50 protein-coding genes (1 of these 50 running past the window's edge) are annotated in these 57,671 nt (G+C 45.1%); 35 read left to right on the top strand and 15 right to left on the bottom strand.

The features are described from left to right. Window positions 1-102: 102 nt before the first annotated feature. Entirely contained in the window at window positions 103-540 is a 438-nt protein-coding gene (gene fur / locus RT084_RS03575) for a ferric iron uptake transcriptional regulator (RefSeq protein WP_201664863.1), read from the top strand. Between the two features lie 145 nt (window positions 541-685). Here fur and murJ read toward each other — a convergent pair whose 3' ends face one another. Together murJ and ampD are read right to left on the bottom strand one after the other, a co-directional pair. Continuing rightward, window positions 686-2,272, bottom strand: coding sequence for a murein biosynthesis integral membrane protein MurJ (gene murJ / locus RT084_RS03580; protein WP_312383782.1), 1,587 nt, complete (start codon window positions 2,270-2,272; stop codon window positions 686-688). 171 nt (window positions 2,273-2,443) lie between these two features. Next, the gene (gene ampD / locus RT084_RS03585) at window positions 2,444-3,028 is read right to left on the bottom strand and encodes a 1,6-anhydro-N-acetylmuramyl-L-alanine amidase AmpD (RefSeq protein ID WP_138018726.1); all 585 of its coding nucleotides are present in this window, start codon (window positions 3,026-3,028) and stop codon (window positions 2,444-2,446) included. 186 nt (window positions 3,029-3,214) lie between these two features. On the opposite strand from ampD, the gene RT084_RS03590 reads away from it, so the two are divergent. The 8 genes from RT084_RS03590 to gshB all read left to right on the top strand — a co-directional run bounded on the left by RT084_RS03590 (window position 3,215) and on the right by gshB (window position 13,979). Next, window positions 3,215-6,343 (top strand): DUF2339 domain-containing protein, encoded by a 3,129-nt coding sequence (locus RT084_RS03590; RefSeq protein ID WP_312383785.1) that lies wholly within the window; start codon window positions 3,215-3,217, stop codon window positions 6,341-6,343. 532 nt (window positions 6,344-6,875) lie between these two features. Next, entirely contained in the window at window positions 6,876-8,555 is a 1,680-nt protein-coding gene (locus RT084_RS03595) for a DUF3999 family protein (RefSeq protein WP_312383787.1), read from the top strand. 62 nt (window positions 8,556-8,617) lie between these two features. Further along, a complete protein-coding gene (nadC, locus tag RT084_RS03600; RefSeq protein WP_312383788.1) occupies window positions 8,618-9,511 on the top strand; it encodes a carboxylating nicotinate-nucleotide diphosphorylase in 894 nt (297 codons plus the stop codon). A gap of 66 nt (window positions 9,512-9,577) precedes the next feature. Beyond that, the gene (locus tag RT084_RS03605; RefSeq protein ID WP_313097694.1) at window positions 9,578-10,489 is read left to right on the top strand and encodes an NAD-dependent epimerase/dehydratase family protein; all 912 of its coding nucleotides are present in this window, start codon (window positions 9,578-9,580) and stop codon (window positions 10,487-10,489) included. Window positions 10,490-10,559: 70 nt separating this feature from the next. Then, window positions 10,560-11,495 carry a hypothetical protein gene (locus tag RT084_RS03610; protein ID WP_313097695.1) on the top strand — a complete coding sequence of 312 codons (936 nt, stop codon included), beginning with the start codon at window positions 10,560-10,562 and terminating at the stop codon, window positions 11,493-11,495. A gap of 36 nt (window positions 11,496-11,531) precedes the next feature. Further along, the gene (gene pyrE / locus RT084_RS03615) at window positions 11,532-12,251 is read left to right on the top strand and encodes an orotate phosphoribosyltransferase (protein ID WP_284034565.1); all 720 of its coding nucleotides are present in this window, start codon (window positions 11,532-11,534) and stop codon (window positions 12,249-12,251) included. Window positions 12,252-12,380: 129 nt separating this feature from the next. Further along, complete coding sequence (locus RT084_RS03620) at window positions 12,381-12,962, top strand: toxin-antitoxin system YwqK family antitoxin (protein ID WP_312383796.1); 582 nt, start codon at window positions 12,381-12,383, stop codon at window positions 12,960-12,962. 42 nt (window positions 12,963-13,004) lie between these two features. Further along, on the top strand, window positions 13,005-13,979 hold the full coding sequence (gshB, locus tag RT084_RS03625) for a glutathione synthase (protein WP_312383799.1): 975 nt from the start codon (window positions 13,005-13,007) through the stop codon (window positions 13,977-13,979). A gap of 71 nt (window positions 13,980-14,050) precedes the next feature. Here gshB and RT084_RS03630 read toward each other — a convergent pair whose 3' ends face one another. Further along, window positions 14,051-16,024 carry a PhoX family protein gene (locus RT084_RS03630; protein ID WP_312383801.1) on the bottom strand — a complete coding sequence of 658 codons (1,974 nt, stop codon included), beginning with the start codon at window positions 16,022-16,024 and terminating at the stop codon, window positions 14,051-14,053. Between the two features lie 346 nt (window positions 16,025-16,370). Between RT084_RS03630 and murG the strand changes: the two genes are divergently transcribed. From murG to lpxC, 7 genes are all read left to right on the top strand, one after another. Then, a complete protein-coding gene (gene murG, locus RT084_RS03635; protein ID WP_312522344.1) occupies window positions 16,371-17,489 on the top strand; it encodes an undecaprenyldiphospho-muramoylpentapeptide beta-N-acetylglucosaminyltransferase in 1,119 nt (372 codons plus the stop codon). A 156-nt stretch (window positions 17,490-17,645) separates the two neighbouring features. Then, window positions 17,646-19,055, top strand: a complete 1,410-nt coding sequence (gene murC / locus RT084_RS03640; RefSeq protein WP_312383975.1) for a UDP-N-acetylmuramate--L-alanine ligase — start codon at window positions 17,646-17,648, stop codon at window positions 19,053-19,055. Between the two features lie 236 nt (window positions 19,056-19,291). Beyond that, on the top strand, window positions 19,292-20,215 hold the full coding sequence (locus RT084_RS03645; protein WP_095356141.1) for a D-alanine--D-alanine ligase: 924 nt from the start codon (window positions 19,292-19,294) through the stop codon (window positions 20,213-20,215). A 197-nt stretch (window positions 20,216-20,412) separates the two neighbouring features. Continuing rightward, window positions 20,413-21,291 (top strand): cell division protein FtsQ/DivIB, encoded by an 879-nt coding sequence (locus tag RT084_RS03650; RefSeq protein WP_313097696.1) that lies wholly within the window; start codon window positions 20,413-20,415, stop codon window positions 21,289-21,291. Window positions 21,292-21,316: 25 nt separating this feature from the next. After that, window positions 21,317-22,597 carry a cell division protein FtsA gene (gene ftsA / locus RT084_RS03655; protein WP_313097697.1) on the top strand — a complete coding sequence of 427 codons (1,281 nt, stop codon included), beginning with the start codon at window positions 21,317-21,319 and terminating at the stop codon, window positions 22,595-22,597. Window positions 22,598-22,746: 149 nt separating this feature from the next. Beyond that, entirely contained in the window at window positions 22,747-23,955 is a 1,209-nt protein-coding gene (gene ftsZ / locus RT084_RS03660; protein ID WP_313097698.1) for a cell division protein FtsZ, read from the top strand. A gap of 195 nt (window positions 23,956-24,150) precedes the next feature. Continuing rightward, window positions 24,151-25,029 (top strand): UDP-3-O-acyl-N-acetylglucosamine deacetylase, encoded by an 879-nt coding sequence (lpxC, locus tag RT084_RS03665; protein WP_313097711.1) that lies wholly within the window; start codon window positions 24,151-24,153, stop codon window positions 25,027-25,029. Window positions 25,030-25,366: 337 nt separating this feature from the next. On the opposite strand, the gene RT084_RS03670 is transcribed toward lpxC, so the two are convergent. Next, window positions 25,367-25,855 (bottom strand): DciA family protein, encoded by a 489-nt coding sequence (locus RT084_RS03670; RefSeq protein ID WP_312383810.1) that lies wholly within the window; start codon window positions 25,853-25,855, stop codon window positions 25,367-25,369. Window positions 25,856-26,046: 191 nt separating this feature from the next. Here RT084_RS03670 and RT084_RS03675 point away from each other — a divergent pair, with 191 nt between their 5' ends. Next, a complete protein-coding gene (locus RT084_RS03675) occupies window positions 26,047-26,742 on the top strand; it encodes a M23 family metallopeptidase (RefSeq protein ID WP_278932104.1) in 696 nt (231 codons plus the stop codon). A gap of 96 nt (window positions 26,743-26,838) precedes the next feature. On the opposite strand, the gene RT084_RS03680 is transcribed toward RT084_RS03675, so the two are convergent. Both RT084_RS03680 and RT084_RS03685 read right to left on the bottom strand, forming a co-directional pair. Then, on the bottom strand, window positions 26,839-27,609 hold the full coding sequence (locus tag RT084_RS03680) for a DOMON domain-containing protein (RefSeq protein WP_313097699.1): 771 nt from the start codon (window positions 27,607-27,609) through the stop codon (window positions 26,839-26,841). A 7-nt stretch (window positions 27,610-27,616) separates the two neighbouring features. Continuing rightward, the gene (locus RT084_RS03685) at window positions 27,617-27,934 is read right to left on the bottom strand and encodes a YhbY family RNA-binding protein (RefSeq protein ID WP_313097700.1); all 318 of its coding nucleotides are present in this window, start codon (window positions 27,932-27,934) and stop codon (window positions 27,617-27,619) included. 330 nt (window positions 27,935-28,264) lie between these two features. Here RT084_RS03685 and rlmE point away from each other — a divergent pair, with 330 nt between their 5' ends. The 6 genes from rlmE (at window position 28,265) to RT084_RS03715 (ending at window position 33,730) form a co-directional block, all read left to right on the top strand. Further along, window positions 28,265-28,897 (top strand): 23S rRNA (uridine(2552)-2'-O)-methyltransferase RlmE, encoded by a 633-nt coding sequence (gene rlmE, locus RT084_RS03690; RefSeq protein WP_313097701.1) that lies wholly within the window; start codon window positions 28,265-28,267, stop codon window positions 28,895-28,897. 243 nt (window positions 28,898-29,140) lie between these two features. Further along, a complete protein-coding gene (gene ftsH / locus RT084_RS03695; RefSeq protein WP_312276909.1) occupies window positions 29,141-31,042 on the top strand; it encodes an ATP-dependent zinc metalloprotease FtsH in 1,902 nt (633 codons plus the stop codon). 104 nt (window positions 31,043-31,146) lie between these two features. Continuing rightward, window positions 31,147-32,028, top strand: a complete 882-nt coding sequence (gene folP, locus RT084_RS03700; RefSeq protein ID WP_096489598.1) for a dihydropteroate synthase — start codon at window positions 31,147-31,149, stop codon at window positions 32,026-32,028. Window positions 32,029-32,075: 47 nt separating this feature from the next. Beyond that, the gene (locus RT084_RS03705) at window positions 32,076-32,342 is read left to right on the top strand and encodes an FAD assembly factor SdhE (protein ID WP_050325462.1); all 267 of its coding nucleotides are present in this window, start codon (window positions 32,076-32,078) and stop codon (window positions 32,340-32,342) included. 9 nt (window positions 32,343-32,351) lie between these two features. Continuing rightward, complete coding sequence (locus RT084_RS03710; protein ID WP_313097702.1) at window positions 32,352-32,873, top strand: hypothetical protein; 522 nt, start codon at window positions 32,352-32,354, stop codon at window positions 32,871-32,873. A gap of 149 nt (window positions 32,874-33,022) precedes the next feature. After that, window positions 33,023-33,730, top strand: a complete 708-nt coding sequence (locus RT084_RS03715; protein ID WP_313097703.1) for a YidB family protein — start codon at window positions 33,023-33,025, stop codon at window positions 33,728-33,730. 134 nt (window positions 33,731-33,864) lie between these two features. On the opposite strand, the gene aroE is transcribed toward RT084_RS03715, so the two are convergent. Beyond that, a complete protein-coding gene (gene aroE / locus RT084_RS03720) occupies window positions 33,865-34,683 on the bottom strand; it encodes a shikimate dehydrogenase (protein ID WP_309575119.1) in 819 nt (272 codons plus the stop codon). A 241-nt stretch (window positions 34,684-34,924) separates the two neighbouring features. Between aroE and RT084_RS03725 the strand changes: the two genes are divergently transcribed. From RT084_RS03725 to tmk, 4 genes are all read left to right on the top strand, one after another. Further along, window positions 34,925-35,686, top strand: a complete 762-nt coding sequence (locus RT084_RS03725; protein ID WP_312383830.1) for a hypothetical protein — start codon at window positions 34,925-34,927, stop codon at window positions 35,684-35,686. A gap of 61 nt (window positions 35,687-35,747) precedes the next feature. Continuing rightward, entirely contained in the window at window positions 35,748-36,659 is a 912-nt protein-coding gene (locus RT084_RS03730; protein ID WP_312383831.1) for an aminotransferase class IV, read from the top strand. An 86-nt stretch (window positions 36,660-36,745) separates the two neighbouring features. Beyond that, a complete protein-coding gene (gene mltG / locus RT084_RS03735) occupies window positions 36,746-38,062 on the top strand; it encodes an endolytic transglycosylase MltG (RefSeq protein ID WP_312383834.1) in 1,317 nt (438 codons plus the stop codon). A gap of 12 nt (window positions 38,063-38,074) precedes the next feature. After that, entirely contained in the window at window positions 38,075-38,716 is a 642-nt protein-coding gene (gene tmk / locus RT084_RS03740; RefSeq protein ID WP_312383835.1) for a dTMP kinase, read from the top strand. Between the two features lie 83 nt (window positions 38,717-38,799). Here tmk and nadB read toward each other — a convergent pair whose 3' ends face one another. Next, entirely contained in the window at window positions 38,800-40,497 is a 1,698-nt protein-coding gene (gene nadB / locus RT084_RS03745; RefSeq protein WP_313097704.1) for an L-aspartate oxidase, read from the bottom strand. 522 nt (window positions 40,498-41,019) lie between these two features. Here nadB and RT084_RS03750 point away from each other — a divergent pair. From RT084_RS03750 to RT084_RS03770, 5 genes are all read left to right on the top strand, one after another. Continuing rightward, a complete protein-coding gene (locus RT084_RS03750; RefSeq protein WP_313097705.1) occupies window positions 41,020-42,198 on the top strand; it encodes a metallophosphoesterase in 1,179 nt (392 codons plus the stop codon). 225 nt (window positions 42,199-42,423) lie between these two features. Continuing rightward, a complete protein-coding gene (gene dapA, locus RT084_RS03755; RefSeq protein WP_313097706.1) occupies window positions 42,424-43,317 on the top strand; it encodes a 4-hydroxy-tetrahydrodipicolinate synthase in 894 nt (297 codons plus the stop codon). Continuing rightward, window positions 43,314-43,613 carry a hypothetical protein gene (locus tag RT084_RS03760; RefSeq protein ID WP_060995311.1) on the top strand — a complete coding sequence of 100 codons (300 nt, stop codon included), beginning with the start codon at window positions 43,314-43,316 and terminating at the stop codon, window positions 43,611-43,613. The genes dapA and RT084_RS03760 overlap by 4 nt, the downstream gene beginning before the upstream one ends. A 134-nt stretch (window positions 43,614-43,747) precedes the next feature. After that, the gene (gene purC, locus RT084_RS03765) at window positions 43,748-44,476 is read left to right on the top strand and encodes a phosphoribosylaminoimidazolesuccinocarboxamide synthase (protein ID WP_095356156.1); all 729 of its coding nucleotides are present in this window, start codon (window positions 43,748-43,750) and stop codon (window positions 44,474-44,476) included. Between the two features lie 171 nt (window positions 44,477-44,647). Beyond that, on the top strand, window positions 44,648-45,748 hold the full coding sequence (locus RT084_RS03770; RefSeq protein ID WP_312383842.1) for an FUSC family protein: 1,101 nt from the start codon (window positions 44,648-44,650) through the stop codon (window positions 45,746-45,748). A gap of 99 nt (window positions 45,749-45,847) precedes the next feature. Here RT084_RS03770 and serB read toward each other — a convergent pair whose 3' ends face one another. Continuing rightward, window positions 45,848-46,849, bottom strand: coding sequence for a phosphoserine phosphatase SerB (gene serB, locus RT084_RS03775; protein ID WP_312383844.1), 1,002 nt, complete (start codon window positions 46,847-46,849; stop codon window positions 45,848-45,850). 81 nt (window positions 46,850-46,930) lie between these two features. Between serB and RT084_RS03780 the strand changes: the two genes are divergently transcribed. From RT084_RS03780 to RT084_RS03790, 3 genes are all read left to right on the top strand, one after another. Continuing rightward, window positions 46,931-48,313 carry a hypothetical protein gene (locus RT084_RS03780; RefSeq protein ID WP_312383846.1) on the top strand — a complete coding sequence of 461 codons (1,383 nt, stop codon included), beginning with the start codon at window positions 46,931-46,933 and terminating at the stop codon, window positions 48,311-48,313. A gap of 109 nt (window positions 48,314-48,422) precedes the next feature. After that, complete coding sequence (locus RT084_RS03785; RefSeq protein WP_060995306.1) at window positions 48,423-48,659, top strand: PA3496 family putative envelope integrity protein; 237 nt, start codon at window positions 48,423-48,425, stop codon at window positions 48,657-48,659. 81 nt (window positions 48,660-48,740) lie between these two features. After that, the gene (locus RT084_RS03790) at window positions 48,741-49,280 is read left to right on the top strand and encodes a YecA/YgfB family protein (RefSeq protein WP_060995305.1); all 540 of its coding nucleotides are present in this window, start codon (window positions 48,741-48,743) and stop codon (window positions 49,278-49,280) included. 56 nt (window positions 49,281-49,336) lie between these two features. Here the strand turns inward: RT084_RS03790 and argG are convergent, their stop codons facing one another. From argG to carA, 6 genes are all read right to left on the bottom strand, one after another. Next, window positions 49,337-50,695 (bottom strand): argininosuccinate synthase, encoded by a 1,359-nt coding sequence (argG, locus tag RT084_RS03795; RefSeq protein WP_062334910.1) that lies wholly within the window; start codon window positions 50,693-50,695, stop codon window positions 49,337-49,339. Between the two features lie 168 nt (window positions 50,696-50,863). Continuing rightward, window positions 50,864-51,340: a transcription elongation factor GreA gene (gene greA / locus RT084_RS03800; protein WP_007116148.1), complete on the bottom strand. Its 477-nt coding sequence runs from the start codon at window positions 51,338-51,340 to the stop codon at window positions 50,864-50,866. Window positions 51,341-51,602: 262 nt separating this feature from the next. Beyond that, on the bottom strand, window positions 51,603-52,154 hold the full coding sequence (locus tag RT084_RS03805; RefSeq protein WP_072092956.1) for a phosphatase PAP2 family protein: 552 nt from the start codon (window positions 52,152-52,154) through the stop codon (window positions 51,603-51,605). A gap of 154 nt (window positions 52,155-52,308) precedes the next feature. Next, window positions 52,309-55,548, bottom strand: coding sequence for a carbamoyl-phosphate synthase large subunit (gene carB, locus RT084_RS03810; protein ID WP_312383850.1), 3,240 nt, complete (start codon window positions 55,546-55,548; stop codon window positions 52,309-52,311). Between the two features lie 111 nt (window positions 55,549-55,659). Then, complete coding sequence (locus tag RT084_RS03815; protein WP_312383851.1) at window positions 55,660-56,511, bottom strand: PhzF family phenazine biosynthesis protein; 852 nt, start codon at window positions 56,509-56,511, stop codon at window positions 55,660-55,662. Further along, window positions 56,512-57,671 carry the 3' portion of a glutamine-hydrolyzing carbamoyl-phosphate synthase small subunit gene (gene carA, locus RT084_RS03820; RefSeq protein WP_312383853.1) on the bottom strand. It continues 34 nt past the right edge of the window, so only the last 1,160 of its 1,194 coding nucleotides appear in the window; the start codon falls outside the window, past its right edge; its stop codon occupies window positions 56,512-56,514.

Here is a 57,671-nt window from a genome sequence, read left to right on the forward strand (position 1 = left end):
TCGGTTTGGTGGTATGCCTCGAGCAAAGGGGCTGTTTCGTGCAAAGGTCTCTAGTTATAATTTTCAGTTTATAAGCGACACCTGATAGGTGCGAGGATTTATATGTCGTCTTTTACCAACCAAGATTTGCGTCGTGCCGGTTTGAAAGTCACGTTACCGCGTTTGAAAATTTTAGAATTGCTAGAAAAAGCCGAATCCCATCACATGAGCGCGGAAGATGTGTATAAAGCCTTGATGGAGCACGGTGAAGACGTGGGGCTTGCGACTGTTTACCGCGTGTTAACCCAGTTTGAACAAGCGGGGATTGTCGAGCGTCACAATTTTGAAAACAACTTGTCGGTATTTGAAATCGCCAAAGATGAGCACCATGACCACTTGGTATGTGACCAATGCGGCAAAATCATTGAATTTCACAATGAAGAAATCGAAGCGCTGCAAGAAAAAGTCGCCAAAGACTTTGGCTTTACCCTATCAGGGCACTCGCTGGTACTATATGGAATTTGTGATAATAAAGACTGCCAAAATTCGATAAAGCGCTAATGTCTTGGTGGGTTGATGCCTGAATCGGTTAAAAAATTTACGTGCAAAGATCAGTCACAAAACTCAATTAAAAACTTCAGTTAAAAAAAGCGGCTAGATAAATTTTATTTAGCCGTTTTTTTGTCTGTTTTCCGTTGTCTATTGTTTATTGAACGCTATGATGCGGTCTTAGTTCTGATAGCCTAAAGCCAGCGATTAATAGCGCTGCGCCATACACCATAGCGCCCACCACACACAGCGCCAATAGTGCAACAATACGAATACCTTGATGCGCGGTAATCGGGAAAAAATGAATACCAGCGGCAAGTGCCAACCCCATCGCCCCATTTGCCATGGCAAAGATAACCGCTAATCGTCGCCAAGCCGCACCAAACCGATAAATACCTTGGGTATGTAAATAAAAATATAACAGCGCCGCATTGATAAAAGACGCCAGCGTATTGGCAAGCCCTAGCCCGGCATGGGGTGCGATTTGCCACTTTTTAAATAACCCAGCCAGTATTAGGCTTAACACGACATTGGCAATCACGCTAATCACACCGACTTTGACAGGGATGCGACTGTCATGACGGGCAAAAAAAGCCGGGGCAAATATTTTAATTAGCATAAATGCCAAAATCCCACCCGATAAGCACTGTAGCGCAAGCCCACTCATCATGGCATCTTGCCGTACAAATTCCCCATGTTCAAACAGGGATATCATAAGCACATTACTAATCATGCCAAGCGCGATGGATGCAGGCACGCCGACCAACACCGTCAGCCGCGTCGCCCAATCTAGGGTGTGTCTAAATTGTTGATGGTCATCGCTTGCGATACTTTTGGATAGACTGGGCAGAATCACCGTACCAATCGCCACCCCAATCAGCCCTAGCGGCAGCTCACTCATCCGCTCTGCGGTATAAAGCCAAGAGACCGAGCCATCAACCATGGTTGAAGCCAGTACCGTGTTGACCAGCATATTGATTTGGGTGACTGATACCCCAAACAGCGCAGGAAGCATGAGTTTTAAAATCCGTCGCACGCCAGGATGACGAAAGCTAACCTTTGGCATCACCAGCAGCTGATGGCTATGCAATTGCGGCAATTGAATCAATAGCTGCAGCACACCTGCCACCGCAACGGCATAACCGACTGCCAAAATTGGCTTGGCAAGCAGCGGCGCTACCCAAATCGCGCCCACAATCATACACACATTTAAAATCACCGGTGCAAAGGCAGGCAAGGCAAACCGCCCCACGCTTTGCAAAATACTACTAGCAAACGCGGTCATGGCGATAAATAACAAATAAGGAAAGGTGATACGAAGTAGCTCAACTGCGGTTGTAAATTTGCTAGGCTCATGCAGATACCCCACCGCAAACACAGCAATCACGGCGGGCGCGAAAATGACTATCACGGCGGTTAAGCCTGATAAAATCAACAATAACGTACCTGCCACCCGACTGATAAGAATTTGAATGCCGAGCAAGGCTTTTTTGCTATCGGCCATGTCGTTATCTTGGGCTTGGTGTTGATAATCGGATAGTACAGGGACAAAAGCTTGGGCAAAAGCGCCTTCAGCGAACAGCCGCCGCAAAAAATTGGGCAATTTGAAGGCCACCAAAAACGCATCCATCATGCCACCCGTACCAAACACGCTCATCAATACCATGTCGCGAATCATACCCAAGATACGTGAAAATAACGTAAAGAAACTAATAATAGCGGTGGATTTGATAAGTTTTGACATGAAAGAATCGCTGCAAGTTTTGCCGAGAAGTGGGTGTGATAATTGAATTTTGTAGTTTGATTTGGGCACTATTATCTTGCCAAATCGTTATCTTGCAAAAATGTTATCTTTCAAAATCGTTATCCTACAAAATTGCCATAGGATAAATTTTTGAAAGTCACCTAATGGAATCTAATGGCTGATTTCACTTTTATTGACCATTTTTCTTAGTTTCACCCAATCAAAATACAGCCCCGGGTCGGACTTGCGGCCGCGCGCGATATCGCTGTGACCGGCTAGATGATTGATGGTTTTGGGATAAGCTTGATAAATCGCGGCAATCACGCCACTTAAAGCTTGGTATTGCCTGTCATCAAACTCGCTATAATCATCACCCTCCAGCTCAATCCCAATCGAATAGTCATTGCAGTTTGGTACGCCCAAATAACTAGATTTGCCAGCATGCCAAGCACGCTCATCAAAGCTCACAAACTGTGTGACCCTACCATCGCGCTCAATAAACAAATGCGCGGAGACCTGCTGCTGATAAATGGTTGCAAAATACGGATGGGCATTGGGGTCTAACTGATTTTGAAAAAATGCACGAACAAAATGCTCGCCTTGGTCATTTTTTAGACCAAATTCACTGGGCGGCAAGCTGATGTTATGAATCACAATGAGGTGAATATCGTTAGGGTCGGGGCGTTGTCCAAAATTGGGTGACGCCACAAACTCGCATGGGCTTAACAAACCCTGCTCAATGCTAAATCTCGACATAACCATACCCCGCCCAATCATCAAAATGGTGTTTCAAATAGTTGGTAAAACGCTACTTAATCATGTGGCTAATTTAGCATAAAATGGGCTTATCATCACCTTAACCGAAAGACACAGTTAAAAAAAAGCAATTTTGCAAAAAAATGGTATGCTATCGCTAAGCTGATAACAAGGGTAGAGCATTTGATGGATACGATTATAGCGGCGTTGATACTGGCAGTCGTGGGGGCGCTTTATAAAATTTTTGCCCAACAAAAAGCAATTACCCGGCTTGAATCCAAGCTCGACAATCTGCAAAAACAACTCGCTGACGTCATGGCAACCGTGTATATCCTAAGCAGCGAGGCAAAGCCATCATCTAGCCAGCAATCGGCAAGCGATAGCCGCCAAAATCAGCCTGTCACTGACCCTATTACTGACCCCATTACGCAGCCCATCAGTCAAGCCACCGTCCCAACGCCCTCCCCAGCGCCCCTCTCAATAGTTGCCTCTTTGCCAATGGCGAACACGCTTGACGCTTCGGTTAGTTCAACTGCGCCAACGGCAACGCAGCCGTCCGTGAATGACGCAGCCCCACCGCATAAACCCACTTTGCCACAGTCATCATCTCCTTCTTCTCATTCTTTAAGAGATGATGAAAGCGCTACCAATATTGTGACATCGCTTTGGGCAAGTGCCACCCAATGGTTCTTTGGGGAAAACTTGGTGGTGCGTGTCGGTGCACTGGTGTTGCTAGTGGGCGTGGTGCTATTACTCAAACTTGCCAGCCAATATATTGAGGTATCGATGCCCGTGCGCATGGCGCTGGTAGCGTTAGGTGGCTTTGTGATAACGGTAGTCGGCTATCGCACCACTGCCAAAAAACGCAGTTACGGTTTAACCTTGCAAGGCGTCGGCTTTGCGGTGATTTATTTGACGGTGTTTGCGAGTTTTAAATTGTATGGACTACTACCATCAACCTTAACCTTCGGCGTGCTTGCATTACTGGCAGGGTTAACAGTGATGTTTTCGGTGTGGCAAAATGCGCTGCCGCTTGCGGTCTTGGCATTCGGTGGGGCGTTTTTTGCGCCGATACTGGTCAGCCGACCTGACGGTAGTGTGGTGATGTTATTTAGTTATTATTTATTACTCAATATAGCGGTTGCGGTGATTGCCCATTATCGCACTTGGAAATTGCTCAATGCGCTCAGCCTAGCAGTGACCTTTGGGCTTGCGTATGTGTGGGGATTTCGTGCATTTAGTGGCAATAGTGCAGGTGCAGGCTGGCTGTCATTACGCTGGCAACTGCTGGGGTTATTGGTTGGGCACATGGCGCTGTATTTGTTTATTGCAGTTAGATACTCTCAGCAGGTCGTGAGCTATAACCAAACGCTGCTACAAATGAACAGGGGGTTAGCCAAACGCCCGATTCTATCGATAGATTCAGGCTTGTTGTTTGGTACAGCGTTACTAGGGTTTGGGCTGATGGCAAGCTTGCTCAATGATTTGCCTTATCATCTGGCCTTTGCGAGCAGTGCGTTATCGGCTATTTATTTGAATTTAGGACTGTGGCTGCTCAAACATCATCGCCGTAGCATCGCAGGCGACCCACAAGCCAACAACCAATTTGATAACAGCTTTGAGCTACTTATTGAAGCCAGCCTTGCACTCGGCTGTGGGTTTTTGGCTTTGGTGATACCACTGGCGCTATCAGCCAAATGGATTAGTATCGGTTGGGCAGTGCAAGGTGCTGCATTGGTGTGGCTCGGTGCGCGTACCCAAAGACGCTGGACGGTATATTTTGGGTTGGCATTGCAAGCCTTTAGTATCGTGTTATTGGTGGGCTTTGATACCCTCATGCGGCATTGGTATGGGCTACTGGATCAATTATCTATTCCGCACCAAACATCTATAGTAGCGGCTTCATCCACTTTGCCACTGACCGTATTGACAGCGTGTGTGCTGCTGTCTGCTTTTATTTTGCGTCACGGTAGAGCCAATATCGCGGCAGCCACATCCCAAGCTAAAGGTCAGCCTCAAACTCAACCTGCGACAGTCAAAACGACGCATAAACGGGTTCAACAAATCGCTGATAATGCCAGTCACAGCTTTGTTGCCACCGCGCTTGTGGTTGTCGGGTTTGTGCTGTATCTGTCGGCAATTTTATCCGCTGACCCCTTTTGGAACAACGGTGGCAAAACCACCAGCATCAAACTTGCTATGGGTATGGCGGTATTTTTAATTGTGGGACAGCTGATGCATCAGCGTTTTGTTTGGCGCAGTATGCGTAAGGTGAGCCGCTTGATTTTACCGTTTGCGATGATGAGCTGGGTGCTAGTTTGTCTCACCCATGTTAAGGTCGAGACGGTTGTAGACTTAAACGATTATCACATCAAAGCATTTAGTGGGTTGGGGCGTTATTTGCTCGCTATGCTCGGCTGTTTAGCCATCGCAAAATTGCTAGGCGCGTGGCTGCTTAGTCGCTGGCACCGCGACCGACTCGATACAAGCGTTGACGCGCTCGTTTGGTTTTTGGTACTGATTGCTATGCTAACTTGGATGCTGCAACAAGTGCCATTTAACTATTGGCAGCATGCCCAAGAGCTTCGAGCCATTATCACTATTTTACCGACCGTGCTGGCTGTGCTGGGGCTGATGAGTTTGTTGTTGCTGCCAAAACTTCAGGCGATTGGTGGTCGTTTGCTTGGTTGGTTAGAGGTTGATTGGCTACTTAAACACAGTGCTTATATTTTGCTACCGATGACCTTTATTTGGAGTTTATCTGCCAATTTCTCGTTAGACGGTCAGCTATTGGGCATTTATCTGCCACTGCTCAATCCGCTGGATTTGACCTTAATCAGTATTTTACTGTACCAATCTTATGTGGCACTCAAAGTTGATAGCAACTATCGTACTATCGTTTTGGTGGCTTGCGGTTTAGGGGCATTTGTGACGGTCAGTAGTATGTTGGTGCGTGGGTTTGCCAGCGTTTGGGGCACGCCAACGTGGGAACGTGGCGCTTGGTCAGTCAGTATGGTACAGACGGGGCTGACTATCTTATGGACCATCATTGCGATGGTATTGATGTTCTTGGCAAACAAAAAAGTCATTCGCTTGGTATGGTTTGCCGGTATCGCATTATTGACCATGGTGGTTGCCAAGTTGCTATTGATTGATATGTCGAATACCAGTGCAGTACTGCGTGTGGTGTCTTTTATCGGGGCAGGCTTGTTGATGCTAGTCATTGGTTATCTTGCACCCTTACCCCCCAAAGTAGGTAAACCCAAATCAGATAAACTCAAATCAGACAAAAAGAATGCAGCCAAAAAAAGCTAAGTAAACCCCTGCTAAAGCTCGTGAATAACGTGGGTTATTTTGCGTATTTACGGCAGGCGGGATTAGCTAAATGCACAAAGACTTGCTGCCTAATTGTCTTTAAATTGTAACATCTGGCTAGTATTTATCCAAAATATGGGCTCTCTTGTTAGTGGTTTGTAGCACGGTATAGAAGTTTTGAGTGGGTATTGTTAATATCCTTATAGGGCAAAGTTTTATGTTAACCAAATTATAAATCTAATTACTATCAACAAGTTAGAATGCTATTTATTATTTTCTAACATAAAAATTTAAGGTTGATACTGTCTAATGATGCTAACCATGTGATGTTAGGATTTCCAAATTTTTAGATTAGTTATGACTGACGGCTTTATGTCGATAACCCAAAGACGGGCTACGCTGTTTTTTTGGTTAAGTTTAATTGGTCTGAGTTCTTGTCAATGTCCATCGCAATGGGTGAGCTTGTAAAGCCATATCAGTTATATAGGAGCTATAAATTCTATAGTAACTATAAATTAACAATGAAGTAAAAATGAAAAAAAATAAGCATTGTCACGTGAGATTAGCCAAACACCGCGCCTGTATTTTATCGGCAACTTTAGTTTCGCCGCTATTGTTAGTAGCTATCATTTACACGCAAGCAGATGCCCAAAACCCCACGCAAACGGCATCCATCACTGTTGCCTCGCAAAAGACCACCACGACCACGGTAGCGCCTGCCATCGTTGACAAGTCAGAGCAAGCGCATGACACTGACAATATCAGCTATGGCTTTGAGGCATTGCAAAATAGCTTTGTAATCGACATTGAGTTACCGGGAGAAAATCAAGCGGACAATCCCAACAGCGCCCAACTGGTAAAATTTTCGTCGTTAACGCCCAGTTTGTTAGCTTTAATCATGCAGCAAAATGGGGTGGATATTAATGATAAACAAAATTATCGCTTGATTGATGCCAAAGGTCATATTATGCCGATGGCGATTCGCCCTGTCAGCAAACAATCATCCGTCAATCAAGTATTGCAAGTAGTTAGCGTAGAGACCGATAACCCCAATGCGGTGGAAAAATTACGCCATGCGTTGACCGTACAGCTTGATAACCCAGACAACCAACAATCAATTAATATTGACCTTAGCAATTTACCTTCAAACCCAGTTGCCGCTGTTACCAATAACCCGGTCAGAACTTGGTGGTTAACCAATCCCAACTTTGCCAAAAACCAATCTAATTTATCAACCGAGCAAGCAGTCAATCTTTGGCTAAAATTTTTACCCGTGAATTCAGCCCAGCCCAGCAAGCGCCCACTGCAACTGCAAATTTATGGCAGTGATGACTTACAAAGCTGGCAGATGGTCAGCCAAACGGTGGTCAGCCCCTTTAGCCCTAGCCAACGTGGTCAACCTAGCCAGCCTGCCCAACATAGCCAAATGGTAGCGCCGCAAGCTGACGGTACTAATCAGCCGATAGCGACAGGCAATGCTATTGCCATCGAGCCGCAGCAAGCCAATTATCGGTATTGGCAAGTGGTGGCAAATCAGCCTATCAATCTTGAGGCAGCCAGTTTAAATCGCATGGTGAGTGAGGCAAGTTTCTTCTTGACCCGCGCCAGTTTTTCAAAAGTCAAAGATGACACCAACCAATGGCGGCTTAGCCTTGCTCAGCCTATGTTGACCACAGGGGTGAGTTTTTTTGTCCCCGAAAATCAGCTGTGGCAAGTGAGCATCAAGGTACCTGAGCAAGAAGCCAATCAATTGGCTAAAATCAACAAAACCGCTAATGTAAGTAATGATAAAATTTTAGCCAATTCACAAATTGATAAAAACCATACCACGGTCAGTTGGCAACCGACGTTGACCAAATCGCTGCAATTGGGCGGTCAAATGCAGCAAGATGATTTGCCGGTCAATCTGTTAACGCCCATGTATGAGATGTATTTTTTAGCACAAGGCACAGCGCCTTATCGACTGGTGATTAACGAGCCACGCGTATTACAACAACCCAATATCACGCTATCCAACCAACAACTTACCAGCCTCGGCAACACCGTTGAAGGACAAATGCAAAATATCGAGGCATTGAACAACCCCAACGCGTCGTTTGAACGCTACAAAACATGGGCACTATGGGGTGTACTCGCCGCAATTATAGCGGCTTTGGCGTTGATTGCCCTGCGTTTATATCAACAAACTACTACCCAAGCCCCCAAAGAATAGGCGATAATACAATCTAACATACTTCATCGAAAATGCCCCATCGACAATAAGGGATTATTTGCATGTCTGCTGCTAGCCCAACCATTAGTGACACCTCGGTCACCACCCCGCACATCAGCTCACTACTACGTATTGAAATCGCCAAACAAGTCGCACTTGCGCTGCAAGAAGACATCGCCACTGGGGATATTAATGCCCAATTAATACCCGAAACACAGCGCGATACGGCAACCATTATTTGTCGTGAACCGATGGTGGTCGCGGGTAAGGCATGGGTGGATGAAGTATTTCGCCAGCTTGACCCCAATATGCAGCTTGATTGGGCAGTCAAAGACGGTGACGCTGTGACAGCTAATCAAGTTTTGGTGACGCTCATCGGTAACACCCGGGCACTGCTGACGGGTGAACGTACCGCGCTCAATTTTTTACAGACTTTATCATCTACTGCCACTGTGGTTGCCAACCATGTGGCGGTCATCGCAGAACTACCGACCAAATTGTTAGACACCCGTAAAACCTTGCCAATGCTACGCCATGCGCAAAAATACGCCATGCTATGTGGCGGCGGTAATAATCACCGTATCGGGCTATACGATGCCTTTTTGATAAAAGAAAACCATATCATGGCGTGTGGCGGTATCGCCCAAGCAGTCAGTCAGGCGCGTCAGATTGCCAATAAGCCAGTGGAAGTTGAAGTAGAAAATTTTGATGAGTTGCATCAAGCCATCGCTGCCAATGCCGATATCGTGATGCTCGATAATTTTACCATTGAAGATACCCAAAAAGCGGTCGAGCTAGTTGCTAGTCTTGGCAAGCCTTGCCAGCTTGAAGCTTCAGGCGATATTAGTCTTACCCATCTACGCCAAGTGGCAGAAACCGGGGTGGATTTTATCTCAATGGGTGCATTGACGAAGCATATCAAAGCCATTGATTTATCGATGCGTTTTCAACAATAAATCGGTTAAAAATACATCAATTAAAAATAGTCAGCTTTTTTAATGCCATTCACGATAGGTCATAGCATGATGCAAACCATTTTAATGATTGGACTGGGCAAAATTGGTTTACCAGTTGCTAAGCAATTAGCGGCGCAGGGGCATTGCGTGATTGGTGTTAGCCGCTCCACGCCGACAGATTTGGTTTTCTGCAGCCCCAGAACACCCAAGCTACCGCCCGATAATGACCATCTATATCAGGAAAATCTACATTTTGTTGCCAGTGATGCGCGCACGTTAGACGTTGCGCAGCTAAGTCAATGGACCAGCCAAATTAGCCAAATCTGTATCATTGTCAGTCCAGATACCCTGTCGCTACAAGGCTACCGTGACAGTTATTATGCGATTGCCGAGCATGTGGTGCGATTGGGTGACCATCTGCCAAACCTCAAACGTGTGGTATTTATTTCTTCGACAGGCGTTTACGGACAAAACGCGGGCGAAATCATTGATATCGATACCCCTGTGTTCGCGCCAGCGAGCGCCACTTCTCAAGTGATTTTGCAGACTGAGCAGTTGTTGCAGCGGCATTTTGAAGATAAGAGCGTCATCATTCGCCCAAGTGGGATTTATGGGCAGTCACGGCTACGTCTACTGACCATGGCAAGACAGTTAGCAGCGCAGTCGACAAATATGGCGAGTGATTATCCGAGTAACACATGGACTAATCGTATTATGGATACAGATTTAGTCAGCATCATTGTCACTGTCATCAATGCGGGTCAAACCGTGCCAGTTTACTTGGCGACAGATAACGCGCCAGTCCCGCTCTATACTGTGCTAAACTATTTGGCGACTGCACAGGGCTTGAACTTATCGCTGCCCTGTATGGAGCCAACAACGGGCAAACGCATTATCACTAACTTGCCAGCTACTTGGTTCAACTACCCAGATTGGCAGTCAGGCTATCAGCATATTTTGTCGACTTTAGGCAATTAGTGATGGGTGGTGGGTTTCAACAAAAATTTTTCAGCATTTACCTATCAGTGATTTTATAGCCGTGTATGCCATGACGTATTCCAATACTGAGCGCCAAGCCGCAAAAAAACAAGTTGTTAAAGACAAACACCAGCTACGCCATCCCAATGTGATGACAGAGGCAGAAAGATTGGCTTTGCCCGATCCTTGTCGCCCGATTGATAAGCGCGTCATACCGGCGCGTCATACCATTGACGTCTATATGCAAAAACCGCTTTCATTGCCAGTGGCGGATACCAACAACAACCTCAACGCTAGTGTAAAAGACGTTGCCAAGCCCTACCGAATGAAGGGCAGCACAACAAAAACCCTTAAAAAAAGTTCGCAAAGTCATCAATCTGACATGCTAGAGCAGTTACTATCTGACCAAACCATTGAGATGCGGCACTTTATCCAGCAGCAGCAACAGCAGGCCAATAGCAGCCAAAGCAAACACCCGTCATTGCATTTACCGCTGTCTTTGTTGCCACAGCTCGTCAATGACAGCAGTGTTTCACTGATGAAAGAGGTTATGGGTCGATACCCGCATTTAGCGAGTATGGATAAGCTTACAACATCCTTGTCACAGCAGACATTGCAAAATTCCTGCGCACATCAAGCCAACGATGCCCCCAGCACACAGTCTGACGCCACCTATAATCAAGCGCTACTTAATATCGAAACCAAACTGTATCTAATGGGACAAATGTACCATATTATGCTTTGTGTATTTTTGCTATGCCAATGCAAATCACGCAAATCACTCAACCCCCAAATCACCTTGCAAGACTTGGCTGATGCTATCAATCAATACATCGAGGCGCATCGCACGCAATTGCATTTTTTGACCCGGCATGACGATTTATATATCGAGCCGACGCATGTTGAGCTCGCCGCCATTGCCATCGACTGGCAAGTGGGTAAGCAAACAGCCATCAGCAAACGTACTATCACCATTAGCTCGCAAAACCCAATCACAGGCGGCTAATGGTATTTTTTAACTTGTTCTTTTTTGGAGTCGCGTATGTCGCAATTATCTCAAGCCCAAGCATCTCAAACCCCATCCTCTCAAACCCAAGCCGCTCACGCACCGCAGTTTATTCCCCAGCATTTTATTGAAGTGGCACTCAAAAACAATGTATTAAAATTTGGCGAATTTACCCTAAAATCAGGTCGTATAAGCCCGTATTTTTTTAACGCAGGTTTGTTATCAACCGGTGAGCTATTATCGGTGTTGGCAAATGGGTATGCTGATGCCCTTGCCAAGCAGCTACAATCTACCGAAAGTAGCGATTTGGTGATTTTTGGGGCAGCATATAAAGGTATTCCGTTTGTGGCGGCGACCGCGCAAGCACTGTGGAACAATCACCAAATCAATGCCGATTGGGGCTACAACCGCAAAGAAGCCAAAGACCACGGGGAAGGCGGTATGCTGGTTGGAGCCGATCTCAAAGGCAAATCAGTTTGGGTGATTGATGATGTGATGACCGCGGGTACAGCGATGCGCGAAGTCGTTGCGCTATTAGAAAAATCAGAGGCCAAAGTCGCGGGGATTATCGTTGCGCTGGATCGCAAAGAAAAAGGTCAAAGCGAACAATCTGCTATTCAAGAATTGGCGCAAAGCCTCAATGTACCGGTACTTGCCTTGGTCACGATGGATGACATTACCGAGTATGTCGCCAAAAATGGCACGCAGGAGGAACTTGCCAAAATGCAAGCCTACCGCGAGCAATACGGCGTTTAATCAGCGGTTGCCATCATCCTGGGTGATGATGATTTCACAGATAGTTTTTTACATCATGTTATATAGAATCCATCACCCAACCCCGCTAACGATAGATTGTTTTTAAATTAACCATTGAAGAGGACGGCTATGTTGACAAAAGCCTTGCCCACCACACTAACAACGGCACACCTTTTGCGTGTTGGCACTGCACTTACCTTATCGGCAATATTATTTGCGCTTACCGGTTGCAGTAGTATCAATGAACTGATGGCAGAGGGTAGCAAACCGCCTGCGATTGTCAATGTGGCAACTGACCAACAGCCGTTTTATGATGCGTTAAATAGCCTTATCTTGCCGCCAAAATCACCGCAAGCTGCGCCACAAGGCATTGCCGATGGTCCTTATAATGGCGTAATGCCAGAAGGCGAGCAATTTACCACCTTTGTGAAGAACGGTTATTTTGATGAATTTTTGGTGGTGTACTACCCAAACTTTGTGACCCAGCTTCGCACTGATTTGGTTAACGGTTTATATCATGGTTGGGTGACGTATCGATTGTCCGATAGCCGTATCAAACAAAAAGTGCTGTTCCGTCAAGGTATGGTACAAGAAGCGATTGTTTACAGCCAAGCGGGAAACCCTGAATATCATTTTTGGTTTACCAATGAACAACCGACCAGCGGTATGCGCTATGATAATAATGGCAATGCGGTCGAATCGATGTTTTAATAGCAAAACGAATAATTGATAAAAATTGAACAAGGATCATAAATGAAACCACTGAATTTTCTGATCGTCATGGACGATATCCACATCATCAACTACAAAAAAGACACCACGCTCGCGATGCTGTGGGCGATTGCAGATCGTGGTCACACGGCGCATTATTGCCAAATTCACGATTTGTGGCTCGATAATGGCGCATTGCAAATTGATAGCCAATCGCTCAAAACGTTTAAAGACCCTGCACATTTTTATGAGCTGGGGGAAAAAACCACGCAGTCTGCTCGCGCATTTGACGTCATCTTGATGCGTAAAGACCCGCCGTTTGACATGCAGTTTTTGTATAGCCTGTACTTGCTAGAATATGCTCAGCGAGCAGGTGTATTGGTAGTCAATAACCCAGAAAGCGTACGTGACTGTAACGAAAAACTGTTTGCGACGCAATTCCCTGAGCTGATGACACCGACGATTGTGACCAACAAACAAACGCATATCCGTGATTTTATCAAAACCCATCAAGATGTCATCGTCAAACCGCTTGATGGCATGGGGGGAATGGGCATTTTTCGTCTGACCGCCGATAGCCCTAATATTGGCTCAACCCTTGAAATGCTAACCCAGCTTGAAAGCTTGCCTGTGATGGCGCAAAAATACTTGCCCGAAATCAAGGACGGCGATAAACGCATTTTAATTGTCGGTGGTAAGCCCGTGGATTATTGCTTGGCGCGTATCCCAAGCCAAGGCGAAACGCGCGGTAATCTAGCCGCAGGTGGTCGTGGTGTCGCCATGCCATTGTCAGCGCAAGAGCGCCAAGTTGCTGAGCAAGTGGCGCCTGTGCTAATGCAAAAAGGCTTGTACTTTGTGGGCTTGGATGTGATTGGTGGCAAAGTAACAGAGATTAACGTGACTAGCCCCACCTGCGTGCGTGAGATTGACGACCAATGCGGCACGCATATCGCAGAGGATTTTATTGCGTTTATTGAATCGCATATTGAAACCCATATTAAAACGCAAATTCACTAGCTGTCATTGTCAAAGCAAAATAAAAAACCCAGTCATAGACTGGGTTTTTTATATCATCGCTTGGCAGGGTATTAAGCTTTAAATGCCAAATAACCCACTGCAGCACTGTAGCCATCTTTGAAGTTTTGGTTAATGAGCGGGCGAACCACTGTCTCAACGGCGGGGACAAATGTCATATCACCTGGGTGTTGGAAGTTTGACATGATATAAGTATAGCCATTGACTTCATCGACCGCGTGTAGGCCGGTAGATTCAGCTCCTGCTGGTGTTGACAGGATACGCGCTAATTTTTTGGTATCAACATTGTATGCCCAAAGATAGTTGTTAACATGGTAGCCAGAGTCTTCACCGATAAATAAGGTACGCATTTTTTCAGAGAATTTTAGGTTATCGGGGCAAGAGATTTTATCAATGTTAGAGGTATTACCGAGCGCGTCTTTGGCAATGTCTTCCCCTGCTAAGCCTTCAGGTACATACATACGGGTAGAGACCCACTCAGAGTTAATCGCTTTACCATTGTTATCAACCTGACCACCTTTAAGCTCATGGGCATAGACTGCGCCTGATTTTAGCTGAGCCACTTTGACATCGTACTCGTCTGTGGTCATCGATTTTTCAATGCGCGACATGGCAGAGTAGGCGATTTTATCTTTGATATTGACCGTGGTGCCTTCCATTTTGGTGAATGCCATTGACGCACCTTGCAGCGCTGCATAGCGGTGGGTCTCTAAAAATGCCGCCGCTTGGGTGAGTTTGTCTGCCGGTAATTTGCTATTTGGCGCAAGTTTTACCCAGTTATTTGCCCCGTCATAGCCGATTTTTTTGTAAGAGGCATCATTCGGGTCAGTGTATTTGACATCCATGATATCGGTTGGTACTACTGTATTGGCTAAGGCTTCGATTTCAGCGCTGGTCGCATGTCCTAGATGAATCCATTTGATGCTAAAATCACTGGCAGCCGCAGGGCCACCTTTGGCTGACGTTTGGCTGATTTTGGCAACATAGAGGTTACCTGCAGATAGGTCAGCTGCTTTATCGGCAACAAACATAAATAAACCACTGTTAGTGAAGTCATCGCCCATCAACGCAGTACGTTGGTCAGGCATCACTTGAATCAGTTCGTGAGAGATACGACCTAGATTGAAATGTTTTTTCGCGATACCAGACCCATCAGCGTTGACTACGATTTCTGGTAAATGACCATAATGGTATGGGTTTGCTTTGGTTTCATCACCGTATAAGTTTTTACTAAATGCTTTAAATTGGTCGCTACTTTTAGCCATGAAAGCGTCTGGTTCATACTCTTCTGATGATAAATGCGTATTCCATGGTGAGAGGGATGCACCACAAGTAATCCATAACCCATACACTTTTGACATATCCACATTGTGGTATTTGACGACTTTGAGTTCGCCTGTTTGTGGGTTTTGGTCAAGTGTCACTACCGCAATGGGTGAAGGTAGTGTACCGTAAGTATTGCTGCCGGCTTGGTCTTTACTTGTATATTCAAATTGCACCACCGCAAATACGGTATTACCTGTTACACCCGCAACACGTGCGCCTTTAACTGTCAATAATGAAGAACCATCGGGACAATCAGAGAAAAACTGGCGCGTAGAGGCTAGCACTGAGCTATCCATGATAGGCTTGTTATAGATATCAAAATAGCCGCCTGCAATGATGTCATTACCCTTTAAGTCTTTTAATTTATCGCCTGTTTTAAAAAACGGTTGATACTGTAGCTTATAGTCAGTCGTGGTATTGTCATCAAAGGTTGCTTTTAGCTTTGAATCGACATACACCGTTGCCATATTGGCGGGATTTGATAAATTTGGTGCAGCCATACCAACAAACTCAGTGGATTTGATGGTTTTTCGTGTATTATTCAGTATGCCTGCTGTGCTATTACTATCACTATCACTCCCACAACCTGTCAATAAGGTGGCAACAGAGCCTGTGGCAAGTGGCAACGCAGGCACCCCTGCCAAAAAACGAATGACATTACGGCGGCTAATGGTTTGGTTTAATTGGTTAACTTCAGTCATGAGTGAATTCCTTGCTGATAGCAGTTAGCAGTTGGCTACGAAATAAATTTTTTTGAAATAATGCAGAAACAATTATGCTGAGTATGGTAAAGGGGATATGTGACAGTGGCTTGACTGATTCATGACAGAACGGTTACAACTAATCAGCCGCTTTGAATATAAAGCGATACGATGGTTGCAAAATCTTGGCGCTACTTAGCAATTCAAGTGATTTACTTTATTATTGGGTGAAATAATGCTATGATTTTGCCATTTTTATGGTGATTGTTTTTCCCGATAAACGGTCAGTCATACGGGGTTTTTTAATCCCCACCTCACCTAGATTGGATTGGTCAAGGATAATAAGATGAGTGAGCCAACGATGCAAAAACCGCGCGTGCTGATGATGGCAGCAGGCACGGGTGGGCATGTGTTTCCAGCGATTGCAGTGGCTCAAGCGTTACAACAATCAGGTGCCCAAGTGCATTGGCTCGGCACCCTAGTCGGTATGGAAAATGAGTTGCTACAACATTACGACTTTACCTACCATGCCATCAATATGCAGGGGTTACGCGGGAACGGTATCAAACGCTTATTTAAAGCCCCGTCAACCTTACTCAAAGCAACATTAGCCGCTATCAAAATCATCAAAACCAATAAAATCGGCATCGTGGTAGGGTTTGGTGGTTATGTGACCGCACCCGGCGGATTGGCTGCCAAATTTTGTAAAATACCCATTTTGATTCATGAACAAAATGCCATCGCAGGCATGAGTAATAACTATCTATCTAAGCTTGCTAATCAAGTGTTAGAAGCCTTCCCAAATACCTTCACCGAACTACCTTCTAATAAAGTGATGACAGTTGGCAACCCCGTACGTGAGGCTATCGTACAAGTACCGCCACCAAAAGCCCGTATCGATGTCAATGATACCAGCCCTTTAAAGCTATTGGTCATTGGCGGTTCTCTGGGTGCTCAGGCACTAAATAATCATATCGCGCCCACGCTAAAAAAATTAGAAAGTCTGCCAGACGCCAAGCCATGGCAAGTGCGGCATCAATGTGGTAAAAACAACCAAGAGGCTACCCAAGCGGTATATAGCGAAGCACAACTCCAATCAACCCAGTATGAGATTTTGCCATTTGTCAAAGATATGGCAGAAGCATACAGCTGGGCAGATGTGATTGTCTGCCGTGCTGGGGCGCTGACGGTCACAGAAGTTGCCACGGTTGGATTGCCTGCGGTGTTTGTGCCGCTGCCCCATGCAGTCGATGATCACCAAACGGCCAATGCCAAAACCCTATCAGAACATGGCGCCGCGTTTTTAATGCCGCAAAAAGAATTAACGGCAGAGAGTTTAAGTGCCATTTTAGCCAAGCTCGACCGTCATCAAATCTTAGCGATGGCAGAAAAAGCACGTGAATTTGCCAAACCCAATGCCACACAGCTGGCTGCCGATGCCATTTTATCCCAGTTAAAACCTTAATTATTTTTACAACTTATAAGTCATTTATCATTGAGCCTGTCTATGTCAAAATCAGCCAAAACTGCCACTGCCCAATCTACTGAAAAACCTGAAAAACCTGAAAAAACCAACCGTGTCACCAAAAAAATTGCCAAGCGCGTGGTCGAAATCCCAGAGATGCGCCGTATACGCCACGTGCATTTTGTCGGTATTGGTGGGGCAGGGATGTGCGGTATTGCCGAAGTCGTCCATAATCATGGCTATATGGTTAGCGGTTCAGACATCAAACAAAGCCCAGTGACCGACCGTTTGACCCAAATGGGCATTCAAGTGTTTATCGGGCATGATTCCAAAAACATCAGTGAAGCCGATGTGGTCGTGGTGTCATCAGCGATTGATCGTACCAACCCAGAAATCCAAGCTGCCTTGTCAGGACGTATTCCTGTGGTACGCCGCGCCGATATGTTAGGTGAGCTGATGCGTTACCGTCATGGTATTGCGGTAGCGGGTGCGCATGGCAAAACTACCACCACTAGCCTGCTTACCATGATTTTAACCGAAGCGGGTTTGGATCCTACTTATGTGATTGGTGGTAAACTTAACGCGTCAGGCAAAAACGCGTCATTGGGTCAAAGCCGTTATTTGGTGGCGGAAGCGGATGAGTCCGATGCGTCGTTTTTATCGCTGCGCCCGATGGCAGCGATTGTCACCAATATTGACCAAGACCATATGGAAACCTATGGCGGCAGTTTTGACAAACTAAAAGCGGCGTATGTGCAGTTTTTACAAAATATGCCGTTTTATGGGTTAGCAGTATTGTGCGGTGATGACAAAGAGTTGTACGGACTGATTGATAAAATCGCGCGCCCTGTGTTGACTTATGGGTTAGAAAAACATAACGATGTGCAAGCGATTGACGTGGTGGCAGACGGCACCAAAACCCATTTTACCGTACTGCGTAAAGACCGTGAGCCCCTGCCGATTACTTTGAACATTCCTGGTATTCATAATGTCTATAACGCCTTAGCGGCTATTACCATCTCCACCGATGAAGGTGTCAGTGATGAAGCCATTTGCCAAGCGGTCAAAAAATTTGCTGGCGTGGGCAGACGTTTTGAAAACAATGGTAACTACCCTGTCAAAGATGGCGCAGGCGATGTGCTATTGATTGACGACTATGGTCACCACCCAACCGAAGTGGCAATGACTATCAAAGCGGCTCGCCAAAGCTATCCCGATCGCCGCTTGGTGATGATTTTCCAGCCTCACCGTTTTACCCGTACCCGTGATTGCTTCGATGATTTTGTGGACGTATTGTCACAAGTCGATGTGTTGATGCTACTCGATGTGTATAGCGCAGGTGAAGCGGTGATTGAAGGCGCAGATAGTCGCAGCCTTGCCCGTACCATCCGCACCCGCGGACAAGTTGAGCCAATTATGCTAAACATCAATGACATGGATCAAATCCGTCAGGTGCTAGGTAGTATGTTAAAAGGCAATGATTTGCTGATTACCCAAGGGGCGGGTAACGTGGGTCAACTCTGTCTAGATTTGGCAAAAAACAATTTATTTTTAACTGAAAAATAACGGCTTGATTGAACAACCGCTTGATTGAAAAACCACGCGGCAAGCGGTTATGAAACTTAAGGTATTGAAAAGCTGTTGTAGCTTGCCCATACTGCCAGCAGGCGATTATTTTATGAGTGAGCTAAAATTGCAAGCCATACCTAAACCATAGCTAAGTCATAGCCAAGCGATAGTTTAAAAATTTGTGTGAAATAATTATAGCAATGAATTCGGTTAACAAAAAATTAGGAATCAATATGTCAGAGCTTATCGATGTCAAACAATTTGGTAAAGTGGCGGTTGTCTGTGGGGGCTGGAGTGCCGAGCGTGAAGTGTCACTCACGAGTGGTCAAGCTGTGCTTGATGCGCTACTCGCTAAAGGCGTGGATGCCCATCACTTTGACCCCAAAGAAACAGATATCTCAAAACTGCGCGACTATGACCGCGTATTTAATGTGCTGCATGGCACTTTTGGCGAAGATGGCAGCCTGCAAGGGGTGCTAGACGGTTTTAATATTCCGTATACCGGTTGTGGCGTGTTAGCCTCTGCGATTGCCATGGATAAGTTTCGCAACCGCTTAGTTTGGCAAGCGTTAGATTTACCAAACGTACCCTATGTCGTGCTTGACGACAATACTGATTTTACTGCTATCGAACAGCAGCTAGGTTTGCCGCTGTTTGTCAAACCCGCCGCTGAAGGCAGTAGTGTTGGCGTCTTTAAAATTAAAGAAGCGGGCGAGCTTGCCAAGACCTACCCACAGCTCAAACAATACCACGGCGCTATTTTGGCAGAAAAAGCCATTACAGGCGGTGAGTATGCTTGCTCAATCCTCGGTGATGAGGTGTTGCCCAGTATTCGCATCATCCCAACGACTGAGTTTTATGACTACGAAGCCAAATACAATCGTGATGATACCGTCTACCAATGCCCATCAGATTTGAGCGAGGCGCAAGAACAAACCATGCAACAAATCGCAAGAAAAGCGTTTGCCGCCATTGGGGGTAAAGGTTGGTCGCGTGTGGATTTTTTACGAGATGACGAAGGCACGCTATATCTACTTGAACTCAATACGGTGCCAGGTATGACCAGTCATAGTCTGGTGCCGATGGCAGCAAAAGCGCGTGGCATGGATTTTGCGACGCTATGTGTGCGTATCTTAGAACAAACGTTGAGCGAATAAGTCATTTTCGTTTATATTTGTTTACAAAAAAAGTACTTGAATTGTCTAGAAGCGTATTATCTATTTACCATTCATTTCATTGAATTTGCTATGATATGCTTCTTGGCATAAATCCTTGTAATATTTTTAGTTATTTTGATTTTTGTTGTTGAGATTTTAGTAATTAATAATTTTAGACCGAGTTATGATTGGTCAATATGGCAAATTCATTTGTGGCAACTGCTTCTCTAGATACTACGCTCCCCAATCGCTTTCATCAGCTGCTGCCAAAGTTGTTAATGCTTGGCGTTGTGTTATTGTTGCTGATATTAGCGGCTTTGGCGATTAATGTGTTCAACAAATTACCCAATGCAGCGATTAGTTTGCAGCATAAAGGGTTAAATACCCAGCAAACCCTGCAGCTTCAGCAGTTATTGGGCGAAAAAGCCGACACAAATCTGCTCAAAGCTGATTTGCAAAGCTATCTAGCAAAACTTGAGACGGTAGATTGGGTAGGGCAAGCCGATGTGCGCCGTGATTGGCAACAAGGTATTGTGGTCAATGTAGTACCGCGCCAAGCCGTTGCCAAGTTTGGTAGTGAACGTTTAGTCGATGCCAATGGTACGGTATTTAAGCCCGCCGATAGCAATGACTTAAATAACCCTAGCTTGATGCAGCTACAAGGCGATAGCCAAAATGCCGTTGTCATGATGCAGCAAATCAAGCAAGTTAGTGATTGGTTTATGCCACTGGGTATGAAAATTGAAGAAGTCATCGTAACGCCCAGAATGGCATGGTTATTTCGCTTTGATAACGGACTTCGGGTACTGGTTGATAATGACAATACCTCAGAAAAACTGTATCGACTGAGCATCATGTTACAAAATCAGCTTAAGCCACAGCTCAAAACGCTGCAAACGGTGGATTTACGCTATAAAAACGGCATGGCAATTACCAAACGACCTGTGATACAGCAAGCTGGTGATACAACTGCCGTCAATGCCAAATCGGATGATACTAAATCCGTGACCGATGCCAACTCAACAACCGATTCGAAAACTAACGCCTTAAAAACCACCGCCAACCCCAGCCATTAGGTGAAACATAATTTTGTAGTGTTCTATGAAAAAGCCAGATCTGATCGTCGTCGTCCACCTAAGTGCTACCGCTATTCATACTGTGATTGGTCAAATCCACAGTGCGCAAGATATTCGTATTATCGGTTTATCTACCGTCAAAAACCATGATTTCGCCCAAGGCACCATTCGCCACCGCGAACGTCTAAAATCTGCCATCAAACAATCTATTCAAAACGCTGAAGACATGGCAAATTGCCGCGTAAACAGTGTTTGGCTTAGTTTTTCTACCCCAGATTTACAAAGCGTCAATAGTGTGGGCGAAGTCAAAATCAAACACGATATCGTACAAGCCAAAGACGTGGTCGCCGCGCTAACCCAAGCCAAAAATAAACATCTTACAGATGATTTGTATTTGATGCATTATGCCCAGCAAGGTATTGCGTTAGATGGCAATGCTGAGATGATTGATGATGCGATTGGCATGCAAGCAAATGACTTGATGGTGCTCTATCATCTGATGATGATGCCGGTCAAAGGTCGCCAAAATTTACAGCAACTGCTGCAAGAATGTGATGTCAGTATCGACCAAATGCTATTTGATGCTGTATCTACCGCCGAATACGGTTTATTACCTGAAGAAAAATACCATGGCGTATGTCTGATTGATATTGGGGCATCGACGACCAGTATTTGTGTTTACCGTGAAGATAAGCTGATTTATACCCATTGTTTTGCCGAGGGCGGTCATCACGCGACACTGGATATCTCTATGCTGCTAGATGTCACCATTGCTGAAGCAGAGAATATGAAAAAATCCCAAGCCAATGTCGATCGCCATGGGATTGACTCAAGCCAATTTTTTACCATCAAGCGTTCACAGCATGACGATGAAAAAACCATTAATATGCTTGAACTCCTTGAAGTCACTGAAGCCCGCTATATCAGTATTTTAGGTCATATTAAAAAAGAGCTGGATAAAGAAGGACTAAGTGAGTTTTTACAACAAGGCTATGTCATCACGGGCGGTGGTGCTGAAATGCGCGGATTATTGCCACTAGCCAAAAAAATCTTTGCCAATAAAGTAAACAAGGTCAATCAACACTCAGCGATTTCTGCCTATACCCAATATGGCGATGATGACAAGCTTCGCACCATTGCGGCAATGATTGGTGAGCGTAAATACCAAACCGCGTTTGGCACACTGTTATATAGTCAAAGTGAGGCGTTTCATCATAGCGAGAAAAGCTCACCTGACTCGTTGCAAGTTAAGCCCATGCGAGAAAAACTCAAAACTTTGAATAAATTTTTTGGTAAATTTTTCTAAAAAAGAGATGTTTAGTATTTTAAGAGTGCTCATGTTATGATTGACTCTAAAATCCACTAATTGTGTAATGATTTAATTGATATTTAATTTAATATGTTTGCTATTTATGCTGCTCAAGCCCACTTGACAGCATACGGAGATTTTTAATTATGGAAGCGAAGTTTAGTATTGTACAAGATCACACTGATACATTTGCCGATTCAGCCCGTTTAACCGTTATCGGTGTCGGTGGTGGCGGTGGCAATGCCGTTGAAACCATGGTACAAAATGGTGTAAAAGGCATTACCTTTGTCTGTGCCAATACCGATAGACAAGCGCTTGACCGCCTGTCAGCGCCCAATAAAATCCAGCTCGGTATCAAAAATAACAACCGCGGCTTGGGCGCAGGTGCCAACCCAGAAGTAGGGCGTGAAGCAGCCGAGAGCGATGAAGAACAAATTCGCCAATTGTTAGAAAATTCTGATATGGTATTTATTACCGCGGGTATGGGCGGTGGCACAGGTACAGGCGCTGCGCCAGTCATCGCCAGACTTGCCAAAGAGCTGGGCGTATTGACCGTTGCCGTAGTGACCATGCCATTTACCTTTGAAGGTGGCAGACGTAATAAAGTGGCTAGAGAAGGTATTGAGCAGCTTTCTAACTTTGTGGACTCCATCATCACTATCCCTAACGATAAATTGATGACAGTGTATGGCAAAATCTCTATGAAAGATGCCTTCAAAAAAGCCGATGAAGTCCTACTTCAAGCGGTGCAAGGTATCTCTAACATGATTTCAAAAGATGGTTTTATTAACATCGACTTTAACGATATTCGCACGGCAATGACCTCACGGGGTCATGCGATGATGGGTATCGGTAAAGGCAGTGGGGAAGACCGCGCTGAGATCGCTGCTGAAAAAGCCATCAAAAGCCCATTACTTGACAATTTATTACTTAAAAATGCCAAAGGTCTATTGGTCAACGTGGTGGCAAGCTCAGACTTTAACTTTGAAGAGCAAGAACGTATCACCCAAAAAGTGCATAGCTTGGTAGATATTGACGAAGCCAACATCTTCTACGGCGTGGTATTTGATGAAGACATGGGCGATGAAATCCAAGTGACCGTGGTGGCAACCGGTCTTACCCTAGATAATACCCCAAAGCACCCAGCTAGAGATTTTGTCTCAGATGCCTCTAGCACCCACAAAGTGGAAGCAGGTACGCATGAACCTGCGTATGCGGCACGCCGTGATATACCACATGCACCTCAGCCACCTGTACAGCAAACTATCGAGCCTGCGCCAGCACCGCAATCATCGCAGCCACAGCGCACAGGCAACAGTATTCAAGACTATCTACGTCGCCAGCAAAATCGCTAAGATACTGTATGATTTTTTAAAAGCCCCACAGCTTAATCGTTGTGGGGTTTTTTTATCACTGTAGCCAATCATAAAGGTCGATAAAATCAATCAAGCATCACTATGATGTAGAAAGGGACAATGGTAGAATAGCCAAATGTAACAAATTATATCAACCTAGCTTTGGCTAAGGATGAGTGCAATCTACTAGGGGGCATTATGCAGCAGCGTACTATTCAACAACCCATCAATCTTGAAGGCATCGGCTTACATAGCGGTAACCCTGTACACCTGCGCTTTTCTCCTGCACCCATTGACTATGGGATTCATTTTTTACGTAGCGATGTGGCACAGGCAAAGCCCATTCCCGCTATCTATCATGCAGTAACCGATACCATGATGTCCTCAAATCTCACCAATGAATTAGGTCAGCGCATTGGGACAGTCGAGCATTTGATGAGTGCAATCGCTGCGCTTCAAATTGATAATTTACAAATCGAAGTGTCAGCGCCTGAAATCCCAATTATGGATGGTAGTGCCATCGAATTTGTGCAAGTATTGCAACAAGCGGGTATTGCCGAGCAAACGTCTGCCAAACGCTATATTCAGGTGTTGCAACCGATTGAGGTTCGCGTGGAGGATAAAGTCGCAGGATTTCGTCCCTACGATGGATTTGTGTTAGATTTCCAAATTGACTTTAATCACCCTGCGTTTGATGGCTCACATCAAAAGTTTAAATTGGATTTTAATGAAGGCAATTTTATCGAGCATATTGCCAAAGCGCGCACATTCGGCTTTTTAAAAGATATTGAGTACCTAAAAAGCAATAACTTAGGGCTAGGGGGGAGTATGCAGAATGCCATTGTTTTAGATGATAGCGGCGTACTTAATCCTGAAGGGTTACGTTTTGACGATGAATTTGTGCGCCATAAAGTACTAGATGCGATTGGTGACTTATACCTTGCCGGGCACCAGATTTTGGGCGAGTTTTATGCGTATAAGTCAGGGCATGCGCTCAATAATAAATTGTTACAGGCTTTATTTAGTGATGAAAATAACTATAAAGTTGTAACAAAAAATGACAATGTTAACTAGATTTATTTAACTATATTAATTTTATTGTGTATTTTTACTAATCAAAGAATTTTACATATGGCTTGATTAGTAACATTTTTTCATCAAGAAGTTATCATTTTATTACACTAATTAAACCCAACCATCCAATTTTATCATTTCATTTTTGGATATCTTTTTTTAGCCATTGGCTACTATAAGCGTACTAAAAATAAAAAAAAAGATATCTTTACTCTCCTATTAATTGTAAATTTTTTTCTAGTTTTTTACTTTCACTTGCACAAGCCATTAATCTATTGATAAATCTTGCGATATCAGCAACATAATTTACATAAAGTTACATTGTAACTTGGCTATTTTAGTCTTTTATCAGTTTTTGTAACGCCGTTCTAAGTGGCTCGTTATCCGTGACAAGGTCACATAGCTGTGTTATATTTCGCTTCGTAAATTCGCTTAGCTCACAATTCTTTACATTGCTAACATTATGATTACACTGTAAACCTGGCATTTGCGAGCCATGAATAGCTTTGACAATCACCACCCGAAAACGTAACTGATTAAATTGATGAAAATTGTTGTCGAACGCTTGCAGGGTTGATAGTAGGTGCTGCTGGTTGTAATTGAGGTGATTGGCAAGGGTATGACTGTTCGTACTCACCACAAGTCTAAACGATTCACAAGCAATCACTTGTAAGCTTGCTAAGACCTCTTGAGGCAACACGTTTTGCCAAGCGCTGCGAACATCGTTCGTCAATTGCTGTAACTGCTGCAGCTTTTTTTGAAACGGTAATTGATAGTTGGCAAGACGCTCAGTGCGGGAAGCAAGATGGTTGGTTGGTTTTTTCATAGTCAATGAGCAGTGTGGTGGGTAGTTAAGCGACAAAAATTTTGATTTAGTCTTAGTATTGGGTCTTAGTGTTAGTGTAGGTGATTTTAAGACCAAGTTATAGTGAATTAAATCTTGCCAATGCGCTAAAGCAGCGTTCACATGACATTGGCACAGGGTTTAATAGCATAAGGTTTAACAAAGGATAAAAGATGAAGTTAGCTCTAATCGCATTACCAGTTGTTGCTTTAACCACAATGAGTGTTGCACAAGCTCAAATTCTATCGATTACCAATGCCGGTAAAACCAGTCAAGTTATTGTTCGTGAAGATGATGGTGAAGATTATTATCTGCCTTCAGACGCCGTCAATGCCGCTATCAAAAATCTAAGCCAGCAAACCCAGCAAAAAGAAGACCGCCTCGCAAGTTTAGCACAAAAGCTATCGACTCAGCCAACCACCATTATCAACATGCCTGCAATGGGCAGCTATGCGGGTAATGGCATGTTAGCGTTGCGTCCTATTACATCATCTGCGCGCATGAGTTCAGTTTTTGGCTATCGTATCCACCCTGTCACTGGTAAATCACAGTTTCATAAAGGGATGGATTTTGCTGCCCCCATCGGCACCCCTATTTATGCCACAGGTAATGGTGTGGTGACTTTCTCAGGTTGGGGTACAGGGTATGGTCGTTATGTTGAAGTAGATCATGGCAACGGTACTGTCACGCGTTACGCACATACCTCTGCAAACTATGTTAACGTTGGCGATACGGTGTATGCAAACCAGCAAATCGCGGCGGTAGGCAACACGGGTCGTTCAACAGGCGCCCATCTACATTATGAAGTGCGCCAAAATGGTCAAGCTGTCAATCCGCAAACTTACTTAGCAATGGCGCCAGCGCGTTAATCGTGACAATATCTCGATATATAAAAAAACTGGCTTTAAGCCAGTTTTTTATTTTTCGCTGTGCTATGGTTTAAAACGGTTTAAAACCATCATAATTTAGGTGTTTATCCAGTGTGCCTTGTTATGAAAGTCCGCTGGGTGTGCATGCTGTATGGCCCAATAACTCATTTCATCGACGGTTGGAGCTAAGCTATCTGCTAAACCATTGTATGACGGTTGCTGAATCACACGCGTTGGATTTAGCGCATAATTACCATTTGCACCCACCAACTTGTCCAATGCTGATTTGGCAAATGTCATACCGACACGAAAAGTACCAACGCTAAACGCATATTGCTGCTCTACCGCTCGTACATGGGTGAGGAGCATTGGACTTGCAGAACACCAAAAAACAAGCGCAAGCTCAGTATCTTGTGTAACGGCTTGGCTAAAAAAATTGATATCCTCACCATAAGTCAGCGCTGTGATAGGCAAGCGCCGAGGGGGTAATGCATTCGGTGTCCGATAGCTGTCAAAATAATAAAGATTAAACTCACCATTGGTCGCCAAATTGACCTCAAGATACGGGCTATCCGCTTGGCTATCTTTGGCAATAAAACACTCAAAACAATCTGCTTGCCATAAATAATCTTGACGCATCACACGTTCAAGTGCCAATGGGCTAAATGTCGGAAAATTTGCCCATAGACCAGCTTGGAGAGCGGTTTGACTATCATCAATCTTGGGATGGGCAGCATCAAATAAGATAGTTAAAAATTTACTATCAGCAACCATATGTACTGAGAGCCGGTAGTCCAGTGTTGCCGATACGGTGAGTGGTTCAACCGTGCCCGTCAGTGCGAATGTCACACCCTGTAACGCGTTCATTGTAGCCTTAGCCAAAACGTACCAAGTTTGATAACTTAGGATTGGCGTCCAGATTGCGACGTAATAATAATACCATACGCCCGATACTGGTGACCAAAATCGCATCAGTGGCTTCAACAATCGCATTTGCCACAGCGTCACGATCTGCTTTGCTACCGGCTGGGATTTTTACTTTAATCAGCTCATGATCGGTCAGTGCGCGCCCAATTTCTTCAATAACGGTTGGGGTAACGCCTTGACCCCCAATCATTACCACAGGGTTCAGCTGGTGACCGATGCCTTTTAAATGTTTGATATCCGCATTTGATAAGCTTGAATTTGCCATAACTGTCAATTGACCTATAAAAAAATTAGCTAGCATTATACCATATTAATCATTTTGCCTAATAAATTATGGGCAATACATAGGCAAAAACACATAGGCAAAACGCTGCCATGACTTATCAATCTACAAAAATCACTGGATTAAAAAAAATCAATAGCCAATCCATGAGTTAACACAAGCTAACTGGGTGAAATATGCTAAAATAACAGCCTTAACCCTTGAGATTGTCAAAATTTACCAATGGTCATTCTAGGATGGCTTTGGGTTTTTTAGCCAAATCCCAAGTGAAGAATTTTTAAACTATATATAAAGGGTAGTTTGTAGAGAATTATGGCAACGCGTATTACCAACAAAAAATTGTCTAAAAGTAGCCGTGCGTGGATGAAAGAGCACATTGACGACCACTATGTCAAACTCGCCCAGCGCGATGGCTATCGGGCAAGAGCAGCTTACAAATTGCTAGAAATCAACGAAAAACTGCAGCTGATCAAAAAAGGCATGACGGTGGTCGATTTGGGTTCTGCTCCAGGCAGCTGGTCGCAAGTTGCTGGCAAACTAGTCGGTGACAATGGCAAGCTCATTGCCTCAGACATCTTGCCGATGGATACGCTAGAGAATGTGACCTTTATCCAAGGTGATTTTCGTGAGCAAGAAGTCTTTGACAAAATTATGGCAGAAGTCGCCGATAAAAAAGTGGAAGTGGTGCTATCTGATATGGCGCCCAATACCTCTGGTTTTACCGCAGTCGATCAGCCACGCATAATTTATTTGTGTGAACTTGCCATGGACTTTGCCGAGCAAGTGCTCCCTGAAGGTGGCACCTTAGTGATTAAGGTATTCCAAGGCGAAGGCTCTGACGCCTTACGAAAAAATATGCAGCAGCGTTTTAGTAAAGTGCGCAGTATCAAGCCTGCAGCGTCACGCGTACGCTCAAAAGAAATGTATTGGATTGCTACCAAATAAGGTAATTTGCTTCAGTCTATCAATGAAGTTGACTGGATAAAAATTGGTAATATGTTTTTACTAGAAAATAACAGAGAATTCGCTTGATAATGTTAAGGTAAATCCATATATCATGCTATATTGAAAGATTAATGTAACGTCCATTTTTGGTGAAAAATCTACCTATCTTTGGTAAACATTTTGATTTAACCCCACTTTTTAATCAACCCCCTAACGCGAAGGATGAAAAACAACGTGAGCGACATGGTAAAAAATACCTTATTGTGGTTAGTTGTGATAGGGGTATTAGTGCTAGTCTTTAGCAATTTTGATACCCGCAATGAACCTGATAAGCTCAATTACTCCCAATTTGTCACTGCGGTGGCAACTGACCAGGTCAAAAGTGTCAAAATTGACGGTGAGCAAATTTCTGGCGAAAAGAAAAACGGCTCAACCTTTGAGACAGTGCGTCCGGCGGTCACTGACACTGAGCTAATGCCAAAACTTATCAAGCATAATGTTGAAGTTCAAGGCGCCACCCCTGAACGTCAAGGCGTGATGATGCAATTACTGATTGCAAGCTTCCCAGTGCTATTGATTATTGGTTTGTTCTTGTTCATCATGCGTAACATGAGCGGTGGTGGTGCAGGCGGTGGTCGCGGCATGGGTCCGATGAGTTTTGGTAAATCTAAAGCCAAAATGTTATCAGAAGACCAAATCAAAGTGACATTTGCAGATGTGGCAGGGTGTGATGAAGCCAAGCAAGAGGTGACGGAAATTGTCGACTTCTTACGTGACCCAGAGAAATTTACCAAACTTGGCGCAACTATTCCACGTGGTGTGTTGATGGTAGGTCCGCCCGGTACTGGTAAAACCTTGCTTGCCAAAGCGATTGCAGGTGAAGCCAAAGTACCCTTCTTCTCAATTTCAGGCTCTGACTTTGTTGAGATGTTTGTGGGTGTCGGTGCAAGCCGTGTGCGTGATATGTTTGAACAAGCCAAGAAAAACGCCCCTTGTATCATCTTTATTGACGAGATTGATGCTGTCGGTCGTCATCGCGGCGCAGGCATGGGCGGTGGTCATGATGAGCGTGAACAGACTTTAAACCAGTTATTGGTTGAGATGGATGGTTTTGAAGGCAATGACGGGGTGATTGTGATTGCGGCAACCAACCGCGCCGATGTACTCGATAAAGCATTGTTGCGTCCAGGTCGTTTCGACCGTCAAGTGCAAGTTGGATTGCCTGATATCAAAGGTCGTGAGCAAATTCTTCGTGTACACATGAAAAAATTGCCCTCAACAATTGGCGTCGATATTCGTTCATTGGCGCGTGGTACCCCAGGTTTTAGTGGTGCGCAATTAGCGAATTTGGTGAACGAGGCGGCGCTATTTGCTGCACGTAACAACAAAGCGTCAGTCGATATGAATGACTTTGAAGAAGCTAAAGACAAGCTTTATATGGGTCCAGAACGTAAATCGATGGTACTGCGTGAAGAAGAGCGTCGTGCAACGGCTTATCATGAAGCAGGGCATGCCTTAGTGGCTGAAATGCTACCGGATACCGACCCTGTCCATAAGGTCACTATTATGCCCCGTGGTTGGGCGTTGGGGGTCACGTGGCAATTGCCAGAGCATGATCAGACTAGCGTCTATAAATCAAAAATGCTAAATGACATTGCGATTTTATTTGGTGGTCGTATCGCTGAAGAAGTCTTTATCAATCAGCAATCGACTGGCGCGTCAAATGACTTTGAACGTGCCACCAAAATGGCGCGTGCGATGGTTACCAAATACGGTATGTCAGATGCCATGGGTGTAATGGTGTATGAAGAAGATGAAAATCAAGGTTACTTTGGTGCCTCATCTCGCACTATCTCAGAAGCGACCCAGCAAAAAGTGGATGATGAAGTTCGTCGTATCCTAGAAGCGCAGTATGATATCGCACGTGCATTAATTGAAGGTAATGCGGACAAAATGCATGCCATGGTCGATGCGTTAATGAAATGGGAAACTATTGACCGTGACCAATTGCAAGACATTATGGCAGGTATCCCACCACGCGAGCCTAAAGTTTATCAAGAGCCTGTTAGAGTAAATTTTGATAAACCAAGTAATCCACCCTCAAGTGGTTCGGGCTTAACCCCGCCGCCGTTACCTGCAATGTAAATTATCCATGATATGAGTTACCCAAAAACCGCTACCAACTTGATAGCGGTTTTTTTGTTTTTCACTTAAAATAGTAAAAAATTTTAGCCATCATTGTGGACATCATGCAGTTACAGCCCATTCCCAACTTTGCCATTCATTATCATAATCAAACGCTCGATTTATCTTATCCTCATATCATGGGTATTTTAAATGTCACCCCAGACTCATTTTCTGATGGCGGTCGATATAATCATATTGACCAAGGTTTGCGTCATACTGAGCAGATGATCAAAGACGGGGCGACGATTATTGATGTAGGGGGTGAGTCTACTCGCCCAAATGCTAGTCCCGTGAGTGAGCAAGAAGAAATTGACCGCGTTATTAAAGTGGTTGAAGCGATTGATCATAACTTTGATGAGCAAGTCTGGGTGTCGGTTGATACCAGTAGCCCGACCGTGATGACACTCGCCAGTCAAGTCGGCGCCAAAATTTGGAATGATGTCCGAGCATTGACGCGCCCCGATGCCATTGCTACCGCTGCCAAACTTGATATACCTGTCATGCTCATGCACATGCGTGGTGAGCCAACGACCATGAATCAGCTCGATGATTATCAAGACTTATATACCGATGTTATTACCGAGTTACAGCAGCGCATTGATGAGGTTATGGCGGGTGGGGTCAGGCGTGACAATCTTATCATTGACCCAGGGTTTGGCTTTGCCAAAAACGCCCAGCAAAATCTGGCATGGCTGAATGAATTTTATCGGTTGCATAGGTTTAACTTACCTGTCATGGTGGCATTATCCCGTAAACGCTTTGTTGGGGAAGTCCTCAAGTCAGCCAATCTACCCCATGACCCTACCGACAGAGATGTTGCTAGTATGGTTGCAGGGCTATTTGCTGTGCAACAAGGGGCGTGTATATTGCGCACCCATAACGTCGCAGCGACGAAAGCAGGGCTTGCGATGTGGCAAGCGACCCAACAGGCAAAAGCTTCATAAAAATTTATAAATTACATAAATTTAACGCGCAACAACAAGGATTTATCATGAGTGACAACCAGCCAGAACCTACATTAGAGCAGCGCAAAGTTATCTATCGTGCCAGACGCGGGCTAAAAGAACTCGATTATTATTTTGACCCGTATGTGAGAGCGCACTATCTACAAGCCGACTCACAAGAGCAGCAAATTTTTGCAGAATTGGTGAAAGAAGAAGATCCTGATTTGCTGGACTGGTTTTTACACAATCACCCGACCAAGCCAGAATTTGCTGATTTGATAGCCAAGCTCAAATCATTAAAAGCTTCTTCTTAATGGACTTAGATGAACGAGCGCTACTTATCGCGTCATAATACTTCATTTATTGACATTGATGCCACGCTCAAACCCAGTGTGGATAAAAAACTGCTTTGGGGAGCTTGTTTATGGGTGGTTGTTGGCATTTTGGCACTCGTACCTTTGGCGCTTACCTATAAACTTTTGCTAGGTATGGTCGCTATAGCCAGTCTCTGGTTAGGGCAAATTTCCAGTTGTCACTTATTGGCTATATCATCGTTACACGCCAAGCCGCAAAGTAACAATCAAACCTTACCCTATGACAACTTTGATTTTTTAACCTGGCAAATCCAGTGGGTACGTGGGGTTGTCAAAGTAACTAGACATCATAAGCAAGCGGTGTGGCAAGCAAATTTGCTGGGCATCGCTGATATGGGATGCTTGGTGATTTTAACGTTTAGGTTGATAGAATCAGCGCCAACTAAAATCAGCGTAACCATTTGGCAAGACCAAGTGGATCGCGATACATGGCGGCAATTTAAGGTGTTAGCGAAGACAGTAGGGCGATAACAAAAATGGTATATAAGTTATATTCAATATTGCTACAATTAAATCAACCAAGTCTTGGGACGGATGCCTAACGCAGTTGGCGTGCATCAGCGCGGTATCATTGGTGATACATAACAATCATTGAAAAAGATAAATAAAAGGGAACGACCATGGGTCTATTAACAAGTCTAGTAACACAAGTGGCGCAAAGTGCCATTCAAAGCAAAATGGGCGGTCAAAGCCAAGCAGATATGGGCGGCCTAGGGAATATTTTTGGTAATGTATTAGGCGGCGGGACGCAGCAGCCACAAATGCAGTCAAATGGTTTTGGGTTGGATGATATCATCGGTATGGCAATGAACCAAAATCAAGGTATGTCCCAAGGTGGCGTGCTAGGACAAGTGCTAGGTAGCGTGCTAGGGGGTGGCATGGGCGGCGGTCTAAGCGGTGGTATGGGCAATAACGTGGGTATGAACCAATTTCCACAAAGCCAAAGTGGCTTTGGTGGTAAAGGTATGTTAATGGCGGCTTTGTTGCCAATCGCGCTGATGTTTATTCAGCGTAATGGGGGTCTATCAGGCGCTTTTAATAAAATCCAAAATATGGGATTTGGGCATCAAGCCAACTCTTGGATGAGTGCAGACCAATCAAACCAACCATTGGATGCCAATGATATCAATCAGCTATTTGATAATAATGAGTTGGCGCAAGTTGCGGCACAAACTGGTGTCGACCAAAGCGAAGTCCGTCAAAGTATGGCGGAGCTTTTACCACAGTTATTTGATAGCTTGACGCCAAATGGCGACACCCAAACTGAGAGTCAGGCCAATAATGAAATCAGTGATATTTTGGCGCAATTAGGCAATGCGAATCGCTAAATTAGCATGACTAAAAAAGCCAGTGACAAAACTGGCTTTTTTATTGGGTTTTATTTCGCTCTCTTGGTCAAATTTTGGTTTTGTCTATTTTATCTAAAGCGTAGGCGAGTGTTGACTGCTTTTTTATAAAACAGCTAAAAGTGAAAATTCGTCAAATCGACTTGTTTACCCGTCCAAAGCGCAAAACTTAATGCCCCTTGATTGACCAGCATTCCCAAGCCATCTGAGGTTTTGGTATTTTTCGCCTTAAAAAAGTCCAAAAACGCCGAGGGTTTACCATACATCATGTCATACGCAAAATCGACCGTCATATCCTTGGCGAACGGCAATGTGTCACCGCTCAGACCTATCGACGTTGCATTGATAATCACCTCAATATCGGTGGGCAAATCCGTCAAACTTGAAAAGGTGAGCTTATCGGTATCAAATAATCGGGTTAAATTCTCTGCTTTTTCTACTGTGCGATTGGCAATATGCAGCGATTTTACTTGCGCATCTAGCAACGGCAAAATCGCGCCACGAGTCGCCCCACCTGCCCCCAAAATAGCAACGTTCGCGTCTTTTAAATTGACGCCTTGCGACAATAAATCCGCCACCAAACCGCGACCATCGGTATTGTCGCCATACAGTTTCCCCGCTTTGATGGCAAGGGTGTTGACTGCACCCGCCAAGCGCGCGTATTCAGATAGTTCACCGCGCTGCTGACAAAGCGCAAATGCCATCTCTTTAAAAGGTACGGTCACATTTGCCCCTGTGCCACCGCCTGCAAAAAATGCTTCGATGACAGCGGTAAAGCTGTCGACATCGTTGGGACAATATTGGCGTTGGTAAGACAAGGTGATGCCCGTTTGTTTGGCAAACGCTTGGTGCAAATCAGGCGATTTGCTATGGGCAATCGGATTGCCGATTACCATGCAGTGATAACGGACGTTTGAATCAGGAATTGATGACATGGGAAAACCTATAATACGATGAGTAAAATTACCAATTGCCACCACTTTACAATAACTGTGGCTGCTATATCAATGCTGGGTTTTGATTGGGTGGGTTTTAATTGGCTAGGTTATGATTGGGTGGGTGTAAAGCTTAGCATTTCATCAACGTGGCTAAAAATAACAACAAAAGCGTACTGTTAACTGCTGTCAATGCCTTGTTACAATGCGCTATCCACACCAACCCGTTATACATTACACAATGAAGCTAATTGCCCGCAAACCGCTTTTTTTACCGCGTCAAAACCGCTTAGAACATCCGATAGACGCTACCCAAAAAGGCGCTACCCAAAAAGGCGTTACTCAAAATAAACCCACTTGGCTAAAAAATCTTGGCTGGGGCTGCATTATCTTAGCATTCACCTTAACTGGCTGTGATAAGGTCAAACAAATCGCCTCACAACGCAATGCCAGTGTCACCGCTAGCACTACCGTATCGACCACAGCCGCCAATCCGTCTATCAACCCTACCTCGCAGCCAACGCCTGTGGTCTATCCCATTAATGAATGGCAGCAACAAACGCTGGCAAAAAAAGTCAGTATCCACGATACCGAAGCTGTGACGTTACTGTTAGGTCAACCTATCACCATTGATACGCAAACTTTGGACTACCGAAGCAATGTGGCGAGCAAATATAGTTTTGCCAAAACCGGTGAGCCGTATTTTGATTTGCTTGATTCGCCTATGTATATCGAGTTACAGTGGTATCATGCCAGTGCCTATGACAATGCCAGCGTTAAAAACATCAGTATCCAGCATGCCAAAACAGCGTTTCATCTGACCCAACATTGGTTTGGGCAAGATGGCTCAGACATTGTTGCCCACATGGTACAAGGACAGCCGATTAAAAATGCGAGCTACCACGGAATTTTGGTAGAATTAGCACGCTGTGACAATTATCATTGTGATTTGGTGGTCAGAAAACCCACTGTCACCGCCAAAACTGCTAAAAAAAGCGGCTAATTGATGCGGCTTTCACTGTCATACAGTCCAACTATTAATTTAATCAAGTAGCCAAATAACCATGTGGTATTCATTATCTGATGCTCAGTATGCCAAGCAAACGCCAATCACCGCTATCGATATTGACTCACGTGTCATAGCGTATGGCGATGGGTTCTTTACCACCATGGCGGTGGTGGCAGGACAAATCAATTGGCTGAGTTTCCACTTAGATAGAATTGACGAGAGTGCCCAGGCGTTACAACTCAATTTAACCAACGCTGATTTAGAGGCAGCCAATTTAGAATCCCCCAATCATACTATCCGCGCATACTTTAATAGCCAGTTAGCCAATTTTGCTAAAACCCTCAATCACGGTATGCTCAAGCTGATAGTCTGCCGAAAAAACCAACCTATCAAAGGCTATGGATTTTGCAACTCTGAATTTGACGCTTTTATTAAGCTCATGCCCACCGATAAGCCATTAGCACAGCAAGCCAATCAAGTCATCATCCAACCTGCCGCTACCGCCATCTGTCTTACGCAGCAAATTGCGTGTTTACCCAAACCCTTGGTAGGGCTTAAGCTACTAAACGCCCAAGATAAAGTGATGGCAAGTCACGAGCTGTGGCAGAACCAAACCCAAAATGCACAAATGATTGATGGGTTGGTACAAGATGTGATGGGGCATTGGGTAGAAGGCACCTTTTGCAATGTGTTTTATCAGCTTAATCATGAAAACGTGTGGTACACACCGCCCATCAACCGCTCAGGGGTAAAAGGGGTGATGCGGCAGGTGTTATTGGCTAAGTTTGCCGAGTCCGATAGGGCGCATAAGGAGCGGTATTTAGCCAGCGAGGAGTTATCCAATATCACAAGCTTGTTCTTTTGCAATGCTGTACGGGGGATTTTGCCCATTCAAGCATTGATGCTACCCAATGGGCAGTCAACCGTACTTGATTTGACCCCAATCCATACGCAAAAATTAACTTAAATCGTGTTGCTGGTAACTAAAAAAAATTGCTATTTTTGTCATTAATTGTTAAATTCTCGCTTATTGAGTCAATATAAGCTTTCTCTATGAACGACCAATCTGATAATAATATGTCTAGTAACTCAGACGGTTCTGAGCATCATCCTACTCAGCACAGTGACACCCCTCACACCGCGGATATTCCAGATTCTCAATTGCAGGACAATCATAGCAAAGATAAGGGTACCGATGACAAGGATATCACGGATAAGGATGACGAAGACTCGCATAGCAAAAACGTCAATGGCAATGATGCTTGTCTGATTAATCGTTCAACGCGAGAATTCAATGACCACATCACCGGTAGAAACAAAAAAAATAAATACCGTCTACTGGGACTGCTTGGGTTTATTGTATTGGTGCTGGGCTGGTTGTTATTTGCTTGGTACAACACCCTATATGGCACTATCACCCAACCAAAGCAGATGGTGACCATCAATAAAGGTCAAACCTACTATGCACTGGTAGACGACTGGGATAAAAAGAAAAAGCTGTTCGTTGCGCCACTTGCCAAACTATATATCAAAATGACGGTGGATAAACCGCTTCATTCAGGGGTATATCAACTGCCTGAAAATCCAAGTTTTGCCAATTATTTAGCCATGCTACAACAAGGTGAGAAAGTCGCTTTTATCAAAGTGCAAATCATTGAAGGTAAAACAGCCAAAGATTTATATCAGCATTTGACGGACAATAAAGGGATTAAAAACGAAGTTATCCATGGTAGCAAAGTTGACGTTGATAAACTTGGGCTCAATATCCCTGCTGACTATCACCCGAATGGCAACCTTGAAGGTTGGTTTTCACCCGATACCTATTATTTTAATGAAGGCAGTAGTGATAAAAAAGTGCTAACGGATTTATTTACCCGTCAACACACGGCGCTGATGGAAAACTGGAACAATCGCCAAGCCAATCTGCCGTACAAGACACCGTATGAAGCGCTGATTATGGCATCGATTATTGAAAAAGAAACCAGTGTCGAAAGTGAGCGTGGTGAAGTGGCAGGCGTGTTCGTCAACCGTCTGAAGAAAAACATGCGCCTACAAACCGACCCCACCGTGATTTATGGCATGGGCGATCGTTACGATGGTAATATTCGCAAATCTGACCTTGAAGAAAAAACCGCTTACAACACCTACCAAATTGACGGCTTACCACCGACACCGATTGCCTTGCCAAGTATTGCATCCATTAAAGCGGCACTCCACCCAAATCAAACCGATTCGCTATATTTTGTGGCAACGGGCAATGGCGGTCATAAATTTACCAGTAATTTAGAAGACCATAACCAAGCGGTGCAAGATTATCTGCGGGTGATGCGTGAAAAACGCGCCAGCCAAAACAGCCAATCAAGTCAGTAAAAAACGATACCCATGCAAACAGCTGCGAAAGCCCCCATTAGCGAAAAATTTATCTCATTTGAAGGTACCGAAGGGGTGGGTAAGTCCACCTTGATTGCCAATGTGGCAGCGCATTTGACCGCGCAAGGCATCGACTTTATCCAGACCCGTGAACCGGGCGGCAGTCCGTTTGCTGAGCAGTTACGCACCATGTTACTTGACCCTGCAACCACCATGACAGAGGACAGTGAACTGCTATTGATGTTTGCGGCACGTGCCGATCATGTGGCGCAAGTGATTTTGCCCGCGCTCGCTCAGGGTAAATGGGTGCTGTGCGACCGCTTTACCGATTCCACCATTGCCTATCAAGGGTTTGGGCGCAAACTGGGCGATAGGGCAGAACTTAGCAAAATTGAATTACTGATTAGGCATTTTGTGGCAAAAATCCCAGATATGACCATTTGGTTAGATTTACCGGTCCCAGAGGGGATGAGCCGTGCCAAAAATCGTGGCAAACTAGACCGCTTTGAGCAAAATCAGCTAGCGTTTTTTGAGCGGGTACATCAAGGATTTGCTTATCAAGCAGCGCAGCAACCGCAGCGCGTCAAACGCATTGATGCGCAGGGTACAGCCGATGAAGTGTTGGCAAAAGTGCTAACGCAGCTGGGTATTTAATGTCGTTATTTAGTGCTATCAAGCTTTTAGAATTATTATAAAAAAAGGGGATGATAAACTTCCCCTTTTTTATTTAACCCATACTATGGCATAGATGGCGTTAGAATCACATCTGCCGCCACTGGCAAAGTTTGTGGAAAGTCTTTGTTGTAATGCAGTCCGCGCGATTCGTGGCGACGTAGCGCCGAGCGGACAATCAGCTCAGAGACTAGCAGCAAATTACGCAATTCAATCAGATTTTTACTGACTACGAAGTTGGCGTAGTAATCATTTACTTCTTGTTTTAACAACAAAATGCGGTTGAGTGCGCGATGCAGGCGTTTATCCGAGCGCACAATACCAACGTAGTGCCACATGCTTTGGCGCAGCTCATCCCAGTTTTGCAGCACGATGACTTCTTCGTCAGGGTCGGTCACATCTTGGCTGTCCCAGTCAGGGATAGCAGGAATGGGGGGAACGCGATTTTCTGCAAATGCGGCGGCAATATGCCGCGCTGCACTCATCCCATACACAAAACATTCTAACAGCGAGTTACTCGCCATGCGATTGGCACCATGCAGACCCGTAAAGGACGTTTCGCCCATGGCATATAGATTGAACACGTCGGTTTGGGCGTTTTCATTGACCATCACCCCACCACAGGTGTAGTGAGCGGCGGGTACTACAGGGATTTTATCTTGGGTCATGTCAATGCCTAGCTCTAATAGCCGCTCATATAGCATAGGGAAATGACCTTTAATAAAGGCTGGTTCTTGATGCGTAATATCTAACCAAACATGACGTATTCCCAAACGCTTCATCTCAAAGTCGATGGCGCGAGCCACTATATCACGCGGTGCCAGCTCACCCCGTTCATCGAAGCGAAGCATAAAACGCTCACCTTCTGGGTGTTCTTTGGTTGCTGGCAGGCGCAGGTAGGCACCTTCACCGCGCATGGCTTCGGTAATTAAAAACGAACGCGCTTCTGGATGATAGAGACAAGTAGGATGAAACTGATTAAATTCCAAATTCGCAACGCGGCAACCTGCCCGCCATGCCATCGCGATACCATCGCCCGTGGCAATATCGGGGTTGGATGTATATAAATACGCTTTTGATGCCCCGCCGCAGGCTAAGGCGATAAAGGGCGCGGTAAAGGTCAGCACTTGATTGGTGTTCAAATCAAGCGCGTACAGTCCCACGGCACGATTAGGCTCGGTAATTGGACTGTAGTTGTGTTTGCTAAGTTTGTTGGTGGTGATGACATCAATGGCAGCAACATACTCAAACAGTTTGACATTCGGGCATTGTTTGACACGTTTGGCTAACGTGGTAGAAATGGCCACCCCAGTGGCATCTGCCGCATGGATGATACGACGTTTGGTATGACCGCCTTCACGCGTCAGGTGCAAGGTTTCGTTTTCATCCAAGGTAAATTTGACACCTTGTTTGAGCAAAAACTCCACCGCTTCTCGGCTATGCTCTACCGTAAAACGTACCGCATCTTCATGACAAAGACCTGCCCCTGCAATCAAGGTATCATCGACATGCTCATCAACCGAATCATCATCCGATAGTACCGCCGCCACGCCGCCTTGGGCATAAAAAGTGCTGGCTTCAGTGAGCTTGTCTTTTGCCAAAACCGCAATCGATAGATGGCTTGGCAAGGATAAAGCTAACGATAAACCTGCACCGCCACTGCCGACAATCACCACATCAAACGCGTGGCGATGGTTAGCCTGTGCTTGGGGCTTTGCAGTTTCTTTGATAGGGGAGTTTGACACATTAACGCTTGCTGTCATAACGCTGACGTCCTTCAAATTAATGAGTTAAAGAGCCAAAAAATCTAAGCAAGCGCTGAGCAAATTGGGTCACCGTGCTACATTTAAAAGGCTTTGTTTAAAAGGCTATCTTTAAAAGCTATGGTTAAAAGGCTAAGTTTAAAAAGCTATGTGAAAATAAAACTATCATATCAGTTTTTATAAATGATGGCGGATTTTTTGTACGGTTTGTTGTTTAAGTAGCAATCCCATCCAAATAGCCCATGGTTAAGGCTAAACAGGGTACGACGTATGCAAACGCGCTCGTCTTTGTTTTGCCGTCACTGACAGACAAAGAATCTAAAATGCAAAGTCAGGCATTTTTGGATGAGTTAAATACAAAAAATTCGCCTAGCTGTTCAGCCATTTTTTGCGATATGATGACAGTTTAAATTGTCATATCCATGATTGCCATTTATAATGGGCGCTTTTTTTTATACGTATTTGTCATGCAAATTATTGATTATTCAGTAAATTTAGGTAACGCTTGATATGGGTGGTAGCATGATTGGCAGTTGGCTAGGTCATCTTGGCGCGCTCATTGCCATTTTGGTAATCCTATGGTCGTGCCTAAAAACCGTGCAACTCAAAGCGCGAACAGATAACCTGCAAATCCTACTGCAACTGGTCAGCTTTTACGCGCGCTATTGGTTTGTTTGGTTGTTAGTGTGGGCAAACGTGCAGCTGCTGTATGACAACCAAATCATCTACTGGCTGCTTATCGCGTTATCGCTGTTGTATATCTATATGAGCTGGGTTGAGCCCAATCGGCTGCGCGTTTCGCGTTTTTCAATTAATTTGACCGTACCTGCGACTTATCAAGCTGCGACCTATCAGCCCGCGACCGATATTTCACTGGCTGCAGCAGCATCACAACCTATCAAACGACAACCTATCAAAAGACAAGCTGCAAAAATTGCGGTGCTGAGTGATATCCATGTGGGTATATTTTCTAACCCCCATCAGTTAGCGCGTTTGGTAAAATGCCTTAATCGCTTAGAGGTTGATGCGGTGCTGATTTTGGGTGATTGGTTATATCAAGCGACAACTTTGGATGCCCAACTAAGCCCATTTAAAACGCTGAACAAGCCTTGCTATACCGTCCTTAGCGATGCCGATACCCAGCAGGTTATCGATGATGCGCAAAATAGCGAACCTGCTAGCAATATGCAGTTAAAGCACATCTTACCAACCTTCGGTATTCAATTATTGCCTGAGCAAGGCTTGTATATTGCAGGGATAAAAATCATAGGCATTCATAATGGCAGTACAATGGATTTACCGCGCGTGATTGAACAGCAGCGCAGCGTGGGGCAGCCATTAGTCATTGCCACCCATGATATCAAGCAGTTAGAAGCCAATCCGCGAACGTTAAGTGACGCCAACAACGATACTTTGGTGATTGCGGGACAAACCCATGGGGGTCAGGTCAATATACCTATACTGACACCGCTGATGGTCAGAGCATTGACAGGTAATAAACTGGCGGCAGGGTTACGCAGACCAGATACAGCCAAACAATCCGACACTTATCCCAAAGCATTCAATGAGGATGACAAACCCAGCAAACGCTACCAAGTATGGGTGAATACTGGGATTGGCATGACAGGGTTGCCGTTTCGGTTTAACTGCCCGCCCACCATTGATGTGCTAACTATCCAGGTTCAAACGGTTGATGCTTAACCCATACCATTCGCCACTGTAAGCCAGCGACTATAAACCAGCTGCTGCCTTATTATCTGGTTGAGTGGGGTCTATAACCTGATTTGCTACAGCGGTGGAGAAACTTGCGTTTGCTATCAAAGCGCTTAAACTTCGCCCCAAATGTATGCTACACTAGACAAAAATTTTCAAAAAATTGTCGCAGCTGTTACATATTCTACTTAAGGTTTTGTCCAAGGTATTGTTATGACCCCCATTTTAGATAAACTACAAGGCTCTATGGTCGCGTTGATTACACCTATGCATAGCAATGGTGACGTCGATTGGCAATCATTGGCAAATCTCATTGATTGGCAAATCGAGCAAGGTACGGACGTACTGGTATCGGTCGGTACGACGGGTGAATCCGCAACCTTATCGATGCAAGAGCATGTGGACGTCATAGAATTTACCATGAAGCAAGTGGGTGGTCGTATCCCCGTCATCGCGGGTACAGGCGCTAACAATACAGTTGAAGCCATTGAGCTGACCCAGCACGCCAAACAAGCGGGGGCTGATGCCGCGCTGTTAGTTGTGCCTTACTACAATAAACCGACCCAAGAAGGGCTATACTTACACTATAAAGCCATTGCTGAAGCCGTAGACATTCCCCAAGTGCTATATAACGTACCCGGGCGCACTGTTGTTGATATGCAGCAAGCGACTGTCGAACGCCTAGCGGACATCGACAATATCATCGCAATTAAAGATGCGACAGGTGACGTGGCGCGTGGTGCCAAACTGATTGAAGCAGTAAAAGGTCGTATGAGCGTATTGTCAGGAGATGATGAAAGCGCGCTTGCGCTGATGCGTCATGGGGCAAAAGGCAATATTTCAGTGACCGCCAATGTCGCGCCAAAAATCATGAGCCAAATTTTTGGCTTGGCACTCAAAGGTGAGTTTGAACAAGCCGAAGCATTAAACCAAAAGATAGCCCATTTACACCAAGATTTATTTATCGAGTCAAGTCCCATTCCTGCAAAATATGCGTTACACAAGATGGGTCATATTGAGCAAGGTATCCGTTTACCATTAACTTGGCTTACCCCAGAACACCAACAAGTGATGGATGAAGCACTTGCCAAAGCAGGTTTATTATGAAAAAAACACTCAGCGCTAACCACAATCGATTCAACGCCCAGCTAGCCCTAGCGATTATTGCCTCTGCTAGCATTGCTATGACAGGCTGTACTACTTTTAAACGTAAAGTTGGCGACAATTCTTTGGACTATACCAAAACCAAAAAACTTGAACCCATCCAATTACCGGCAGATGCACAAACGCTACCTTTTACGCCAGTTTATGCAGTGCCGCAATCGGGTGAAAATACGTTAAAAATCACAAAAGAAGGCAGTAAGCGTTTTGAGCTACCGCGTCCAATTAGTACCGTAAAATAGAGAGTGGCTGACCGCATCTATGATAGTTTGCAGCTGGTGTTGCTAACCGCGTATCAGCCAATCAATGCAACTGTCATAAATTAGCTACACTGAGCCAACCTTAGCCAATCTTAAACAGCCATTTGGGAATTACCATGCAAAAACTCGATTTACTTTATAAAGGCAAAGCAAAATCCGTCTTCGAAACTGACAATCCAGATTATCTGATTTTAGAATTTCGTGATGATACCTCTGCGTTCAACGGCGAGCGTATCGAACAGTTAGCGCGTAAAGGCAAAGTCAATAACCGCTTTAATGCCTTTATCATGCAAAAACTCAGCGAAGCAGGCATCGAAACCCATTTTGAACAGCAATTATCGGATGAAGAGGTGCTGGTCAAACGCCTAACAATGATTCCTGTCGAGTGTGTGGTGCGTAACTATGCGGCAGGCAGCCTAGTACGTCGCTTAGGCTTACAAGAAGGTCAACCCTTAAACCCACCTACCTTTGAATTATTCTATAAAGATGACGGTCTGGGCGACCCGATGGTAAATGATTCGTTAGCGGTATCACTCGGCTGGGCAACGCAAGCTCAACTGGATGAAATGAAAGCCTTAACCTTTAAAGTCAATGACGTGTTATCAAAAATGTTTGATGACGGTGGTTTGATGTTGGTGGATTTCAAACTAGAATTTGGGGTATTCAAAGACCGTATCGTACTGGGCGATGAGTTCTCGCCAGATGGTTGCCGCGTTTGGGACAAACAAACCAAGAAAAAACTGGATAAAGACCGTTTCCGTCAAAGCCTAGGTGATGTGGTCGAAGGTTATGAAGAAGTTGCCCAGCGTATTGGCGTGTCTTTGGTTGATGAGTCAGGTCGATAAATCGGACGCATTCATCAAGCTAGCTAATCGCTACAGCGAATCTAATTAAGTCCAATTAAATTTGGATGACATGTGAAATAGATAAACATCTAAAACTGGGGCTTGCTCCAGTTTTGTGTTTTTAGCAGGTTATTTAAGTTTAAATTTAAGTTTAAATTTTTAGCCCTCAATATGATTAACAAAAGAGTCTTTCATTTGGACAACATTATCACTCACCAATATATCAAGCACCCGCTCACCACCTTAACCCAATTCAATCGCAATCCCAGACCTTGGCATATGCCGTTGTTTGTGGCATTTGCGATTAGTTTTCCAGTGATGGTCGGGGCGTATCTGGGTGATTTGCGCATGGGGCTACTCGCGTCACTCGGTGCGATGGTGATTTTAAACTTACCCTATACTGGGTCTTTATTGTCTCGCATGACCACGGTATTGGCGTGTAGTTTTGGGATGGTCGCGTGTTTTGCCGTTGGCTTGGTTGCCCATAACGTGCCCATCCTGACAATTCCCCTGATGTTTTTTGTGACCTTTTGGTGTACGCTTTTTAGCCGTTATTATAAGCTGCCACCGCCTGCTGGGCTGTTTATCATCATGGCGTCAGCGATTGCGCTGTTTATGCCCGCACCCGTGGCACAAATCCCACAGCTGATAGGGGTGGTGGCATTGGGCGCGTTGTTTGCGGGGATGGTGGCGTGTTTTTATGCGTTACTGCTGATTTATAACAAGCCTGTCTTGCCGCTAAAGGCACCGATGCCTGTGCGAGAGATTTTGGGTGATACCCTGATTGTATCAGCGTTTATCGCCTTATCATTGCTGCTCGCGCTGTGGCTAGAGATGCCTAAGCCCTATTGGGTGCCGATGAGCTGCTATGTCATCATGCAAGGGATGAATTTTCAAAGCATATGGATCAAGCAGATACATCGTATTGTGGGTACAGCGATTGGTATGCTGCTAGCTTGGCTATTGCTATCGGTGCATTTGAGCGATATGGGTGTGGCGCTAGGCATTTTTGGCATGATGTTTTGTATTGAGACTTTTGTGGTACGCCATTACGGGGTGGCGGTTATTTTTATCACCCCACTGACCATCTTTTTGGCAGAGTACAGCGCGGTACAGCCTACCGCAATCAGTGAGATTATCGTCATGCGGTTTTGGGACACCGTGCTCGGCTGTCTCATGGGTGTGCTAGGCGGTATTGTCATTTTATCACCGATAGTGAGGCAAAAATTACAAGTCATCGTCGATAAAATCGTGGCGAAATTGCCAATTTAGCTTTTTTATCCAAAAAAACAAAAAAGCCACTCGATAATCTGGGTGGCTTTTTTATAATCTTTAAAACTCATCTTTAATACTAATGCTTAAAACTAACCGCTAACATGAACCGCTCAATCCCAAGACAGTCATCACCCCATCGAGTCCTGCGACTGTTACCGCATAATCTGCTTGGGCGCGCACAATCGGTTTGGCGCGATAGGCAATACCGATATCAGCTAGTCCTAGCATTGGCAAGTCATTAGCGCCATCGCCGACAGCAACAGTCTCTGACAGCTTAATGCTTAAACGCTGTGCTACGGCTTGCAAAATTTCGGCTTTACGCTTGCCATCTACAATCGCTGAGGTGATTTCACCTGTCACTAGATTATCGACGATATCTAGGTCATTGGCATAACTCTCATCCATTCCTAAGCTGTTTTTCACGTATTCGGCAAAATAGTTAAAGCCGCCTGAGACCAATACCACATAGTAACCATGATTTTTCAGTGCGCTAATCAAGCGTTTTGCCCCTGGGCTAAAGGTAATGTGATTGGCAATAATGTCTTCGAGCACCTCACTTGATAACCCTTTAAGCAAAGCCACACGGCGAGTAAAGCTTTCGGCAAAATCAATTTCCCCGCGCATGGCAGATTCGGTGATCGTATCGACTTGCTCACCAATCCCGGCTTTTTTTGCCAATTCCACAATCACTTCTTGCTCAATCAAGGTCGAATCCATATCAAACAACGCCAGTTTATGCGGGCGCACCAATGTCGCAAGGGGCATGACATTGACATCTACATGATAGAGGTTGTTGGCGGCGACTTGTTTGACTCGTTGGGGTAAGTCGTTGATATCGATATCTGATTCCAGCGTCACAATCCAGCGAATCGTCGTCACAGGGCTGGTTTGCTCAGCTTGGGCGAGCGTGTCATTGGCTTGCCAATCAAGCTCATTGACTAGGGTGTCTTGATGTAAGAGGCGAATGGCAGGCTGAAGGCTTGCAAGGGTTTGGGTGATTTGGCTCAATAGCCCCAATTCAAACTTGGCAGCGCTTAGGGTAATCGCGTAACTATGGGGAAAATGCTGATTAAGTTGATACAAAAAATTCGTCGTCATGATAGTTTACCCCTTGTATGCCAAAAAAATAAACATGATAATGTAGCATTTAATCGCTCCTAAAGAAAGTTTAATCTACCCATGAATCATCTAGCCCCCCGTCAAGGCAAATTCGCTATTGTGCTCCTTATTAGTTTTTGTTTACATTTTTTGATGCTTACTTTTAGTAGTGAAAAATCCCAATACGAGCAGCGTACCCAAAAGGGTGAAAAAATTGTTGAACAGTTAGCCAAAGAAGCCATGGTGGGCATCACGAGCCAAGATAGAATTAGCCTGAGCGTCTTGGCAAACCGCTACCAAGTTGATCAGGAAGTCGCCAAGCTTGTCATCAGTGACCAAAACAATCAGCCGCTGGTGCAAACGGGACAAGCACAAAACGAAGTGGGGCAGGTAATTGATAAACCCATTATCCAAAACAACCAAGTTCTCGGTCACGCCACTATCATTATGAAAGCGGTCTCCAAAGGCGAGATTGTCAGTAGTCAATGGTTGTTTGTATTAGGGTCAGCAATTTTGCATGGGTTTTTATGGCTGATTTATGGCTATATGGCGCGCCCAACGCAGGAACAGCTTGCGCAATTGGGTGAAAAAGTCCAGCAGCATATCGCGCTTGCGCGTGGTAGCCTAGCATCCACCAACCCTGCATTGACAGCCGATGCTGAATTGCAGTTAGACGAAGACACCTTGTACAATAAAGCAGGGGATAGCAGCGCAACCGCGCAACCTGCCGCCACTGGCAAAACCATCAATGATTTTTTAAATCGAGAAAAATCAAAATCTGCTAAAGACATTCCCCAAACCCAGCCCACAGCGACTGAAGCGACTGACAATCTGGCTCAAGAAAATACAGTGGACAGCCAAAAACAGCCCGAAATCGAATTGCAAATTCATTTTTATGACCAGTATCATCTGCTAAAACGGGTGGCACCTGAAGTTGCAAAACCATATTTTCAATTGTGTAATCAGTTATTGATGCGCGCATCAAACAGCTTATTTAATCCGTCAAACAATGTGTTAAATCGCTATATCAAAGACGTGTATATCAAAGACAACTCGCATTTTAATGCCAAAGGCGCGGTCATTCATCTAGCAGGTAAAGCCGAGCAATTGCCACTGGCAGCGGTGTTGTTGTCAAAATTGTTGATTATCCTCAACCAAGTGGTATACGAAAAACACCGTGAGCTATCGCGTTTTGCCTTGCCATTAACCATCGGTACCAGTATCAGTCATCAATTCGATGACGTACAAAAACTGATGGCCAACCACGCCAAAGAAGATGGTTTATTGCTCCTATATCCGCTGGATTTACTTAAAACTTTAGATGGTAAAGTGCAGTTTAAAAACCTGCAACATCCGACCACTATCACAGAGCGTGAGATGGTTTGGTACAACGGTTTATCAGAAACCTTGATGACCGAACTCATTGCCAAACGCGATGATATTTTGACCGCCACAGAAAAATAAACGAATCATGGTTATTTTTTCTTTCGCCACTTGACTTGACTGACAAAACCCATTATAAGGCTTTATGAAATTGCAAATTTATCGAATCGACCAGCGAAAGGAGCACTAAATGGCTGATCCAGATATTGATGATAGCTTTGAAGATGACAGTTTTGATGATGACGATGACGCGCGACTCGTGGATGACGACGCATCGGGTCGAAGTCGGGCAAGTAGTCTTGAAAAACGTCGTTTGATTGATAATTTATTGGAAGAAAAGCGTCTAGAGCGCTCACTTAAAGACAGTTTTGATGACGATCTTGATGACTTAGACGATGACGACGATTTTGACGATGATGAGTTGTAAGTCAAGCAAAAGGTTAATACACTAGGTATTAACCTTTCTTTTTTCAATCCGCTTTTTTGATAGCATACTAGGATAACCACCATGGATTTTGATGATTTAATCGATTTTTTAGACAGTGATGACAACGAATTTGGGCTATCGAGTATCGCTACACACGGCTTTTTAACCGCCTCTATCGTCGGCAAACCTTTACACAATTGGCAAACCTATCTTTTTGAAGGGCATGAAAAACAAGTCAAGCCAGAGGTGTTATCAGCCATTGAACAGTGGCGTGATGAGCTGCAAGCCATGCTGCAAGATGAGCGTGAAATTGAGCTGCCTTTTGATGTCGACGAAACTGACTATCTCGATATTGAAAACTCAGAAATCAGCGAATGGTCAGTGGGCTTTGTTGATGCCATGTATGCCAGCGATGACGAAGAAGATGATTGGTTTGATGATGACGACAGCGAAGAAGATGTGGCAATGCTGACGTTACCGATGATTTTGTTTAGTGGCATTGATGAAGACCAACCGGATATGCAAGAGCTACTCAAAGACCCAGAAACCATGAGCCAAATGGCACAAGCCATAGAAAAAAACATCGTTGAGTTGTTTTTGTTATTTCATACCAATGACTAAATGATGGGTTGTAACAAGCTAAGGGCGTATTAAATACGCCCTTTTTATTTACCGCATTATTTTTGCTCTAGTTGTGGTACGTCTGAGCCATGGGCATTGGATAACAAACCTGATTGGCTATATAACGCCAATTTAGCCCGGGTATCTGAAATATCTAGATTGCGCATGGTGAGCTGACCGATACGGTCCATTGGCGTGAACGCCGCATCTTCAACTTTTTCCATCGATAGGCGTTCTGGTTGGTAGGTCAAGTTGTCAGATTTAGTATTTAAGATGGTATAGTCATTACCGCGGCGTAGCTCGATGGTGACTTCACCCGTGATAGCTTTGGCGACCCAGCGCTGGGCGGTTTCACGAAGCATCAAGGCTTGTGAGTCAAACCAGCGACCTTGGTACAACAAGCGACCTAGGCGTAAACCATTGATACGGTACTGCTCGATGGTGTCTTCGTTATGAATCCCAGTGACCAAACGCTCATAGGCAATGTGCAACAGCGCCATGGCAGGGGCTTCATAGATACCCCGTGATTTGGCTTCGATGATACGGTTCTCAATTTGGTCACTCATACCAAGACCATGACGACCCCCGATTTCGTTGGCTTTTAAAATCAAATCCACTGGGCTATCAAAGGTTTCGTCATTGATTGCCACAGGCATGCCTTGTTCAAAGCGTACTGTCACTGTTTCTTTGTCGATTTTGACATTTTCATCCCAAAATGCCACACCCATAATCGGCTCAACGATGTGCATGCTGGCATCCAAAAACTCCAAGTCTTTGGCTTCATGCGTCGCGCCTAGCATATTTGAGTCGGTTGAGTAGGCTTTTTCTTTGGACATTTTGTAGTCAAAGCCATTGTCGATTAAGAACTGTGACATCTCGCTACGACCGCCCAATTCATCAATGAAGGTTTGATCAAGCCACGGTTTATAGATTTTAAGGGCAGGATTGGTGAGTAGCCCATAACGGTAAAAACGCTCAATATCATTGCCTTTATAAGTTGAGCCATCGCCCCAAACGTTGACATCATCTTCTTTCATGGCGGTGACTAGCATGGTGCCTGTGACCGCACGACCCAGTGGCGTGGTGTTAAAGTAGGGCATACCACCGGTGCTGACATGAAACGCACCGCATTGAATTGCAGCAATACCTTCAAGCGCCAATTGCAAACGGCAATCAATCAAACGCGCTTTGACCGCACCGTATTGGTCGGCTTTTTTGGGAATGGCGTTGTAATCTTCTTCGTCAGGTTGACCTAAGTTCGCGGTATAAGCGTATGGCAGCGCGCCTTTTTGCTTCATCCAAAGTAGCGCAGCTGAGGTGTCAAGTCCGCCAGAAAACGCGATACCGACTTTTTGTCCGACGGGGACAGATTGTAAAATGGTGGCGTTGTTAGTTGCGCTGTTGTTCGCATTCATGCTCATAAGCTTTCCTATCCAATTCTCAAAAAATAATCTGTAAAATCAACCTATCGAATTATTGTAACATTTTTGTCAACGTGTTTTTCGCCATTTTTTGACAATTACCCATAATTTGTCACAATAAAAAAGCCAATCATTTGATTGGCTTTATCGGCTAAATAGCGGTTATTGGTACAAGACTTCTACGATTTCGTATTCGACTTCACCGCTTGGGGTTTGGATTTTGGCTTCATCGCCTTCTGATTTGCCAATCAGACCGCGCGCGATGGGTGAGTTGATGGAGATTTTATTGGCTTTAAAATCTGCTTCGTCATCACCCACAATTTTATAGCGTTTTTGCTCTTCGGTATCGAGATTTTCAATCACTACCGTGACGCCAAACACCACGCGACCTTCTTGCGGTAGTTTGAGCGGATCAATGACTTCAGCGCCGCCCAATTTGGCTTCAATATCGCGAATACGGGCTTCACAAAATCCTTGCTGCTCACGGGCAGCATGGTACTCGGCATTTTCTTTTAAGTCGCCATGTTCGCGCGCTTCGGCAATCGCCGCGGTAATACGTGGACGGTCAACGGTTTTGAGCTGTTTGAGCTCTTCTTCTAAAGCCGCGTGACCTTGAGGCGTCATTGGATAACGTTGCATAGGGGATTCCTTTTGTCACAAATAGGGATTCAAACGGCAAGATTGCCAAAGTAACAAGTCACAAAAAATGGTCATCAACGCTCGTGATTAACCATTATCTATTTTGTATAGATGAAAAAAACCATGCTAGACAGGGCTACTGCCTAACAAGGTTCTAGTAAAAAATTTGCTGTGCTGCGTCAATCACCACAATAACGGTATTTTACTTGATAACGGCTTGTGATGCAAAGCATTCACTCAATTGACTGTATGAACCCTGACATTACCAAACTGAGCTGATGGTAACACCCACGGCTTTATTTTCATACCAAGGTAAAATAGTGGCATTGTCAAACGGTTGCGTCATCACCAAACCACTGACGACACCCAGCGCACAGCCAGCAACCACATCACGGGTATGATGCTTGTCGGCATCCACCCGTGACCAGCCCACATAGGCGGCAGGAATCATTGCCATCGAGCCATAGCGCCAGCCATAGCGTTGACCGATGAAAGTCGCGCCCGCGCAAGAATCACTAGCATGCCCTGACGGAAATGAGTAATCTTCGCCATTGGGACGTTCGCCCCAAGCGGTGTCATTGGTGGCGTATTTGAGCGCATAGGTAGCTGCCAAATTGGTTGCCATGGTTTTGCCTAATTGATAAACGCCTTCTTGGTCATGTTTGGCAAGCGCCATACCTAAACCTGCTACTGGGATAGCAATATGCAATATATCGCCCGCTTTTTCGCTATCGCTTTTGGCATATACCGTTGTAGTCGGCGCTAATACAGCAGCGAGCAGTATGATATTAAAGGTCTTAGAAGGTTGTCTCATGGCATTCACACCCTGATTGTGGTTAGTGGTCAAAACATTGATAAACATGGCTGTACTTAGGGCAAACCCAGTCTACACCCTAAACCTTAGGATTATCTTAGCCCATAAAAAAATACTGACAGCGCTGGCTATCAGTATTTTAAAATAGCGGTGGTTATCCCTGTGTATGTAGCGCTTGGAGCTTATACACATCAAATGGTAGCTGCACTTTATACGCTTGGGTAACTGCTGCCGCGGCATTTAAGGTGGTCACATTAAATACTTTATGCTGTAAGGCTGAGCGGCGAATCGAGAACGAGTCTTCATGCGCTTGTTTGCCTTCAGTGGTATTGACCACAATCGCAATCTCACCGTTTTTGATGGCGTCGACGATATGTGGGCGACCCTCGGTAACTTTGTTAATGCGCTCACAGGCGATACCGGCTTCGGTCAAGATTTTTTGTGTACCTGAAGTTGCCACAAGTTTAAAACCATAGTCGGCAAATTGTTTTGCCACTGGTACTAGATTGGCTTTGTCGCTTTCACGCACTGATAAGAACACTTTTTTAACTTCATTCTCCACTGGCAAACCGGGCAATCTATCATTACTGCCGATGATGGCTTTGTAGTAAGCTTCACCAAAGGTCTGACCTACACCCATGACTTCACCCGTTGATTTCATCTCAGGGCTTAAGATGGGGTCGACGCCTGGAAATTTGGCAAAAGGGAAGACCGCTTCTTTGACCGCAAAAAATGTTGGAATCACCTCAGTGGTAAAGTTTTGTTCCACAAGCGTTGTGCCCGCCATACAACGCGCAGCGACTTGCGCAAGTGAAGTGCCGATGCATTTTGATACGAAAGGCACCGTACGTGAGGCACGCGGATTGACTTCAAGAATATAAACCACACCATCTTTGACCGCGTATTGGACGTTCATCAAGCCCACCACACCCAGCTCTTTTGCCATCGCCACGGTTTGTTCGCGCATCACATCACAAATCTCTTGGCTGAGTGAATACGGAGGGATTGAACACGCTGAATCGCCTGAATGCACGCCCGCTTGTTCGATGTGCTGCATGATACCGCCAATCACCACATTGGTGCCGTCAGAGATACAATCCACGTCCACTTCAATCGCATCATCCAAGAAGCGGTCCAGTAATACAGGGGCTTCGTTGGACGCTTGTACGGCTTCACGCAAATAACGACGCAGTTCGTTTTCGTTATAAACGATTTCCATCGCGCGACCGCCCAACACGTAAGAGGGACGGACAACTAGGGGATAGCCCACTTGCGTCGCTTTGACTATACCGTCTTCGGTACTGGTCGCCAAGGCATTGGGTGGCTGAGTAAAGCCCAATTGCTGAATCATGTGTTGGAAACGTTCACGGTCTTCTGCACGGTCAATCGCATCTGGGCTGGTACCGATGATATGCACACCTGCAGCTTCCAATGCGCGCGCTAATTTTAATGGCGTTTGTCCACCGTACTGCACAATCACGCCTTCGGGTTTTTCGATGCGCACGATTTCAAGCACATCTTCTAACGTAATAGGCTCAAAGTACAGACGGTCAGAGGTGTCATAGTCAGTGGAAACCGTTTCAGGGTTACAGTTGACCATGATGGTCTCATAACCATCTTCACGCATTGCCAAGGCGGCATGCACACAGCAATAGTCAAATTCAATACCTTGACCAATGCGGTTGGGACCGCCGCCGATGACCATGATTTTTTTGTTGTTAGTTGGATTGGCTTCACATTCGTCATCATAGCTTGAATACATATAAGCGGTTGACGTCGAAAACTCCGCGGCACAGGTATCCACGCGTTTGTACACAGGATACACGCCCAAATCCCAACGTTTTTTACGCAGTTGTTTTTGTGAAATTCCCAAGAGCGTTGCCAAGCGTAAATCTGATAACCCTTTACGTTTGAATTGACGCAAGTTGTCGCTGGTCAAACCGCCAAAGCCAGTTTCTTTCACCAATTTTTCCGTTTTGACGATGTCTTCAATTTGCACTAAAAACCAAGGGTCAATGCGAGTAAACTCAAACACCTCATCCACGCTCATGCCAAAACGGAAGGCATCAGCAATGTAGAAAATACGGTCAGGTGTGGGGGTTTTTAACTTAACTTTTAAGGTGCTGCGAATGGTATCCTCGTCTTGATTGAAATCAAGATACTCATCAAAACCATTCACGCCAATTTCAAGACCGCGTAACGCTTTTTGCATCGACTCTTGGAAATTACGACCAATCGCCATCACTTCACCCACCGATTTCATTTGGGTAGATAAGGTGCTGTCAGCTTGGGGGAATTTTTCAAAGTTAAAGCGCGGTACTTTAGTCACCACATAGTCAATGGCGGGCTCAAAGCTGGCTGGGGTCAAGCCGCCTGTAATGTCATTGCTAAGTTCATCGAGCGTGTAACCGACCGCAAGCTTTGCTGCGATTTTGGCAATCGGGAAACCCGTGGCTTTAGATGCCAAGGCAGATGAACGGCTGACACGTGGGTTCATCTCGATGACCACCATACGACCTGTTTTTGGGTCAATACCAAATTGTACGTTTGAACCACCGGTCTCCACGCCAATCTCACGCAGCACCGCCAATGACGCATTACGCATGATTTGGTATTCTTTATCCGTCAAAGTCTGAGCAGGTGCCACAGTGATAGAGTCGCCTGTATGCACACCCATAGGGTCAAAGTTTTCAATCGAACAGACGATGATGCAGTTGTCTTTTTTGTCACGGACAACTTCCATCTCGTACTCTTTCCAACCAATTAAGCTTTCGTCAATCAATAGTTGGTGAGTGGGCGATAAGTCAAAACCACGCTCACAAATCTCGACAAATTCGTCACGGTTGTAAGCGATACCACCACCCGAACCGCCCATGGTAAACGATGGGCGAATGATGCAGGGAAAGCCGACCTTGGCTTGAATGGCGAAGGCTTGTTCCATGGTTTCGGCCACTTCGGCGCGTGGGCACTCTAAGCCGATTTTTTTCATCGCTTTATCAAATAAATTGCGGTCTTCGGCTTTTTCGATGGCGTCTTTGGTCGCGCCAATCAGCTCACAGCCATATTTGGCGAGTACGCCATGCTTGTCCAAGTCTAACGCACAGTTGAGCGCGGTTTGTCCGCCCATGGTTGGCAAGATAGCATCAGGGCGTTCTTTATCAATGATGCGCTCTACCGTTTGCCAGGTGATGGGCTCGATGTAGGTGGCATCTGCCATGACGGGGTCAGTCATGATGGTGGCGGGATTTGAGTTAACCAGAATGACGCGGTAGCCTTCTTCACGTAAGGCTTTACAGGCTTGTGCGCCTGAATAGTCAAATTCACAGGCTTGTCCGATGACGATAGGACCTGCGCCAATGATAAGAATGGATTTGATGTCGGTACGTTTTGGCATTGCTTTACACCCTTTTTAACTGCATTACTTAAAATTTAAAATAAAAAACTGAGTACTAAATGATGTTTTAAAATCCTAATTTTAAAAAAAGCGCGATTAACGCACTTTTTATTATAAATAAAACTCACCTTTGCCCACTTCGATGACATTGCCACCCACAAAAATGTTTTGCTCGTTATCGACGTTGAGCGTCAAGCGGTTGGGTCGCCCCATATCATCGCCTTGATAAATGGTTTTGGCAATTGGGTATTTATTTTGTAGGATAAAATACGCCCCCAAATTGGCACACGCTGACCCCGTTCCGCTGTCTTGGATAATTGTCCCATTTTCTAAAGAGAAAAAACGCACGAAGATAATGTCTTTTTCCATCGCCCAAAGACAAATCATCTCTCGTCCTTGATTTTTTTGGCAAATTGTTGCCAATAAATCTTTATCAATCTTGGCGTTAAACAGACTTTCTTTGCTCAATACCTGCAAAAACAACTGGGGTGAACCGCTATTTAGCCAATACGCTTGACTATCAATGCCATTCACCGTCAAGCCGACCGCCTTTGCTAATTCTTCTGCGGTGGCGTGACTAATTTGATGGTCAAAGCCTGTTAGCGATAGCGTGATATGGCTGTCGTTGGCGGTGATTTGTACGGGTTTGGCGACTGTATTTAGCATAAAATTAGTCGATAAATCATTTAATTGTTTTAAAACAAACGCCGAGCCAAGCGTGGGATGACCTGCCAGTGGCATTTCATAATTTGGGGTAAAAATACGTAAATTGGCGACGGCTTTTGTACCATGTAAATCAGTGGGCGCAAAGATAAACACCGTTTCACTCAAGTTAAACTGCTGAGCAATCGACTGCATTTGCTCATCATTTAGCCCATCGGCATGGGGAAATACGGCAAGCGGATTACCACCAAAATGGCTTTCGGCAAAGACATTAACCAGGTGAAAAGGGTATTGTTGCATTTACGCTTTCGCCTTTGCCATCATAGCTGCGAATTTATCAAATAGTGGCGCACAGTCATGGGGTCCTGGGCTTGCCTCTGGATGTCCTTGAAAACTAAACGCAGGCTTATTAGTGAGCTCAATGCCTTGATTTGAGCCATCAAACAATGAGCGATGCGTCACTTTCACATTGCTTGGCAGGGTGGCTTCATCCACCGCAAAACCGTGGTTTTGTGAAGTAATCATCACCGTACCTGCTTCAATATCTTGCACAGGGTGGTTGGCACCATGGTGACCAAATTTCATTTTCAAGGTTTGCGCGCCGCTAGCCAGTGCCAATAGCTGATGACCTAGACAAATACCAAACAGCGGAATATCGGTTTGCGTAATGATGTGTTTAATCGCATCAATGGCATAAGTACAAGGTTCAGGGTCGCCAGGACCATTGGATAAGAAAATACCATCTGGGTTGTGTTTGAGTACCTCGCTGATAGGCGTTTGGGCTGGCACAACGGTGACATGACAGCCGCGGTCAACGAGCATGCGCAAAATGTTGGTTTTGACGCCAAAGTCATACGCCACGATGTTAAATTTTTGCTCAATGTCAGTGCCCAATTCTTTAAAGTGACCACAAGTTGGGCTCACTTCTGGACTCACCAATTGCCATGAGCCTTGCGTCCAGGTAAAACCCGCTTGGTCACAGCAGACTTTCGCCAAGTCCATGCCTTTGATACCGGCAAAGCTTTTGGCAAGTTCGATTGCTTTGGCTTCATCCAGATGACCGTCGCTATCGGCGGTCATAATACAACCGTTTTGTGCGCCTTTTTCACGTAGTAGGCGAGTGAGTTTACGGGTGTCGATATCAGCGATGGCAACGGTGTTATGGTTAATCAGATACTCATTGAGTGATTGGCTTGAGCGAAAGTTACTGGTCGCCATGGTCAAATCACGGATAATCAATCCATTTGCCCACACTTTGTGAATACGACCTGACTCTGTGTCTTCATCGTTGGTACCAGTATTACCGATATGCGGGTAGGTTAAGGTGACGATTTGCTGGGCATAGCTTGGGTCAGTCAAGATTTCTTGGTAACCTGTCATCGCTGTATTAAACACGACTTCACCAACGGTGTGTCCGCTAGCACCGATGCTGCGACCATAAAAAACCGTACCATCTGCCA

It is taken from the genome of Moraxella sp. CTOTU48717, assembly GCF_032057165.1.
GTDB classification, from domain to species: Bacteria; Pseudomonadota; Gammaproteobacteria; order Pseudomonadales; family Moraxellaceae; genus Faucicola; species Faucicola tetraodonis.

Excerpts from the sequence above, each read along its gene's own strand:
- RT084_RS03790 (WP_060995305.1), top strand. The coding sequence starts at position 48,741 with ATGGATTTTGATGATTTAATCGATTTTTTAGACAGTGATGACAACGAA.
- nadC (WP_312383788.1), top strand. The coding sequence starts at position 8,618 with ATGTCTGCTGCTAGCCCAACCATTAGTGACACCTCGGTCACCACCCCG.
- ftsA (WP_313097697.1), top strand. The coding sequence starts at position 21,317 with ATGAAAAAGCCAGATCTGATCGTCGTCGTCCACCTAAGTGCTACCGCT.
- RT084_RS03805 (WP_072092956.1), bottom strand. The coding sequence starts at position 52,154 with ATGAGACAACCTTCTAAGACCTTTAATATCATACTGCTCGCTGCTGTA.
- aroE (WP_309575119.1), bottom strand. The coding sequence starts at position 34,683 with ATGTCATCAATTCCTGATTCAAACGTCCGTTATCACTGCATGGTAATC.
- dapA (WP_313097706.1), top strand. The coding sequence starts at position 42,424 with ATGACCCCCATTTTAGATAAACTACAAGGCTCTATGGTCGCGTTGATT.
- RT084_RS03710 (WP_313097702.1), top strand. The coding sequence starts at position 32,352 with ATGAACGAGCGCTACTTATCGCGTCATAATACTTCATTTATTGACATT.
- RT084_RS03715 (WP_313097703.1), top strand. The coding sequence starts at position 33,023 with ATGGGTCTATTAACAAGTCTAGTAACACAAGTGGCGCAAAGTGCCATT.
- RT084_RS03670 (WP_312383810.1), bottom strand. The coding sequence starts at position 25,855 with ATGAAAAAACCAACCAACCATCTTGCTTCCCGCACTGAGCGTCTTGCC.
- RT084_RS03650 (WP_313097696.1), top strand. The coding sequence starts at position 20,413 with ATGGCAAATTCATTTGTGGCAACTGCTTCTCTAGATACTACGCTCCCC.
- ampD (WP_138018726.1), bottom strand. The coding sequence starts at position 3,028 with ATGTCGAGATTTAGCATTGAGCAGGGTTTGTTAAGCCCATGCGAGTTT.
- RT084_RS03685 (WP_313097700.1), bottom strand. The coding sequence starts at position 27,934 with ATGGCAAATTCAAGCTTATCAAATGCGGATATCAAACATTTAAAAGGC.
- RT084_RS03620 (WP_312383796.1), top strand. The coding sequence starts at position 12,381 with ATGTTGACAAAAGCCTTGCCCACCACACTAACAACGGCACACCTTTTG.
- ftsH (WP_312276909.1), top strand. The coding sequence starts at position 29,141 with ATGGTAAAAAATACCTTATTGTGGTTAGTTGTGATAGGGGTATTAGTG.
- fur (WP_201664863.1), top strand. The coding sequence starts at position 103 with ATGTCGTCTTTTACCAACCAAGATTTGCGTCGTGCCGGTTTGAAAGTC.
- tmk (WP_312383835.1), top strand. The coding sequence starts at position 38,075 with ATGCAAACAGCTGCGAAAGCCCCCATTAGCGAAAAATTTATCTCATTT.
- mltG (WP_312383834.1), top strand. The coding sequence starts at position 36,746 with ATGAACGACCAATCTGATAATAATATGTCTAGTAACTCAGACGGTTCT.
- pyrE (WP_284034565.1), top strand. The coding sequence starts at position 11,532 with ATGTCGCAATTATCTCAAGCCCAAGCATCTCAAACCCCATCCTCTCAA.
- RT084_RS03725 (WP_312383830.1), top strand. The coding sequence starts at position 34,925 with ATGAAGCTAATTGCCCGCAAACCGCTTTTTTTACCGCGTCAAAACCGC.
- rlmE (WP_313097701.1), top strand. The coding sequence starts at position 28,265 with ATGGCAACGCGTATTACCAACAAAAAATTGTCTAAAAGTAGCCGTGCG.
- RT084_RS03595 (WP_312383787.1), top strand. The coding sequence starts at position 6,876 with ATGAAAAAAAATAAGCATTGTCACGTGAGATTAGCCAAACACCGCGCC.
- serB (WP_312383844.1), bottom strand. The coding sequence starts at position 46,849 with ATGACGACGAATTTTTTGTATCAACTTAATCAGCATTTTCCCCATAGT.
- murG (WP_312522344.1), top strand. The coding sequence starts at position 16,371 with ATGAGTGAGCCAACGATGCAAAAACCGCGCGTGCTGATGATGGCAGCA.
- argG (WP_062334910.1), bottom strand. The coding sequence starts at position 50,695 with ATGAATGCGAACAACAGCGCAACTAACAACGCCACCATTTTACAATCT.
- RT084_RS03760 (WP_060995311.1), top strand. The coding sequence starts at position 43,314 with ATGAAAAAAACACTCAGCGCTAACCACAATCGATTCAACGCCCAGCTA.
- RT084_RS03610 (WP_313097695.1), top strand. The coding sequence starts at position 10,560 with ATGACGTATTCCAATACTGAGCGCCAAGCCGCAAAAAAACAAGTTGTT.
- greA (WP_007116148.1), bottom strand. The coding sequence starts at position 51,340 with ATGCAACGTTATCCAATGACGCCTCAAGGTCACGCGGCTTTAGAAGAA.
- RT084_RS03675 (WP_278932104.1), top strand. The coding sequence starts at position 26,047 with ATGAAGTTAGCTCTAATCGCATTACCAGTTGTTGCTTTAACCACAATG.
- RT084_RS03605 (WP_313097694.1), top strand. The coding sequence starts at position 9,578 with ATGATGCAAACCATTTTAATGATTGGACTGGGCAAAATTGGTTTACCA.
- gshB (WP_312383799.1), top strand. The coding sequence starts at position 13,005 with ATGAAACCACTGAATTTTCTGATCGTCATGGACGATATCCACATCATC.
- carB (WP_312383850.1), bottom strand. The coding sequence starts at position 55,548 with ATGCCAAAACGTACCGACATCAAATCCATTCTTATCATTGGCGCAGGT.
- RT084_RS03630 (WP_312383801.1), bottom strand. The coding sequence starts at position 16,024 with ATGACTGAAGTTAACCAATTAAACCAAACCATTAGCCGCCGTAATGTC.
- RT084_RS03590 (WP_312383785.1), top strand. The coding sequence starts at position 3,215 with ATGGATACGATTATAGCGGCGTTGATACTGGCAGTCGTGGGGGCGCTT.
- RT084_RS03815 (WP_312383851.1), bottom strand. The coding sequence starts at position 56,511 with ATGCAACAATACCCTTTTCACCTGGTTAATGTCTTTGCCGAAAGCCAT.
- nadB (WP_313097704.1), bottom strand. The coding sequence starts at position 40,497 with ATGACAGCAAGCGTTAATGTGTCAAACTCCCCTATCAAAGAAACTGCA.
- RT084_RS03680 (WP_313097699.1), bottom strand. The coding sequence starts at position 27,609 with ATGAACGCGTTACAGGGTGTGACATTCGCACTGACGGGCACGGTTGAA.
- folP (WP_096489598.1), top strand. The coding sequence starts at position 31,147 with ATGCAGTTACAGCCCATTCCCAACTTTGCCATTCATTATCATAATCAA.
- murC (WP_312383975.1), top strand. The coding sequence starts at position 17,646 with ATGCGCCGTATACGCCACGTGCATTTTGTCGGTATTGGTGGGGCAGGG.
- RT084_RS03770 (WP_312383842.1), top strand. The coding sequence starts at position 44,648 with ATGATTAACAAAAGAGTCTTTCATTTGGACAACATTATCACTCACCAA.
- ftsZ (WP_313097698.1), top strand. The coding sequence starts at position 22,747 with ATGGAAGCGAAGTTTAGTATTGTACAAGATCACACTGATACATTTGCC.
- RT084_RS03645 (WP_095356141.1), top strand. The coding sequence starts at position 19,292 with ATGTCAGAGCTTATCGATGTCAAACAATTTGGTAAAGTGGCGGTTGTC.
- RT084_RS03785 (WP_060995306.1), top strand. The coding sequence starts at position 48,423 with ATGGCTGATCCAGATATTGATGATAGCTTTGAAGATGACAGTTTTGAT.
- RT084_RS03780 (WP_312383846.1), top strand. The coding sequence starts at position 46,931 with ATGAATCATCTAGCCCCCCGTCAAGGCAAATTCGCTATTGTGCTCCTT.
- RT084_RS03730 (WP_312383831.1), top strand. The coding sequence starts at position 35,748 with ATGTGGTATTCATTATCTGATGCTCAGTATGCCAAGCAAACGCCAATC.
- purC (WP_095356156.1), top strand. The coding sequence starts at position 43,748 with ATGCAAAAACTCGATTTACTTTATAAAGGCAAAGCAAAATCCGTCTTC.
- murJ (WP_312383782.1), bottom strand. The coding sequence starts at position 2,272 with ATGTCAAAACTTATCAAATCCACCGCTATTATTAGTTTCTTTACGTTA.
- RT084_RS03705 (WP_050325462.1), top strand. The coding sequence starts at position 32,076 with ATGAGTGACAACCAGCCAGAACCTACATTAGAGCAGCGCAAAGTTATC.
- RT084_RS03750 (WP_313097705.1), top strand. The coding sequence starts at position 41,020 with ATGATTGGCAGTTGGCTAGGTCATCTTGGCGCGCTCATTGCCATTTTG.